Raw genomic sequence first — 57,671 nt, 5'->3', positions numbered from 1 at the left:
TCAATATTAAAATCTTGGGTACTTTCATTTCACTAGTGAGTAGCTGATATATCAGCCTACCAAAACATTCTGGGATGAGATCAGCACTTAGCAATAAGATTATCAGCGGCCAGCCATCGGTAATAGACTTTTTTGGCTGCCACGTGAAATTTACTGAGATCGACTTTGCCATTTCCCAAAACACTTAATTTAGCTAGTCTTGGTGTTCAATAGTTAGGTTGATTTAACTATTAAGTGACCGACCAGCTACAAAACCGTTGTTTTTTTTACCTCACCAAACTTTTTTTTGGGGATATAAAGCTGAGTCTGCTGGCACTACTGTATTATCGTTGACGATGGTGAGGGTATCCTACCGGGGAAATTATTAAAAATTGCTAATACTGCTTGATCTCACCATAGCTTTGTTGGTGAAACTAAAATTTAAACTGCTACTAGCAGTCTGTTATCGTTAGCGATCGCAAGGATGTCTTCATAGGTAGGAAAAATTTCAAATACTGAATCGAGTTGAGTGAGTTCCAAAACCAGTCTGACAGGGGCTTGCACGTTGCAAAGAACCAAGCGGCAACCACTCTGGCGCGCTGCTTTGAGTCCTTTTACCAGTGAAACCAACCCAGAACTATCCATAAAATCTACATCTGCCAAATCAATAACCCAAAGTTGATGCGGCTGAGGCACTACTTTAGCCATCTCATCACTTAAAGCTATGCCACCCTGCAAGTCGATACTTCCTTGGGGTTTGAACAAAACTTGTTGAACTTTTTGTTTCAGAGTCATGGATTTAACTGTATGAATTGAAACACTATAACAAAAAACAAAAAATTGACACCAATACTGGTGCGCTTTACAACAGCCAATTTCTGTTTTACTCCGACATTGGGAGTTTTACAGCTGTGAAGTTGAGGCAAGTTTTTTCAGTATTCATGCCGTATAATTTTTCTTAACTTCCCCTAATATAGGCATAAGCACCCAAGAATTTCAGTAGCTTATGTACTTTTTACAAGATTTTTATATTTTTGAGAACTTTGATAAATAGTTTATAAATAATCTATACTAAAGTTCAGTATACCTACTGTTGTGGTAATAACTGATAAATAAAAAATAGTCAATAATTAATATTTAATCGTTAGTATAGACTAAAAGCTATGGTCTCCGTTGAGTGGCTTGATTGACACCCCACCCATAAAGGAGCAAAAATTATAGTACAAGTAAAAATTTGTAAAGACGGCGGTGCGGGATGTCTTTTGAGTTCCTTTCACTAGAAAACATCCAGGAATTCGCCCACCATTATGGTTATTGGGCAATTTTTTTGGGAATTTTGCTAGAAAATTTGGGCATTCCTCTTCCAGGGGAAACTGTGACCTTAGTAGGTGGGTTTTTAGCCGGTAGTCATGAACTTAATTACTGGCTAGTACTCGCTGACGCCGTTGCAGGTGCAGTGCTTGGTGGCACTTGTGGTTATTGGATTGGTAAACTTGGAGGTTGGAGTTTTTTGCTGCAAATTGGCAAATTATTCCGAATTTCTGAAGAGCGACTGCTGAATATTAAAGAACAATTTAGTCAAAATGCTACTAAAGCTGTATTTTTTGGCCGCTTTTTCGCGTTGCTACGAATTTTTGCTGCGCCACTAGCTGGTATAGCCGAGATGCCATTCGGAAAGTTCTTTGTATATAACTTGGCAGGGGCAAGTGCTTGGGCTAGTGTAATGGTGACATTAGCTTTCTTCGCTGGAAGAGTTATCTCCCTAGAACAATTAGTTTCTTGGGTTAGCCATTTTGCGATCGCGGCCTTATTAATCTTGGTTGCCTTAATTGCTGTGCCTTTGTGGTTGGAGTCCCGCCAAGTGAAGCGTGCAACAGGAGAGTAAGGCAATTTAGATTTTTAGATTTTGGATTAATGTCCGATCCAAAATCTAAAAATCTGAAACTAACTATTTTCTAGTTTGCTGTGCCCAAATGCGAGTTGGTAGGCCCCAAACGTAGATAAAGCCTTCAGCCGCCTTGTGATCAAATTGGTCTTCCGCGCCGTAAGTTGCCAAGTCAGGGCTATAAAGAGAATTGTCACTCCAACGCCCAACTAAACTGGCATTACCTTTGAAAAGTTTCACCCGCACAACGCCAGACACTCGCTCTTGTGTATTTTGAATAAAGGCATCCAGTGCCGCTTTCAGTGGGCTGTACCAGAGACCGTTGTAGACTAATTGAGTGTAAGTCTCTTCAATGCCACGTTTGTAGTGGCTGACATCTGCTGTTAAAGTTAAGCTTTCTAAATCCCGGTGTGCCTGAATTAGCACTATCATTGCAGGTGATTCGTAGATTTCCCGCGATTTAATACCTACCAAGCGGTTTTCTATCATATCAATCCGCCCGATACCGTGATTTCCTGCGACCTGATTAAGTTGTTCAATCAGTTCAACTGGGTTTTTTGCTGTACCATTGAGGGTTGTAGGAATACCTTTGTGGAAACCAATTTCAATGTACTCTGGCTGATCAGGAGTATCTGCGATCGCCTTGGTCATCTCATAAATTTCTTCTAGTGGTTCCACTGCTGGATCTTCTAACACCCCAGCTTCGATGCTACGACCGAGTAAATTCTTATCAATGCTGTAAGGAGAAGATTTTTTCACTGGTGTTGGGATACCGAAGCGTTCACCGTAGGCGATGGTTTCCTCACGACTCATCCCCCATTCCCTTGCTGGTGCGAGTATCTTGAGTTTGGGATTTAGCGCTGCACAAGAAATATCAAAGCGGACTTGATCATTACCTTTGCCAGTACAACCATGAGCGATCGCATCAGCACCATATTTTTCGGCTGTTTCTACTAATATCTTGGCAATTAATGGCCGGGCAAGAGCAGTTCCTAAGGGATAACGATTTTCATATAAGGCGTTGGCTTGAATCGCCGCAAAAGCGTAATCTTTGACAAAGCTGTCTTTGACATCCGCTACAAGAGATTCGCTTGCACCCGATTTTAAAGCTTTTTCTCGAACTGGTTCTAATTCATCTCCTTGGCCTAAATCTGCTGCTAGCGTAATCACCTCTTCCACACCCCACTCATGCTTAAGATAGGGGATGCAAACTGAGGTATCCACTCCGCCAGAATATGCCAGGACAACCTTTTTGGCGCGACCCATTAGTTTCTCCAGATAGGAAAACAAACAATGAGTCATTATTATATCTAACTAATACACGTATATTTTATTTAGGATTAAAGTAGCATCGAACCCTTATATAACTAGCCATATAGAATATTTTTCTGATGATTATCATCAGCGTTTATTGAGTATTTGTTAAATTTTGCCAACACAGTGATCGTTTATAGATAAAACTGTTTAATTTAGCTTTTCAAATAACAATTTACAAGAAGATCCATTATCACCTTTGATTAATACTGAGTAGTTGATGCCACTTTTTTTGTAGTAGCTGCTAGAAGATTACCTTGTTTCAGCCTCTAAACAAATTTACCAAGAGAATTTTTGCGGCGAATGCCAATTACAGACGGACGAGGAACACCTGTAGGTTGACCTTGACCACCATCCGCCTGGGAAATATTGCTAGGCCAACTACTACCACGCGGTACAGTGCGAGTTTGATTGAATGTATTACCATTCAAATCCAAGATTTCTATACTGCGGCTTAGGATTGTACCATCGTTAATCGGACAATCTTCACCGGGATGCTGTACCGAAATAATCAGCGTATCACCCACAAAAGTCGGCCCAGTCATTTCACAGCGTACTGGCCCGTAGGCAAATGGTATTACCTGTCCGGCGTTAGCACCACTGGTAGGGATGAAAAACAGCCAATTATTACCAAAAACTCCTGTAAAATCGGAAACGTTACCGCTAGCTGTGTGATTGATAGTAGTTTGCTTGCCAGCAGCACCAGTCTTGAAACCGTTGTGAGTGCCAGTAGACATATCTGTCACACCCCAGACATTTGCCCTATCGTCGAACACTAAATTATCTACATTTGCAAAACCAGCACCAGCCACTGATCCTGCTTCCCCACCTTGAGCTAATCTTTGCCAACGGAAGGTTAAACCTGTACCATCAGCACTATCTTCAATAATTTTGTATAATCCCCCTGATTGCTGGGTAGCGTTAGCAGCTTTGCTTAACTTGGCAACTTGGAAAATTCGTGAATCAGGATAACCATCACTTCCTGGCGCACCATCGGTATAGGCAATAAAAACTTGTTTAGTGCGGGGATGCACTTCTATATCTTCTGGACGTGCTGTAGGAGTTCCCCCAACCAAATTTGCTGCTAAAAAGGCATCACAAAGAACAGCACCTTGGGTAGTGTAAAAGTCAGATAATTTTTTATTTTGATAAGCAGGTAGTACTGTTGCTTCGTTAGTGCGATCGCATTTTAATATCCCACCATCTTCAGTTTGTCCAGCAACGCCATTACGCTTTGGCAAAGGTAAAAGACCTTCTTTTTGAGCCTTTCCCAAAGCTGCAAATTCTACTGAAGAAAGCACGGTTGGCGCAATTGGATTAGTACTAGTAGTTAATAGTAAAGGTATCCATTTACCTGTGCCATCTGGGTTATAACGAGCTACATATAAAGTACCTTTTTCCCACAATCGACTATTACTTTTACTCGTTGGCGAGGAAACTTTACCTGCGCTGACAAATTTCCAAGTGTGTCCCCCACGTCTGTCATCACCCATATAAGCGACTAACTTTTTCCCTGCTTCAACTCGCATGGCAACATTTTCATGATGATAACGGCCCAGCCAAGTGTGTTTGCGAGGACGAAAATTCGGAACTGCGGGGTCAATTTCTACAATCCAGCCGTATTTTTCTCCAACTAAACCAAAAGTTTTGCCAGTGCTGTCATTTGTATAACCAACTTGAGTACCATCACTCTTAACTGCTTCTGTAACGCCAACCGAATTTTGAAAGTTTTCTTCAGCAGATAAAACAGTACCCCAAGGTGTTGTACCGCCAGAACAATTGTAGGCAGTACCAATGATTTTATTATCTAAACCATCACTGCTGAGGTTAAAAACCTGGGTTGCAGCTGGGCCTGTAGCGATTAAATAGTTTTGATCGCCTTTCTGGTAACTGAGATTTCCCCAAGAAGTAACACTTTGATAGCCATCAGTTCTTTGGCTATTTATTCCTAAACCTGAAAGACCATGAATGCGGCGATTTTTAGCATCTTTAACAACACCAAAACGCTTGTTGGTTTTATTGCGGGAAATACGAATGATTGATCCGCCGAGATTATATAAAAATTCACCTTCAGCTTGACGATCTCTAGTAGAGGGTAAAGCCCATCCAATTACTGGTTCAAAGGCAGTGGGTAGGCTTTGTAAATCAGCAGAATCTTCTGATACTAAAGAAGAAATAGGAAAACTTACATACTCGTGATTTACCCACAAATAGCCTTCATCTTTATTCTTATTCAAGGCAATAAAAGCAGTGTAATCGCAGTTGTAGCCGACATATTCATCCTGATTAGGAAACACGCGATCGCCCCAACTAACAATTACATAACGTTCGTATTCTGGCGGTACTACGACATCATCAATTACGTTGTAACTAGTTAAATTTACACCCGCAGATGCATTCAAAACTTGCCCTTGACCTGTTCTAGTTGGTAAATAATTTTTGTACTGTCGATAAATTTGCAGAGGATGAGGTAAACGCACTGGTGTAAAGTTGAGTGGTGCGATTTTTGCTGCTGCAATGCTAGAAACATTGCTAAATTTTTTAGTTCCTAATACAGCAGCGCTTGCAGCCGTCACACTACCAGCAAAAAACATTAAAATTTGTCTTCGGCTTAATTTTGACATCAAAGTTTCCTTGTAACAAAAAAATAATTGTTAGAAAATCTATATATAAAATTTTCTAGGTGTTTAAAACAAATAAGTTTAATTCATTTCGTTGGCATAGATGCATAATTTTTATTAAAAATAATAATCAAAAATTAACAAAAGATTATCTTTTGTTTAAATAAACTTAATTACGGCATTAAATATCGATCAAGGTTCAATAATAAACATTTACATAAACGAATAGAAATTGATTTTTTTTACACACATATAAAACGGCAGTATCTACCCTAGACTGCTCAATTTCAATATTTATTAGTTAAATAATGATTATTAAATAAAAATGCGACTAATTAATTCAGATATAAATTAATTAGAAATTATATTTATTTGATATACACTGCCTATTTTTCTAATAATTTATGGCATAGCTAAAAGGCTTTTTTGAATATAGAAAGGTTTGCCTTAAAAAGGTTTTTTTTATTTTGCCTAGCGGGACTAGCCAATTTGGTGTTATTTTTAGATTTGCGGTTTTCGTGGTCAAAGTTAAAGACAGGAACAGTGTCAGCGTCACATCTGTCCTATCCTGGAGATGTGTAATAGTGTTGTGGGTGAGACTGTGTTTTTCAGCGTTGTTATACCGACTTACAATCGCCAGCCAATTTTAGAGAAGTGCCTGCGAGCCTTAGAAGCACAGGAGTTGGCACATAAAACTCCTGTTACTGGTTACGAAATCGTTTTAGTCGATGATGGTTCTACCGATGGCACATTGGCATGGTTGAAGGAACGCAAAGACGAGTTTCCTCATGTGCGATGGTTTGAGCAAGATCACGCTGGGCCTGCTGCGGCCCGCAATTTAGGTGTAGAACAGGCACAGGGTGACACAATAATTTTTATTGATAGTGATTTAGTAGTGCTGTCAAATTTTCTGCAAGCTCATGCTGATGCACTAGTACAGGGACAAAAGAAATTAGGGAGCGATCGCTTTTTTACTTATGGCGCAGTTATTAATACTTGTAATTTCGATCATCCAACTGCTGAACCCTATAAAGTAACAGATTTTTCCGCAGCTTTTTTTGCTACAGGTAATGTAGCAATTCCTAAACATTGGCTAGACAAAGCTGGACTTTTTGACACCAGTTTTCAACTCTATGGCTGGGAAGATTTAGAACTAGGCGTGAGACTTAAAAAACTGGGTTTGCAACTTATTAAGTGTCCAGCAGCAGTTGGTTATCATTGGCATCCAGCATTTAAATTAGACCAAATTAGCAACTTAATTGACAAAGAAATTCAACGCGGACGCATGGGAGTTTTATTTTATCAAAAGCACCCTACTTGGGAAGTGCGAATGATGATTCAAATGACTTGGTTGCATCGTTTACTGTGGGGTATTCTTTCGTTCAATGGCGCACTTAATGAACGAACAATGGCACCATTTTTGCAATGGCTTATTAATGCAGGTAAGCCTCAGTTAGCTTTAGAAATTGCCCGAATTTTTCTAAATTGGTATAACGTACAAGGAGTTTATGCAGCTTACGGTGAACTTAAGCATCAACAAAATTAAGACTACTTGTAAAAATTATAAATGCGCCTTTAGAAGAGAAAGCTTACGCTCAAACTTTTTTTCTATCTGCTTATGCCTGTTGAACAGCGTATTTTTTATGATATGCTGGGAGGGTTGTCTAATCTCACACATCCGGGAATTCGGGTGTTTCCAATTTAGGAAATACGCCTGGATGGAGGTTTAACCCGAATCGGAGTTAAAAATATATGCCAGTCGTTTCATTGGCTCAGATGATGGAGTCAGGGGTTCACTTTGGGCATCAAACCCGGCGTTGGAACCCAAAGATGTCTCCTTACATTTATACTTCCCGCAATGGTGTACATATCATCGACTTGGTGCAAACTGCTCAGTTGATGGAAGATGCTTATAGCTATATGCGTACACAAGCCGAGCAGGGGAAAAAATTCCTGTTTGTGGGTACTAAACGGCAAGCAGCAGGAATCATTGCTCAAGAAGCCAGTCGTTGCGGTTCCCATTACATTAACCAACGTTGGTTGGGTGGAATGCTGACCAACTGGACAACTATCAAAACTAGGGTAGATCGCCTCAAAGATTTGGAACGCCGGGAAGAAAGCGGCGCGCTGGACTTGTTGCCGAAAAAAGAAGCCTCAATGTTACGCCGGGAAATGGCAAAGCTTCAGAAATATTTGGGCGGCATCAAAACCATGCGGAAAGTGCCCGATGTGGTAGTAATTGTCGATCAACGGCGGGAGTATAACGCAGTTCAAGAATGCCAAAAACTGGCAATTCCGATTGTATCGATGTTGGATACAAACTGTGACCCGGATGTAGTAGACATTCCCATCCCAGCAAATGACGACGCCATCAGGTCAATTAAGCTGATTGTCGGAAAATTGGCAGACGCTATTTATGAAGGTCGCCATGGTCAGCTGGATACGGAAGAAGATTATGAAGATTACGAGGGTGCTGAGGACGATTACGACTATGAAGAAACTGAGCTGACTGGCTCATATGCTTCTGACGACGAAGAAGAATAGGTTAAAGCATGAAGGGTAAAGGCTGAAATTTGATACTTTATCCTTTACTCTTCATCCTTTTCATCGTCCTGAGTAAGATAGAAATACTCAACACCCGTAAGCGATTACAACTCAAGGTCAAGTAGGAATTGAGGCAACATGGCGGAAATATCTGCAAAACTCGTCCAAGAGCTACGCCAAAAAACTGGTGCTGGCATGATGGACTGCAAAAAAGCGCTGAAAGAAACTGATGGCGACATCGAAAAAGCCATAGATTGGCTGCGACAAAAAGGCATCACTTCTGCGGGTAAAAAAAGCGATCGCATTGCAGCAGAAGGTTTAGTGGACACCTACATTCAACCCGGATCTAGGGTGGGTGTACTTATAGAAGTCAACTGCCAAACCGATTTTGTTGCCCGTAACGATGCTTTTAAAGCTCTAGTTAAGAAGTTGGCAAAGCAAGCAGCAACAGCTGATAGTGTTGAGTCTTTATTGGCTCAACCCTATATTGATAATGAAAGCCTCACTGTAGATGAATCCATCAAGCAACTGATTGCTCAACTTGGTGAAAATATCCAACTGCGTCGTTTCATCAATTTTGCACTGCCAGAAGGCACACAAGGTATAGTAGACAGCTACATACATACTGGTGGTCGCGTTGGTGTGTTGGTTGAGCTGAATTCCGAAACTGAATCAGCATCTGCTAATGAAGAATTCCAAGCCTTGGCACGGAACACCGCCATGCAAGTAGCAGCTTGCCCGAATGTCGAGTATGTAAGTGTAGACGAAATCCCCACCGAAGTTGCCGAAAGAGAAAAAGAAGTGGAAATGGGGCGGGATGATTTAGCGAACAAGCCACAGAACATCAAAGAAAAGATTGTTCAGGGACGGATTGAAAAACGCCTGAAAGAATTGACTTTGTTGGATCAGCCTTTCATTCGAGATCAGAGTATTTCAGTGGAAGACCTGGTGAAGCAAGTCAAAGCTAAAGTAGGCGAAGATATCAAAGTCAATCGCTTTGTCCGCTTTGTACTAGGCGAAGGCATTGAGAAGCAAGAAAGTAATTTTGCTGAGGAAGTTGCTGCACAAATGGGTGGCAAGTAATTCAGTTATTTAGTCATTAGTCATTGATCATTAGTTTTGAGTTCTAATGACTAATGGCTTTTTCTAAGACAGGTCAAGCAAACTACGCTGACCTGTATTTTATTAGTACAAAGCATACTAGACGTATAGCAAAGTGCTGAGTGCTGAGTATAAACCCAGTTACTACCCTGTGGGAAGCCGCTTTGCGTCTACATTTCTCCTTGCATCAAAACTGTCCTAGCTTATGTGACTACGGCTATAATAAATTGCCTTTAGTCAAGACTTACAGCTTAAAATTAATCGAAAATTTAAAATCCTTTGGATGTTTATTTTAAAATAAATACGTACATTTGTACCATAATTAGGTTTAGATGGGCAACAAAGAGAAAATATGGCTAGAGCAATTGAGCGAATTGAGCGGGATATTGCACTATTAAAAGAAGCAATCAGTGCGATCGCGGTAGAACTCCAGAGCGCTTATGCTACTTATTTAAGCACCTTAGGGCAAGCCATTCGCCAGCAATTAATTCTGGCAACTTACCACCTATGTACCCAAGGGTATGCCGAAAATTTCTTAAGTTTGTCATTAAATCAGCGGCAACAATTGCAACAAGCCATCCGCAACTTAGGTCAAGAAGCAGTTGAACAGTTGCTCACTTCTACCAGGAATGAAGGAGAAGAGGTAGATGAGGAAGATGAGGGAGATGAGGAAGATGAGGAAGATGAGGTAGCTGAGGTAGCTGAGGGAGATGAGGTAGCTCAAGAGGATGAACCCAATCCCCAATCCAAAAACCATCTTGAAGAGTTGAAGTTGATCACGGAGGAAAACCTACCGATGCTCAAAGAAGCGCTAGCACTTCGTTATGGAAATTTTGCGCCAACTATAAAATTAACCGATACTTCTAACCCGATAGAACTGGCAACATGGCAACAGAACTTGGAGAAGGTGATCCAACATACACTGAAAAAAGTTTCCCATGATGCCAATGGTGTGTTACAAAAAGCTGGTATTTTGCCGAAAAAATTACCAGAACCGATTTTAGAAGTGGCTGCGGCTGCATCAGAAGCATCAGCCGAAGTTATTCCTGGGCCACCAAACTTATTAAACTTGGTAATTGAAATTGAAAATGAGCGAGATGCACAGGAATCCAGCCTAACCAGAATCATGGCTATTAACCTACGGCTTGGGGAAATTGAATTTGCTGACGCTAAACTCTCGTCTGAACGCAAACATATTCGCAGTATCTTGCTTCAATTAAATAAACTAGGGCAGGAGTATCAAAAAAAGCAGCGCGAACGTTCAATTGCCGAAGCTGAAGCAGCATGGCGCGCTATTTGGGTTGATGATTAGCTATTAGTCCTTTGTTATTTGTCATTTGTCCTTTGTTCTTTGTGAATAATCAATGCCCAATGCCCCATGCCCCATAACGGCAGTTGCTACCCTGCGGGAAGCCGCTTTGCGTCTACAAGCCGGGGAACCCTTTCGGCAGTCGCTCATGGGGGAAACCCCCTGCGTACCCGTCGCTGCCTCACCAACGCACTGCCTCCCCAATGTCCAATGCCTAATGCCCAATGACCAATGACTAATGACAAACCAGATTGGATAAGATTGCAAAAAGCCTTGGCGGTAGAGGCAGAACACGGTTTTGCAGACTTGATGGGTAGACAATATCGCTTCAGTGAATTTCTCAGCCTGACTCTGGGTAAATTCCCAACAGCTTTGCCCTTCAATGAACGCCGTCGCTGGCAAGAACTAGCGGTGCAATTTGCTAAGTATCCTAATCTGGAACTAGAACATAGACAGCACTTAGTAGCAGAAACACGTAGATATCTGTATCAATTACAGCAAGAGCAAGAAGAGCAGGAGGAGCCGAGGAGCAAGGGAGTAGAGGAGCAAGTCAGAAATTATCAATCCAAAATTCAAAACCCTAAATCCCCAATTGTGGCAGAGGTAAGCCGAAGACTTGCCCCCAAAATTGACCAAAAACTGAGCGATTTACCAGAAATAGGTATCAGAAAAGCCGACAACTTGGCACGTCTTGGTTTGTACACTGTGCGCGACCTACTTTTTTACTATCCCCGCGATCACATTGACTATGCACGTCAGGTAAATATTCGTGAGCTGCAAGCGGGTGAGACAGTGACAATAGTGGCAACAGTGAAGCGTTGCAACTGTTTTAATAGCCCCAAAAATCAGAAATTATCAATTTTAGAATTGATACTGAAAGACAACACAGGTCAAATCAAAATTAGTCGCTTTTCTGCTGGTACGCGCTTTACCAGTCGTGCTTGGCAGGAAAGTTTAAAACGCCGCTACCCGGTAGGTAGTGTGATTGCGGCCTGTGGGTTGGTGAAAGAAAGTAAATACGGCTTGACGCTGGATAACCCCGAATTAGAAGTGTTAGCGCATCCAGGAGATGCGATTGATTCGTTGACGATTGGTCGTGTAGTGCCAATTTATGGACTAACCGAGGGTGTGGTGGCAAATACAGTGCGACAGGCGGTAATAGCGGCTTTGCCAGCTGCGGCGCACCTGAAAGATCCGTTACCTAATGGTTTGCGGGAAAAGTACGGTTTGATGACTTTGAAAGATGCGATCGCCAATATCCATTTTCCTTCTGATAGCGCCACCTTGCAAGTTGCCCGTCGTCGCCTAGTCTTTGACGAATTTTTCTACTTACAACTAAGTTTACTGCAACGACAGTACCAAGCAAGGCAAATCCAAACGAGCGCTATCTTGGCTCCCAAAGGTCAGCTAATAGAAAAATTCTATGAAATACTGCCGTTTCAACTCACTGGCGCACAGCAACGAGTGATCAACGATATCCTCAACGACTTGCAAAAACCATCACCAATGAATCGTTTAGTGCAAGGAGATGTGGGTTCTGGTAAAACTGTAGTTGCTGTGGTTGCTATCCTAGCCGCAATTCAATCTGGCTACCAAGCGGCGTTGATGGCTCCGACCGAAGTTTTGGCAGAACAGCATTATCGCAAATTAGTTAGTTGGTTTAACTTGCTGCATTTACCAGTGGAATTACTAACAGGTTCCACCAAAACTGTCAAACGGCGACAAATCCATTCTCACTTAGAAACAGGTGAATTACCGTTATTAGTCGGAACTCATGCCTTAATTCAAGACCCAGTAAATTTTCGCCAACTGGGGTTAGCAGTAATTGATGAACAGCACCGCTTTGGGGTGCAGCAACGGGCGCGTTTACAACAAAAAGGCGAACAACCTCATGTATTAACTATGACAGCTACTCCCATTCCCCGGACACTAGCATTGACGATACATGGGGATATGAATGTTAGCCAGATTGATGAGTTACCACCAGGACGGCAAAAAATTCAGACAACGATGCTAACTGGTCAACAACGCACCCATGCTTACGACTTGATACGTCGGGAAATTGCCCAAGGAAGGCAAGTTTACGTTGTTTTGCCTTTGGTAGAGGAATCAGAAAAGCTGGATTTGCGATCGGCTGTGGAAGAGCATCAAAAGCTACAGGAAAGCATTTTTCCAGAGTTTCAAGTCGGGTTGCTACATGGTCGCATGAATTCAGCCGAAAAGGATGAAGCGATTACAAAATTCCGCGATAACAAAACCCAAATTTTGGTTTCTACCACCGTTGTTGAGGTGGGCGTTGACGTACCTAATGCTACAGTTATGCTCATTGAAAATGCGGAACGGTTTGGTTTATCACAACTACACCAACTGCGGGGGCGTGTCGGTCGGGGCGCGGCTCAGTCTTACTGTTTGTTGATGAGTAGTTCTAGAAGCCCTGATGCTCAACAACGGCTGAAGGTATTAGAACAGTCCCAAGATGGGTTTTTTATTTCTGAAATGGATATGCGTTTTCGCGGCCCTGGGGAAGTGTTGGGAACTCGACAATCTGGTGTGCCAGATTTTACGCTTGCAAGTTTAGTCGAAGATGAAGAAGTTTTACTGTTAGCGCGACAAGCCGCAGAGAAAATAATAGAAATGGACGCAACCTTAGAGCGTTGGTATTTGATGAAAGAAGAGTTGAAGTATCGGTATGAGAAGTTAATGGGTGGGGCAATTTTGACTTGATTTTCGGCGTTGCTGAGTGAAAGTATGAATTATTATCACGCAGAGACGCAGAGAGAAGTTGCGGTGCGGTGAGTTCAGCACTGCGGGAGGGTTTCCCTCCGCAGGTGACTGGCGAACCCGAAGGGGGGTTCCCCCCGTTGAGCAAACTTCGGTGGGCGCAGAGAGTAAGAGTTTGAGAGATGAAACTTTTGACATTAATACCTCAATTCACTAACGCCTAATTTTTTATCCATTAACTCAATTGACGGCGAAATTGGTTGATGCTGATGGATAGCAGTAATATAGCAAAGAAAAGAAGTGCGATCGCATTAACCCAAAGTACCTCTAATCCTACTCCTTTAAGCAATATTCCCCGAACAATTTCTATGTAATGGCGTAGCGGATTCAGCAGCGTCAAATATTTAAACGCTAAGGGCATACTTTCAATAGGAGAAATAGCACCGGATAGTTGAATTAAGGGCAAATTGATAAAAAATGATGTCAGGACTACTTGTTGCTGAGTACGACAAAGTGTGGCCAGCATAATTCCAATGCCAATTCCTACAAATAAATAAAGTCCTGACAATCCTAAAAATAGAATTATATTTCCTCGAAAAGGTACGCTAAAAACTAATCTTGCCAAACTCAAAGCTAAGATCACATCGCCCATTAATAGAACAAACAAAGGCACAATTTTTGCTAGTAAAATTTCCCAAGCTTCTGCTGGAGTCATTAATAGTTGTTCCAAAGTTCCTGTGTCTTTTTCTCTCACAACTGTAACTGAAGAAACTAGGGAACTAATTAAAGTTAAAACTAAGCCTAAAACTCCTGGCACAAAAAACCAACTACTTGCCAACCCAGGATTATAAAGAAAAGTTGTTTGTGTGCTAATTAATGCTGGCGCTTGATTAGAAGAAAGCCGATAACTAAATTGACTTACCATTTGATTGAGATAACCTTGGGCAATACCAGCAGTATTAGCATCTACTGCATCAACTAAAACTTGAATCTCCGCCGATTTTCCTTCCGATAGTTTACGTTTAAAATCAGGTGGAATTACTAACCCTGCTGTAATTTTTCCCTGGCGTACTTGTTCACCTAAATCTTTGGTGTTGAACATATATTTCTCTGCAACAAAGGTTTTGTTTGCAGTTAAGGCTGAAACTAGCTCTCGGCTTTCGTAAGTATTGGCGTAATCGACAACTCCTAATTTGAGATAATGCACATCTGGGTTAAGGGCAAAACCATAGAGCAACATTTGAATTGTCGGAGGAATAATCAACAATACTATTGTTTCCTTACTCCTCAGTATTTGGCGGAATTCTTTAATAACTAAACTCCAAAATCGACTATTAAATAAATTTTTAATTAATTTCATATTTAGTATAGTCAATTACAAATGACTAATTTGACAATTGCATTCGTTTTAATACTCGGCGTGAAGCATTAAATAGTAATAATCCCAAGATAATTAGCATGAGCATTGATAACCAAATTCCTGCCCATCCTGTGCCACGTACATAGGCATCACGAGTGATTTCTATATAGTAACGTGCAGGAACAATATAAGAGAATAACGAAAGAGGGAAAGGAATATTACTAATAGGGTAAATAAAACCAGATAGCAACAAAGCTGTTAAAAAGCCTAGCAGTGCGACAGCCTGAACAGCAGAATTCTGATTAGCTGCACGAACTCCTATTAATAAACCAAACATAATACTATCTATCAAAAAAACTAGCGTGCCAAGCAACAATGGTGTTGGCTCGTTTACTAAAGTCAATTGCCAAATTAGCGAACTCATAATCATTATTAATATGGCTTCGATAATTCCAATTATCAAGTAAGCTAATCCTTTACCTAAAAGTAATTCTTCAGCACTCAAGCTAGAAGCATAGACTTGTAATATTGTGCCCTTTTCTTTTTCTCGTACCATAGCAACTGCTGTTAATAAAGATGGATAAATCCACAAAATAACAGCGTAAACTCCTGGCACTATATACAAAGATTCTTTTCTGCCTGGATTAAACCAAAGGCGGATATGGGCAATTACTTGCTCGGATGAAGATTGTAAACCTGAATCTTTCAAAAAAAATTTTGTTGTTGCCTGAATACTATTTTTGATAATCCGGGCATTATTGACATCAGTTCCATCTACTAAAACTTGTACGTTGCTAGTTAGCCCTGATTTAATTCGACTACTAAAATCTGGCGGAATGACCACAGCAGCTTTAGCAAATCCTTGATCAATAATCCCTTGAGGATTTTGGCTGGCAAATTTTGAATTTGGGATTGGATCAAATTGATTAGTAGCAAATAAACGCTCAGTGTAGGCACGACTGAGAGGGCTAATGTCAAAATCTTGCACAAATAAAGGAATATTTTTGGATTCTAGGCGAATCACAAAACCGAAGATAATTAAGGTCATGAATGGCAGGATAAATGCCAACGCTAAGGTTAGGCGATCGCGCTGGAATTGTGCTAACTCTTTTTGACATTGAGATAAAATTCTTTTCATTTCTTCGTGTCCCTTTGTCTCCCTACTCCCCGCCTTCCTCGGTGCGTTGCACAATGCCGATAAAGGCATCTTCGAGAGAAAAAGGGATTGGTCGGAGTGAATGAATATTTATATCCTTGGTTTGTAAAATTGAACTGATGCGAGGAATTTCTAAGTCGGGATGGTCGAGAACTAGGTGTAAGCGATCGCCAAAAATCGACACCCGCCAAGCTGCTAACTCAGTTTTAAGTAAATTAGAAGCATCTTGAGTGTTATCAGTAACTATTTCCAATAGTTGGCCGGGTTGCGAAGCTTTAATTTCGCTAGGCGACCCCTGAATTACTACTTCACCCGCCACCATAAATCCCATGCGGTTGCATTGTTCCGCTTCTTCTAAATAATGAGTTGTCACCAAGATTGCTGTTCCTGATCTAGCAAACTCATTAATTAACCGCCAGAACTGACGACGTGCTAATGGATCTACTCCTGATGTCGGTTCATCCAAAAATAAAATTTTTGGCTCATGCATGACTGAAGCGCCAAAAGCTACTCGTTGCTTCCATCCTCCAGGTAGTTGGCCAGTGAGCATATTTTCTCTGCCAACTAAGCCACAAGTTTCTAATACCCAGTCAATTTTGGTGCGGCGTAACCGAGTTGGCACACCATAAACCCCACAGTAAAATTCTAGATTCTGGACAATCGTTAAGTCGTCGTAGAGGGTGAATTTTTGGCTCATGTAACCAATGCGTTGTCGTAAGGCACTACTACGCAGATTTTGAGTTTGTCCAGCCAAGGAAATTTTCCCGGATGTTGGTTCTAGTAAACCGCAGAGAATTTTAATTGTAGTCGTCTTGCCTGCACCATTCGCTCCTAGTAAACCATAAATTTCACCGTAGCGAACTTCTAAATCTACATCTTTAACCGCCTGAAAATCGCCAAACACCTTTCTCAAGTTGTTAGCACCAATGGCTATAGAGGGTTTGGGTATTTCCCTATCTCTAGTCTCAAGTCCTAAGTCCCTAATGCCTCTTTTTGCACGAGGAAAAGGAATAAATTCTGGATCGTTGCCAGAAGCACGCAGACGGCTAACAAAAACATTTTCTAGAGTTATATCCGCAGTTTGAATGTTGTCTAATGGTAATTTCTGTTGAGCAAAAATTGTTTGAACTGCCGTTTTACCCGTTACCGCATCTTTCACCAACACATCTAACCTATCTCCAAAGGTTTGCACATCAACAATTGATGTTTCTTGATTGTCTATCGCCTTGTGCAAGAAGCGTTCGGCTGCTTCAATGTGATTAGTTCTAACTTCTAAACGTTGTAAACCCAGACTTTCGCGCAACTGAGAAAGAGTGCCAATTTGCTGAATCTGTCCCTCATACATTAAAGCAATGCGATCGCACCGTTCAGCTTCATCTAGGTAAGGCGTGGCTACAACTACTGTGACTCCCTCGGCTGCAATAGCAGCGAGGATATCCCAAAATTCGCGGCGGGATACAGGGTCAACACCTGTCGTTGGTTCATCCAACAACAGAATTTCGGGTTGGGAAATCAAAGCACAGCACAAAGCTAATTTCTGCTTCATGCCACCGGAGAGACGACCAGCCAAGCGATCGCCAAATTTATCCAAACTCATTAAGCGCAAGTATTTATGACGACGCTGGCGAAAAAGATGATCGGGAACTTCACGCAAGCCTGCACTGTAGCGCAGATTTTCATCAATACTCAAGTCGAGATAAAGTGAGAACTGCTGTGTCAGATAACCGATGACTAGACGAGCATCGCGGGGTGGTTTGCCTAAAATTTGGATATTGCCAGTTGATGCTTCCATCACCCCACTTAGAATGTGGAATGTCGTCGTTTTTCCTGCACCATCAGGGCCAATTAATCCAAAAATTTCACCTTGCTTAACGGCAAAATCTATACTTTTAACGGCGACTAATTTGCCGTAACGTTTGCATAAACCCTCTACCTGAATTACGACATTAGTCATAGGTCATTGGGGATTGATATTGCTCATTAGTCAAAATTCAATTGTTCTTCTGCTTGTTTGCTTACTTCCTCCTCTGTAATATTAATCTCTGCATCTGCTGGCATTCCTGGTTTAGCTAATCCAGCAGGGTTATCAATAGTGATTTTGACACCAAAAACTTGTTTAACTCTGTCTTGCTGAAAATAAATATTTTCAGGAGTAAAGGAAGCTTGGGTATCAATGGCGGCAACTTTGGCACTTAGAGGTTTTTTGGGTGCTGAATCTAAAAATATATTAGCTGCTTGACCGACGCGAACTTTACCAATATCGCCTTGAGGAATAAAAGCACGTAGATAAACGCTATTGGGATCAATTACTGTTAGTAGGGTTTTACCAGTAGTAACAACTGCTCCGGGTTCTACACTCCGGCTGACGACTACACCTGTAATCGGGCTAATAACATTGAGGTCGGCTATTTTGGCTTTTATTTCCTGTTGGGAGGCTTTGGCATTTGCCACATCAGCTTGAGCCGCAGCTAATTTCAAGCGTGTCTGTGCCAATTGTGTGCGTAAACCTGCTAGTTGTGTACTGCGGATCGAGGGATTTAGCCCTACGCTTTGGGCTTGTGTCAACTGACCTTGGGACGAATTGACTAATTTACGAAAAGAATCCACTGCGGCTTGACGCGATCGCAGATTGGCTAGTGCAGTTTCAAAGCTTGTTTGGGCTTGGTCAAATTGTTGCTTGGTTACAGCTCCTTGGGCTACTAATTTAGCGTAGCGATCGCGATTCATTTGTGCCAGTTTCAACTCAGATTTGGCTTGTTGCACTTGGGCAATAGCTTGATTTAGCTGGGCTTGGCTAGAAGCAACTGATGACTCAGCCTGGAAAATTCGACCTTTAGCATCTCCTTGAGCCTGTTGCAAAGTCAGATGATTCTCTAGAATTTGATTTTCTAAAAGATTAATTTGTAACCGTGCCTGTTCTTCTTGCTTTTGGGCAGCATCTACACGAGCAGATGCACCCTTAAGTTGAGCTTGAATTTCTGCGTCATCCAGTTTGACAATTACTTGGCCTTTGCCAACTTGATCTCCTTCCCGCACCGCTACAGACTCAATTCTGCCCGCAACTTTAGCTCCTATATCAGTTTCATAACCTTCAATGCGACCGCTCACCCGCAGCGTATTAGCGTCTGAGCGTGATGAAATAAAATACGAAGTTGAAATGCCAATTCCTGTTAGTAATAACCCTAAAGGTATCAACCAACGAGCGGAGAATTTACGTTTATCCTTATTTATTACAGCAGTCTCAAAAGGTTCTTGGGATGGCGAGAGTGGCTGAACCATATTTTTTTTGTTTTAGAAGTTACATCAACCCGGAAAGGAAAGTATTGTTTTATTTACTCAGCAGGTTATGGGAAAGCATCATCCGGTTATATATCGTATTCTCGTATATGTGCTTAAGTATCTTTACTATTTGCAACACAACCTGAAAAATGGGGATTGGGCATTAGGCTAGAGATACAGCGTTTTTCTAGGTGAATGAAGTACACAGGTAGGGGAGCCACTCCGTTGGGCGGCTTTGCCGACTTGAAGGATGTGGCGTTGCACGGCAGTGCCGTGCCCCTACGATCGGCGATAATCTGTACCTTACTAAGGTGCAATCTGCTGTATTTTTATTCGTAACGACACAAGTTGTTGTCATAACGACACAAGTTGCTGTCATAACGACACAAGTTGCTGTCCTAACGACACAAGTTGTTGTCCTAACGACACAAGTTATTGTCATAACGACAATACGATGTCTGACAACAAACCCCTACCCTTACGGGAAGCCGCTCCGCGTCTACGTATCTACGCATCTACCATCCAGAACTTACGCACTCAGATCCTTCAACCCCCTTGGAAAAGGGGCTATTAAAAAGTTTTTCCTCCTTCAAAAAGGGGTTAGAGAGGATCAGAGTTTTAAGTTTTAGTACGTAAGCCCTAACTTCATTACTCAGCACTTTACTGATAACTGTTGGTGCTTAAATTAAGTAAACTCTATGCTTTCCACAAATTCTAAAATCTTCTCTTTGATGCCTTCGGATTCTTCTTCCACAGAAGCAGGGCTTTCGCCTTCAAAGAAGCTACGCTGATTACTGACTATATATAGAAAGTCAGCATTGATAAAGGTTAGTAACCCTCGGTACGCATCTAATCTGATAGCATTGCCATTAGTTTCTTGCTTAGAAATGGTTGAACCCTTGGGCATATCGACTAATACATAGTAAGCTCCAGATAGGGTGTCTTCCAGATATTCAGCGTACTTTATCTGAGCATTTGGTACATTGGCTAAAATCGCCTGCGGTACATATTTTTCTACTAAAATCGATTGGAGATATGCTTCTTGCCCTGTAGCTTCTATTTCTTCAAATTGTTCTGGGGGGATCGGATAATAATCGATTCTGAGTAAAGTACCAAAGTCATCAGAAAAACCGACTACCCCTTCTTGGCTTTGAACCCTACCTCCTTGCTCAGGGTCTACGGGAATCGGAACTGTAAAATTTCCTAAAGGCGATTCATACTCTTGTTCGCCGAAGTCTTGGACTAATACTGTTTCATATTCTTCATCGTCGTCTGCGAACTCTCCATTTTCTGCTTCTTCAAAAGCAGCAATAACTTCCTGAACAATTTCTTCTGCTTCCTCATCCTGCAAATCTAAGGCTTGCTGTAGCTTTTTAAGGTAAGACTGTTTGTTTTTGGGGATAACCAGTTCTTCGTCTAAAAGTACGATCACCCCGGCAGCATAAGCATCCAGTAGTAAGTCATCTGAGAGGGCTTGACTGGCAGTATTAAACAGAGGGCCGAGTCCTGAGTCTTCAGCTATGCCTAGAAGTCTATCAACCATTTCTGCGATTTCGTCTTCTGAGTATTCCTCAAAGACCTCAAAATCCCAAAGCATGGTGCTTAAAATTTCTGCATCCACCTCTTCCAAAGAAGAATCAGCGATCGCGGTAATAACTGCGATCGCTGCTACTGCTTCTTCTGGACTCAGTGATTCTTCTGTTGTCTCCGTTGAGTTAAAAATTTTGTCATCCTTAGTCATTATTGCTACCTCCGAAAATAGCTTGATCGTTATAACTGTTTGAAAGTGACCATGGGTAGTTTAGCAATACATAAGAATATCCTTTTAGAAAAGCTTCGCTAAGGTGCGACTTACTCAATAATCCATCTAAGTGTATTTGGTATTAACTAACGCTTTATACCATGTCTTGATCATAATTATTAATTCGTATTTCGTAATTTCAGACAGGTTAGAGACCCCAACCTCTACAGGTTACTCAGTTTCAGGTGGACTGTTACTCGACTATTTAATTTAATTACGAATTTTTAATACAGTTCTAATTTACTTGCTGCTTATTTGAGCCATACAGGAAGCTATTGGCAATGTTTTCATAGAATTGGAGATTAGTCCAGTAACCCAGGTGTCCTTGGATTCCCCAAGATGCTTAATATTTCATTTCAACCTTATCTAAGTTTTCGTAGTAATCCAGGTTACTGCTAATCGGGACTTGCTGATAATAATTCATCCAGCGGATTTGAGCGAGTTGGTATACCACTAGGTTGCTACTAATTTTGGATTTTTTTACACCAATTCGGGGTTCACGCTAAAAGAATTGAGGCATTCTAAAATTCGCTGTCAAATATATAGCAGTCCTAAATGATTTAGAAAACTCTCTGTTTCTTTTCTTGGTGTACTTGGCGGTTCGTAAAAAAAGGAATTATCACGACTCACATAGGATTGCTATAGTACTTCTTTCGTGATGACTTCCGAAAGAAAAAGCCAACTTTATCTAAATATAATGGTGAATCTAAGGTAATTAATCCTTTTTTATAAAAAACATTTTACTTTTATTATTTATTATTCATGAATCGTAGTTAATTACTTCTTCTTGTACATCATTGGGTCGGAAAACACTATAGCTAATGCAATATATCTAGAGGCATAACCTCAAACTAGCTAGGGATAGATGCCCAAACAAAAAAAATAATTAGATAATACCGAAGTTTGAAGTTACGCAGGAATCTGAGTAGCTCATTACTTATATCGCTACTTATATCGCTGCAATCTTTTATTACTTACAAATTTGAATTCTTCTATGGTACAGACCCCTCCATCTCAATTCTCTCCAGAACAATACAAAGTAGATGCGACCAATGAAGTAGTAGAAAATATTATTGAATCCTCAACTACTGATACAGAAATTGATTTAGAATTCCTGTACACCAGGGATATTGAATTCCGGCAGGAAACTATTTATTTTCTTGTGGTTGATCGCTTTCATGATGGTGATTTAGAAAATAGCGAAGGTATTAACTCAGAACTGTACGATCCGACTGGACAAGATTGGGGAAAGTACTGGGGTGGCGATTTGCAAGGTGTCATCGACAAATTAGACTATTTGAAAAACATGGGAGTTACCGCTATTTGGCTAACTCCGCTGTTTGAGCAGGTTGAAGAGTTATTTGTCGGTAATGCTGCAATACATGGTTATTGGACAAAAGATTTTAAGCGGCTCAATCCTCGCTACATTGCTCAAGGAGAAAATCCTTCTTTAAACGAAACTCAAGAAACCAGAGATACAACTTTTGATCGCTTAATTGCAGAAATGCACAAGCGTAATATGAAACTGGTGCTGGATATTGTTTGCAACCATAGCACTCCTGATACCAGCGGTAGCAAAGGTGAATTGTATGATGATGGTGTTAAAATTGCTGACTTTAACAATGATGTGAATCATTGGTATCATCACTATGGCGAAGTGCAAGATTGGGAAGATGATTGGCAAGTACAGAATTGTGAATTAGCTGGTCTTGCAACCTTCAATGAAAATAATACTGAATATCGTGAATATATCAAATCAGCGATTAAACAATGGCTAGACAGAGGCGTGGATGCGCTGCGGGTGGATACTGTCAAGCATATGCCAATTTGGTTTTGGCAAGAATTCACTGGTGATATGTGCAATCATAAGCCAGATGTATTTATTTTTGGGGAATGGATTTATAGCAGCCCTAGTGACGATCGCTCGGTAGAATTTGCTAATAACTCTGGCATGACACTTCTAGACTTTGGGCTGTGTGTGGCGATTAGAGCAGCATTGGCACAAGGTTCAGAAAACGGATTCCATACAATTCAATATATCTTTGACCAAGACCATCGCTATAGTGGGGCAACAGAGTTAATTACCTTCATTGACAACCATGATATGTGTCGCTTCCAATCGCTGAATCCCGATCCAGCGATGTTGAAGGTGGCGATCGCTCTAATTATGACTTGTCGCGGTATCCCTTGCATTTATTACGGCACAGAACAATATCTGCACAATGATACCGATGGCGGTAACGATCCCTACAATCGCCCAATGATGGAAAAATGGGATACCGACACAGAGATTTACCGTTATGTTAGGCTGCTATCCGGCTTGCGGCGACTAAATCCAGCCGTATCTATGGGTAGCCACTGGCAAAAATACTTAACAGAAGATGTTTACTGCTATGTGCGCCGTTATCGTGATTCCCTATGTTTTGTAGCATTAAACCGGGGAGGAGAAGTTTCTTTGTCCGAAGTAGACACAGAACTACCCGACGGCGAGCATACCTGTGTGATTAGTCGCAACAAGTATGAAGTCAAAGACGGCAAGATTTATAACTTGGTACTAGAAGAACGGGGAGTGATTGTTTTCAGCCACGTTGGTGAGCGAATCAAAGGACAGACAATCGTTCGCGTGCAACTTAATGGCGTGAGTACCCAACCAGGTGAAACTATCGTCGTGACTGGAAACTGTCCAGAATTAGGTAACTGGGATATTAGCAAAGCCTATCCTCTAGAGTACATCAACACCAATACTTGGTTTGCTGAGATTCCTTTTGATGAAAGTACTGGCAAGCTAATCAGTTACAAATATGCCATGTGGCGCGAAGGGCGATCGCCCCTACGGGAGAATACCGTACCCCGTCGCTGGGTAATTGCCAAAGAAGGTACTGTCAAATGGCGTGATACCTGGGCATCCGGGCCGGAATCGTAGGTATAGACAAGCTTGGGGAAGCAGGAGGGACACGGAGACAGGGGGACACGGGGACGCGGGGACAAGGAGAAATTATTATCTATTACTCTTTGCCCAAGTCTCTAATTCGCCTTGTCCTCATGCAAAAACCCAGATAATACAAAAAAGAACCACAGATAAACACAGATGCACACCGATATTTATGTGTGTTTATTGGTGTGCATCTGTGGTTAAATATCATATTCTGTTTGTGCAAAGGAGAAATTATTATCTATTACTCTTTGCCCAAGTCTCTAATTCGCCTTGTCCTCATGCAAAAACCCAGATAATACAAAAAAGAACCACAGATAAACACAGATGCACACCGATATTTATGTGTGTTTATTGGTGTGCATCTGTGGTTAAATATCATATTCTGTTTGTGCAATCGCGTTCCGAGTTCCAAGCTCGACATTCAGAGTTCAAAGCTTGATATTTCGAGTTCTGAGCTAGTCGTTTCCAGTTCAAAGCTCGAAGTTCCGAGTTCAAAGCTAGTCGTTTCGAGTTTAAAGCTTGATGTTTCGAGTTCAAAGCTCGAAGTTCCGAGTTCAAAGCTCGAAGTTCCGAGTTTAAAGCTCGAAGTTCCGAGTTTAAAGCTTGATATTTCGAGTTCAAAGCTCAAAGTTCCGAGTTCCAAACTCGAAGTTCCGAGTTCCAAGCTCGAAGTTTCGAGTTCAAAGCTATCTGAGTGATGAGGGCCAAGTAATAATTTCTCTCCGTATCCCCGTGTCCCCTTGTCTCCCCATCTCCTTGTCCCTTCCCTTCTGCCCCCTGCCTCCTGCCTTCTGCCTTCTTCCTACACAGCAGCGATCGCACAAACTTGTAAGCCAATTGGCGTGTGAATAATTACAGATTCCACGCCAAATACTTGCGCGATGTTATCTGGAGTGAGAACTGTTTCAGGTGCGCCAACTTCCCATAAATGACCTTGTTTTAATAAGGCAATACGGGAACTATACCGGGCTGCTAAATTCAGTTCGTGTAAAACTGTGACAATAGTTAATTCTTGCTGTTGATTCAAATCTTTGAGTAATTCTAATAGTTGCAGCTGATAGTTAATGTCTAAATAAGTTGTTGGTTCATCTAACAATAGTACTTTTGGTTTTTGCGCCAGTGCTAAAGCCAGAAAAGCCCGTTGTCGTTCACCACCTGAGAGTTCTTCAACTAAGCGATCGCTCAATTTTTGCAGTTGCGTTTTTTTAATTGCCGCTTCTACTTGCTGCCTATCTTCAGCATTTAATTCCCATTGCCACCAAGGTTGATGGGGTGTACGTCCTAAACTAACTAATTGCCGTACTGTTAATCCCGCAGGTAGAGTTTGTTGTTGCGGTAACAAAGCTAGTTTTTGTGCAACTAAATTCGGCGGTTGCGTATGAATTGCTTTACCATCGAGTAGCACTGTTCCCTGCTGTGGAGAAAGAATCCGGCTGAGTAACTTGAGTATTGTAGATTTACCAGAACCATTAGCACCAACTAAACTCAACCATTCTCCTGTTTGCAGCGTCAGATTAATATCTTGGACAATTGGCACTGCGGTATAACCGCCAGTCAGGTTTTGCAATTCAAGTGGCATTGTCAGAATTTAGGGGATTGGGGATTGGGGATTGGGGATTAGGGATTAGGGACAAGGAGCAGGGGGCAGGGGGAATAGCAACTCAGCACTCTTCATGATTTACTCAAGCCAGCAGAACGGCGATAAAGTAACCAGATAAATAGCGGTGAACCCAGCAAGGCGGTAACAGAACCTACTGGTAATTCTATTGCTCCCAGCCTAGAGAGTAAATCGGCAAAGGTGAGTAACCAAGCACCTGCTAAGGCTGACAGTGGCAAAACAAAGCGGTGATCTGTACCAACGAGCAGACGTACACCGTGGGGAACAACAAGTCCCACAAATCCAATCAAGCCGCTGATGCTAACTGCGCCTGCGGCTAATAAAGTAGCAACACCACCAATTAATAAGCGCGATCGCGTTAACGATACACCTAAACCCAAAGCCAAATCATCACCTAAAGCTAGGACATTGAGCGATCGCGCTAGTAAACATCCTCCCAGCAATGCCACGATGATATAAGGGCCAACAGTTGTAATTTCTTTCCAACCCCGTCCGTTGAGGCTACCAACTAGCCAATTGAGTGCAATTTGAATTTGCCCGTCTTCCGCCAGCAAAAGTAATGTACTTTGTACTGCACCGAATAAAGAACTCACCGCCACCCCGCCCAAAATCAATCGTTCCACTGCAATTCCCGACCCCGCACGACCAAGGAAAATTACAATAGCTGATGTCAAAATTGCTCCTAACCACGCCGCTATAGGAATTGCCGCTGGGAAAATTTGCAACACCACCATAACGATGACAATTAGTCCTGCACCAGCGGAAATGCCCAGTATAAATGGATCGGCAAGACTATTGCGTAGCATTCCTTGCAGCAACACTCCCGACATTCCCAAAGCTGCACCCACAATCAGAGCTGCAATAATGCGCGGGAGACGTAAATCCCAAAGGATTGTCTGTTTAATAGGATCGCCTTGGTGGAGAAGCGCTTGCCACAATTCAGGCACACTTAAAGGTACAGCTCCCTGAGAAAGCGAAAGCGCTATAGTCACTATTAATGCTGTAGCTATGAGCAAAATCGCCCAGAGTAAGCGATGGGTAGTAAAGATTTTCTGCAATGAGCTATTCACCTTAAGTTTCAAGGGGGATTGGGGGCTGGGGACTGGGGGCTTGGGATTGGGGACTGGGGATAAGGAGACAAGGGGAGACTCTCTGACTCAGCACTCAGCACTTTCAAGCTCGGCGTTCCAAGTTCTGAGCTAGTCGTTCCGAGTTCTGAGCTAGTAGTTCCGAGTTCCAAACTCGAAGTTCCAAGTTCCAAGCTTGAAGTTCCAAGTTCCAAACTCGGCGTTCCGAGTTCCAAGCTCGGCGTTCCAAGTTCTGAGCTAGTAGTTCCGAGTTCCAAACTCGAAGTTCCAAGTTCCAAGCTCGGCGTTTCGAGTTCCAAGCTCGGCGTTCCGAGTTCCAAGCTCGGCGTTCCGAGTTTCAAGCTTGACATTCCGAGTTCTAAGTGCTGAGTGCTGAGTGCTGAGTTCTGAGTTCTGAGTAACAATTTCTCCCCTTGTCTCATCTGCTCCCCTGCCCAATCCCCAATCCCCAATCCCCAGTCCCCAATCCCCAATCCCCAATCCCCAATCCCCAATAATTAATTATGCCTGCTCTCGCCAACCTTGATAACCAGTCACAATGCGGCTACCATCCTTAAGCACATGAATCTCTATCTGATCGCTAGCCCAGGTAATTTGGTCTTGGAAAGCCGGATTGAGGACACGAACCCTTTGATTGCTAGAAGAAACTGGGGAGTTGGGGGAATGAATTGCTAAAGATTCTACAAAAGGCCCGTCAATGAGAATATCTAGCTGTTCTAACAAAGCTTGGGAACCTGGGGGAGCAGATTCAGACTGTAGTTGCTTGAGGGTGAACCCAGTAAATGACATCACATTTAACCCAGCAGCTTTGAGTTTGCGTGCTAGAGAAGCCAATGCGGGTGCTTGCCAAAAAGGTTCTCCGCCAGAGAATGTCACTCCTGTGTTGCGAGGATTTTTGAGAATATTCTCGGCGAGGGTATCGACAGAAATGAGTTGGTTAATCTCAAATGACCAAGATTCAGGATTAAAACAGCCAGGACACTCTCGCGGACAGCCTTGCACCCAAACAACAGCACGACAGCCAGGGCCATTAACCTCGGATTCATCAACGTAACCCATGATGTTTAGATGATCGGGGGGAATTTCTATTGGTGCTAGCGATGGGTTACTTGACTTTGTTTCCATCTATTCCTCCTTGGAAGCGTTACCTGTTAACCGCTAATATAGCGAAGCGATCGCAGCGTCATACACTAAGATTTTGATGACATCATGATTTTTGGTTTCTTCTCCCCCAACTTCAAAAATGATGGGATCTTTTTTTTACTTGCAAGTCCCTTAATATTCCTTTCGTTCCGCCAAATATTCATACATCCGCCAACGCGCATTTACTTCGGCTTGCGCTTGTTCTAGCAGTTGTTTAGCAACTTCCGGCTTACTCTTGGTAAGCATTTTAAAGCGATTTTCTTGATACATTGACTGATCTACTGGTTGCTTAGGCGCTTTCATATCCAGTTGCAATGGATTTTTGCCTTGTTTTTGCAACTCAGGATTATACCGATAAAGCAACCAACGACCGGATTCTACCAGCGCTTTCTGTTGATTCATCCCTGTGGTCATGTTGATGCCGTGAGCAATGCAATGGCTGTAAGCAATAATCAACGATGGGCCATTAAAAGCTTCTGCTTCCAAAAATACTTTCAGGGTATGTTCATCCCTCGCACCAAGGGCTACACTTGCTACGTAGACATTGCCGTAGGTCATGGCAATTAGTCCTAAGTCTTTCTTGGGTGCAGGCTTACCACTGGCGGCAAATTTCGCCACTGCTGCTTTTGGGGTAGCTTTTGAGGATTGACCGCCTGTATTAGAATACACTTCTGTATCCATCACCAAGATATTCACATTGCGGCCACTGACCAGCACATGATCGATACCGCCAAAGTCAATGTCATAAGCCCAGCCGTCACCACCAACAATCCAGACGCTTTTTTTGACAAGGTAATCAGCAATCGATTTTAGATTTGAGATTTTGGATTTTAGATTGGGGTCTGATGAGAAATTGATAATTTTATCTAGTCGTTTTTTCAACAACTCTACCCGTTCTCGCTGTTCCCAAATGTCAGCTTCGGAATTTTGTGTAGCGTTGAGGATGGATTGAATGAGGTTATCATCAATTTCACCACTCAATTTTTGCAGTAGTTCCGCAGCAAATTCCGCTTGCTTATCTAAGGAAAGGCGGAAGCCAAAACCGAATTCGGCATTATCTTCAAATAAGCTATTAGACCATGCCGGGCCTCTTCCTTCAGCGTTGGTTGTCCAGGGAGTTGTGGGTAAATTTCCGCCGTAGATTGAAGAACAACCTGTAGCGTTGGCAATTACGGCGCGATCGCCAAATAGTTGTGTCAATAATTTTAAATAAGGTGTCTCGCCACAACCTACACAAGCACCAGAAAATTCAAATAATGGTTCTTGCAGTTGTTGTTGGCGAATTTGGTTAAGTTTGAGTTGTCTGCGATCGGGATTGGGCAAATTCAGAAAGAAATCCCAGTTTTTTCGTTCTTGTTGTCGCAAAGGCAGTTGCTGCGCCATATTAATCGCTTTCCGCAATGGCTCAGACTTATTTTTAGCAGGGCAAATATTTACGCAGATAACGCACCCTGTACAATCTTCAGGGGCAACCTGAATCGTAAATTTTTGGATGGCAAAGTCCCTATCTTTGGCATCAACTGACTTAAAGGTTGCTGGTGCATTGGCTAACTCACTCGGTTGATACACCTTGGCACGGATGGCGCTGTGGGGACAAACCATCACACATTTACCGCACTGTACGCAGACATCCCCATCCCAAACAGGAATTTCTTCCGCTACATTGCGTTTTTCCCACTTGGTTGTACCTGTGGGGAATGTACCATCAGGCGGTAATGTACTTACAGGTAAGTCATCACCTTGCCATGTCATAATTTTACCGAGGACTTCCCGCACAAATTTGGGGGCTGTGATTGGCAGAGGATTTTGGATTTTAGATAAGAATATTTCCTCATCTATCCATTTTCCCTGTTCCTCATATTTGACTTTCACCTGATGTAAATTTTCTAGAGTTTGGTCTACGGCTTGCAAATTCATGCGGACAACTTCTGCCCCTTTCTTACCGTAGGTTTTTTCAATTGCTTGTTTAATTTTGGCGATCGCTTCTTGTTGTGGCAAAACATTTGCTAAGGCGAAGAAGCACACTTGCATAATTGTATTAATTCTGCCACCCATGCCACTTTGACGGGCAACTTGGCTTGCATTGATGACGTATAAATTTAGTTGCTTTTTGATAATTTGCTGCTGTACTTTTACTGGCAAACGTTCCCAAACAACATCGGCATCATAAGGACTGTTAACAAGAACAGTCGCCCCAGGAATAGCAGCTTTAAGAACATCAATTCGTTCCAAAAAACCCCAATGATGACAACTTATAAAGTTGGCTTTGTCAATCAAATAAGTTGAGCGAATTGGCTCTTTGCCAAAGCGCAGGTGAGAAACGGTCATCGAGCCAGATTTTTTTGAGTCGTAAACAAAGTAACCTTGGGCGTAGTTGTCTGTTTCTTCACCTATAATTTTGATTGAGTTTTTGTTAGCCCCGACCGTACCATCGGAACCTAAGCCATAAAACATTGCTCTAACTACGTTATCTGGTTCGGTAGAGAAATTCTGGTCAAAGCTTAGGGATGTATGGCTAACATCGTCATTAATACCGACAGTAAAATGGTTTTTCGGTGTAGCTGAAGCGAGGTTGTTGAAAATGCCCTTGATCATCGCTGGCGTAAATTCTTTAGAAGAAAGACCGTAACGACCACCGATGATTTTGGGGAGAGATGAGGAAGACCCGGAGATTAATTTTTCCCCGTCTCTATGTCCCCGTGTCCCTGTGTCATTTCCCCATCTTTCATGAATTGCAGCCACTACATCTAAATACAGTGGTTCCCCTGCGCTACCTGATTCTTTGGTGCGGTCGAGAACTGCGATCGCTTTTACACTGCTAGGTAATACATCAACAAACCTTTCTACATCAAAAGGGCGATATAGCCGCACCTTCACTACACCAACTTTTTCCCCAAGGTTGTTGAGGTAATCTACTGTTTCATGGACAGTTTCACAGCCGGAACCCATGATGACAATCACGCGATCGGCATCGGGTGCGCCGTGATATTCATAAATTTGATAATATCTGCCCGTGCGATCGCCAAATTTATCCATGAGGCGCTGGACAATTTCGGGCGTGGCGTTGTAATAAGGGTTAGCACCTTCGCGGGACTGGAAATAAATATCAGGGTTTTGGGCTGTACCCCGTAAAACTGGGCGGTCTGGAGTGAGAGCGCGATCGCGGTGTGCCAATATGAGATTGTCGTTGATGAGCGATCGCAAATCATCATCAGAGAGTAATTTCACTTTCTGCACTTCATGGGAGGTACGGAAGCCGTCAAAGAAGTGCATAAACGGTACTCGCGCTTCTAAGGTTGCAGCATAGGCGATAAGGGCAAAGTCTAGATTTTCCTGCACCGAAGCCGAACACAGCAACGCAAACCCTGTAGCACGAGCTGCCATGACATCGCTATGGTCACCGAAAATAGATAAAGCATGGGTAGCTAAAGAACGTGCAGCGACGTGAATTGTCGCACTTGTTAATTCCCCAGCGATTTTGTAGAGATTGGGTATCATCAACAATAATCCCTGAGATGCTGTGAAGGTAGTACTGAGGGAACCAGTTTGTAACGCCCCATGCACCGCACCTGCGGCTCCACCTTCGCTTTGCATCTGTACTACACTGGGAACTGTGCCCCAGAGGTTAGGACGGTCTTCGGCTGACCAAGCATCTGCCCATTCACCCATTGTTGAGGAGGGAGTGATGGGATAAATTGCAATTACCTCATTTAATTTGTAGGCAATACGGGCGACAGCTTCATTTCCGTCAATTGTTGCAAATATTTTGTTCATCATTTACTCCTGCTATATCACCCAAGCGCGAAGATATCTACATTACGAATTAGCTGGGCATAAATAAACGTCAAGAGTCCAAATATGGACTCTATAATTTGGGTTTGTAAATTATATATTTATTGATGTCCAGCCACTTAAATCTTTGTGTATTTCTGCCTATTTCTTAAATTTTTAAACTTCTACATTGCATTATGGTGAGGCATGGATACAATTTTAAATATTCAGTTTTAACGAATGAAATTTACCTAAAATTCAATAATATTGATGAATTTTGATTTAGATTAGCTACTAATCACCTTCACAGTATCGCACAGGCTCTTCCACAGGAAAATTTATATATTAATCCTGTACTCAAATATTTAAATAGCTATTTTGCAGGGACTTTAAATAATTCAATTTTTATTTGGGGGTATAGGTTCGAGAATTAAGATTAAGTTCCAAAAAAGCTTGGAAAAAAATGCGGAATGCTCCTGTTTCAGTTTGTAGTCGAACTACAAGTAATACCTAATTGGAGACTACTAATGCGTACTTTAACTTACCGCCATATAAGTTCTTTTATCTTGTTAGGACTGATACTAGGTCTTACGAGTTGCAGTGGTGATAATCCTACAGAGATAAAAGCTGAAGTTTCTCGCAACCAATCTTCTAGTATTCAATCAGTATCAACCAATGTAACTCCTAAAATTAAACTTGCTGAAAACTTACCTAAAAAAGCTTCTAGTGTTCAGCCACGAGTAATTGATTTAACGCCTAAGATTAAACTTGCTGAAGAACCACAGTGGTCACCAAATAGGAAGCAAATTGCTTTCATGAGTTTGAAAAATCCTGGCAACGAAGAAATTTATGTCATGAATGCTGATGGTTCAAACCTGAAGAATCTCACCAATAATTCAGTAAAGGATCGTTCTCCCGTGTGGTCACCGGATAGCAAAAAAATTGCCTTTCTTTCTGGGCGCAATCGCAACCCTGAAGTTTATGTGATGAATGCTGATGGTTCTGGACAAACTAATTTAACTAAAAATCCAGCAGGTGATTATCCTTATATCTGGTCACCAGATGGCAAAAAGATTGCTTTCGGATCTAGGCGTGATAATAATGATTATGAAATCTACATCATGAATGCCGATGGCTCTCAGCCAACCAGAATCACCAAAAATCCGGGGTATGATTCAGTTCTTTCTTGGTCGCCAGATGGCAAAAAAATTGCTTTCCTTTCTGGACGTGATGGCAACGAAGAACTCTATGTCATGAATACTGATGGTTCTAGCCAAACCAGATTAACTAATGACTCAAATAATAATGCAGGGGCAGTTTGGTCACCAGATAGCAAAAAGATTGCTTACCATTCAAGTCCTGAACCTTTCAAGAAAAATGGTTACATTTATGTAATTAATGCTGATGGTTCTGGTAACACTCAGCTTACGAATCCAGGAATATCTCAAAACCCTGCTTGGTCACCCAATGGTACACGAATTGCCTTTGAATCTTATCGTGATGGCAACTCAGATATCTATGTAATGAACACTAATGGTTCTGGTCAAATTAGATTAACTACCAATAAAGGCAGAGATTCACGTCCAGTTTGGTCGCCTGATGGCAAACAAATAGCTTATGAATGCTTTCAAAATGAAGAATCGCACATTTGCTTGCTCAAGGTCTAACTTCCTAATTCTCTAAAATCAAAGGAAAGATGCAAACCCTGAAACTAAGATAAAATCTGAAGTCTGTTAATTACTAATTCCTGATTTACGCTTCACCTGAGGGACGAAGTAACCTGTAATCCTTTGTAAGTTTTGTCAAGCGCTCAATCTTTCTATTGGCATCCCTTGATAGGGGAATATACAATCCAGTAGAAACTAGCCCTGTGATAGCTGTGACATCAGCCTGAGTCACATTGCCCGAAAGCATGAGGAAACCTGCTAACAAACTCATGGCAATGGAAGCGGCGATCGCCATACAAGATAAAATGTAACTCAAACGAGCTTGATAGCAATGTTCTTGATAGGTTTTCCATTCCATTTCGTCGTAATAACTAGGCTTTACAGTGCTTGACTGAAAGTTAGCTCTGCGAGAATCTGTTTTTGAGTTAATGTTTGTCATCGGCTTGAAGTAAGTGTAGTATCTGATTTGATTAAGCTGTTTATTGTGTATGTCCTAACTGTGTAGGCTACTGTCTGATAGAGGCGTGAGAAATTATACTTTCCTCCCTTTTTTAATGGCTTTTTAAGGAGGAAAGCATATGGTATTACTAACAAGAAACTGTACAATTTAGGCGTGCAGCAGCTTATTTTTTAACCACAGACTCGATAATCATTGCAGCTGCAAACAAACACAGTAGAATAATCGCTAATCTTCCAAACCATTCTCCGATCAGGGGTAGTAACATCATGGCTATCTTCGAGAGTCCTAAACTCATCGACATCACACAGGCGATCGCCAAGCCAGCCCCAAAGAGTAGAAGGTACTTCAAAAATCTTGAAGCAAACCGAAATAAAAAATTGTTTTGTTGTTCAGTTTTCATAGCTTTGTACTCCAAATAATAGTTGATATTTCCAAGCAATTAGCCCTTAAAAAATTAGGCAGGAGAAGTTAATTAACTTCTCCTGCCTTGTAAAAATCACAATTTATCAGGGCTAGGTTTTAAAAATTTGTGATTGGGTTGTCTGCAACTTTCCAATGGCTAGTTATCACAACTATGCCTACCATTCTCTGAGGAATGTATATAATTATTCAATTGTGTAATGATTATTTAGTTGTGTTGAAATTTCATATTCAATTTTACTGTGACTCGACTTTTGCTCCTCTATCCACCACTTTTGTAACTCCTCTTGACTGATGACATACCGATAATGAGTAGAACCCATTATCGTTACTGCAATTCGATCACGCTTAATTCGCTCACTTTTAATTTCTATGTGACCGAAACCAGTTTCATGCCAACATTTAAGGAGAATTTCTCGCAGTCGAGTCACAATTCTGTCAACTTCGTTTGCTTCGCTAGTTTCTCCAGGCATAATCATGGAACCTTAGGGTAAGCCGTGCTAGACTCTCAATCGAAAATTACAAATGTGTCAACCGTTCGATTAAAGACAGCTGCCACCTTTGTGAGAAGGAATCTGCCAGGGTATTTGCTTTACGTAATTAGGTGGAAAAATTTAATTATTTTTTCCAACGGCTAAGTGTCGTATTCTGTGACAATCATCTCATGGGATTTTAGCGCTGTCAAGTAGGATCATGACTAAAATTTTGCTTGTATTACCCCAATTAATCCTTGGATTATCTAAATTTGCGTATATGTGACAGGTGTCACAAAAGATTTTAAGTTGTAAGCTATTGTTAGTCACTAAAATCGTATGTTAGGTGGAAAGCCACCAAACAAGATGAATCAGCAACAGTTAAATGAAACCTTTGAGAAATTAACGCCACGTCGCCAAGAGGTATTGCGGCTAGTGTTGGCTGGGGAGTTAGACGAAGCGATCGCTCAAGTTTTAGACATTAAGTCAGCGACAGTCAGAAAATACCTAGAAAGGCTCTACCGAGCATTTGATGTCAGCAAAAAATCCGAATTAGTGACTTTGTTTGCTAAGTACAAGCCTGAACTCATCAGTGGTAACTCCAGCACGACAATACCAGCAGCAAAGAAAACCAACTCCGACAGTAAGCAAGATTTAGGAGAAGCACCCGATACTGCAACTTTTTACGGACGTACTCAGGAATTAGAAACTCTTAAGCAATGGATTATTAACGAGCATTGTCGTGTCGTTGCGTTGCTGGGAATGGGTGGACTGGGAAAAACTGCTTTATCTGTGAGATTGGCTGAGAATTTAAAGTCAGAGTTTGATTACATTATCTGGCGTAGTCTCCGAGAAGCACCCAAACTAGGCACAGTACTTGATGGGATAATTAGATTTTTATCAAACCAAGAAGATATTAATTCCACAGGTGATATTAGTGAGAAAATTACACGTCTTCTTGACCACTTTCGGCATTTCCGTTGTTTATTAATATTAGATAATTTTGAATCGATTTTAGCTGAAGGTTCGCATTCAGACCTGTACCGTGATGAATGCCAAGAATATAGTATTTTAGTTCAGCGTATTGGCGAATTACATCATCGGAGTTGTTTAGTAATAACAAGCCGTATAAAACCCAGAGAAATTGCTGTTCAAGAAGGGGAAAATTTGCCAATTCGTTACTTATTACTGCCAGGCTTGAAAAATTTAGAAGCTATGAAAGTTTTGGAAAGTAAAAGACTTTCTGGTACAGAAGAGGAGATGGAGAAATTAGTCGGTCTATACAGCGGTAATCCTTTAGCATTAAAAATAGTATCTACTTTTATTCAAGATTTATTTGGTGGTAATGTTTCCGAATTTTTAGGTCAAGAAATTAAGCTTACACCTTTTGTTGGCATAGAAAGCTTGTTAGAGCAGCAATTTCAACGTTTGGCAGAGTTAGAAAAGGAAATTATGTACTGGTTGGCAATTAATCGTGAACCAGTTTCTGCGCCGGAATTATTTGATGATATTGCAGAAAAACCCATATATTTTAATGTCATTAATAGCTTAAAAAATCTTGAACGGTGTTCGCTCATAGAAGCTAGTGATGGTAGATTCACTCTACAAAATGTCGTCATGGAGTATATAACTGGTATTCTCGTCCGACAGGTAAGCGAAGAAATAAACTCTGGAAACTTTGAAATATTTAATAAATATGCTTTAATCAAGGCTACTGCTAAAGATTATATTAGAAATTGCCAGGTCCAACTAATTCTTAAACCAATTGCTAAAAGTATTACTGATTTCAAAAGCAAATTAGTTAATTTATTTTCTAAACAAAATAGAAAAATTAGAGATTTATCTAAAGGATATACTGTTGGTAATATCTTAAACTTATTACGTTATTACAACTACAATTTATCTGGTCTTGATCTGTCACACTTAACTGTATGGCAAGCATATCTCCGAGGAGCAGATTTACGAGATGTGAAGTTGATTGGGGCAGATTTAAATAAATCTCGGTTTACAGAAGCTTTTGGTATTGTGCTAGCAGTAGCATATAACCCCAAACAATCATTGATTGCTCTGGGTGATACTAAAAGTAAAATTCGTCTAAGAGATGGAAATGGTCATCAACTTCTAACCTTGGAAGGGCATACAAATTGGATTAGGTCAGTGGCTTTTAGCCCTGATGGAGAAATTTTAGTTAGTGGTAGTGATGACAAAACCCTGATGTTATGGAACACCAAAACTGGTCAATGTTTGAAAACTTTAACAGGGCATAAAGAAAGAGTCTGGTCAGTAGCATTTAGCCCCGATGGAAAAACTGTAGCTAGTAGCAGCGAAGATAAAACAGTCAGACTATGGAACATCCACACTGGTGAATGCTGGAATGTTTTGGACAAACATACTCATTGGGTACGGGGAGTTGCATTCAGTCCTGATGGCAAGATTTTAGCCAGTGGTAGCAGTGACACAAAAGTAATTTTATGGGATGCCCATACTGGTAATTATCTAAAAACTTTAGAAGGTCAACATACAGCACGAGTACGTACAGTCGCCTTCAGTTCTGATGGCAAAATTTTAGCTAGTGGCAGTGATGACCATACCATTAGACTTTGGGATATTGAGAGTGGCAGATATCTCTACACTTTGCTGGGGCATACTGAAAGAGTGCGATCGCTAGCTTTTAGCCCCGAACTCAATTCTCGCATTTTGGCTAGCGCCAGTGAAGACCATAAGGTAATTTTGTGGGATACCGACACCGGTAAACGCCATCGAACTTTATCAGAACACACAGAAAAAGTTTGGTCTGTGACTTTTACCGATACTGAAGGTAAAACTTTAATCAGTAGCAGCGACGATAAAACTGTCAAACTCTGGGATGCTCATACAGGTGAATGTATCAAAACCTTCCAGGGTTACACAGACTGGGCTTGGTCTTTAGTTTTTAATTCTGATACTAATACCTTAGTTAGTGGCAATGACGACAAAACTATTAAACTTTGGAACTTAAACTCAGATAATAGTGAACCTAAATCTCTGGTAGGACATACTAATAGAATACGCGCAGTGGCCTTTAGTTCTAAGAGTAATCTGATTGCCAGTGGCAGTGATGACCAAACTATCAAACTATGGGATGCCCAAACTGGTCAACATTGCAAAACTTTAGTAGACCACTTTGACCGCATTCTGACTGTAGCTTTTAGTCCTAATGGGCGTCATTTAGCCAGTGGTGGCGATGACAAAATATTAAGAATATGGAATATCAATACAGGTGAGTACCGCCAAACTCAAGAGAATCATAAAAACTGGGTCTGGTCAGTAACTTTTAGTCCAAATAGCAAAATTTTAGCTAGTGGTAGCGAAGACTGCACAATCAAATTGTGGGATGTAGATACGGGTAAATGCTTGAATACTCTCAACGGTCATACTGGATGGGTGCGATCTGTGCGTTTTAGCCCCAATGGTAATATCCTTGTTAGCGGCAGCGAAGACCAGACTATCAAGCTTTGGAATATAAGTACAGGTGAGTGTATACAAACCTTGAAAGGAGAAACAGGTTGGGTGCGGACTGTAGCTTTCAGCCCTGATGGACGCTTTGTGGCGAGTGCGGGGGGAAACCCAATCATTGAAATTTGGGATATCAAGACCGCCCAGCTTTACCGAACTTTGACCGGACATCAAGAAAGAATCTGGTCTGTTACTTTTAGTGCTGATAGTCAAACTCTTGCTAGTAGTAGTGAAGATGGCACAATTAGGCTTTGGCATACAGAAACAGGAGAGTTTAAGAAATCACTTAGATCTCCCAGACTCTATGAAGGTATGGACATTACAGGTGTGGTTAATCTTACAGAAGCGCAAATCAAAACTTTAAAAACTTTAGGAGCAAGGAAAAATGATGAGTAGAAAATCACGAAACGCATTGATTGGCATTACAACCTATGGTCGGCAAGATGCATTGCCATTTTCGTTGCCCAGCGTGTACATAGATGCTGTTCGCGCAGCAGGTGGCACACCTATATTATTGCCACCAGGAGAAACTGACCCCGCTAGGCTATTGGAACCTCTAGACGGTTTGATATTGTCCGGTGGTGGAGATATTAATCCTAATTGGTACAACGGTTCAGACCACCCTAGCATTTATTCTGTAGATGGCGATCGCGATGCTTTTGAACTGCAACTAGCTAAGTTTGCCCTTGATCACCATTTACCTGTGTTAGGTATCTGCCGGGGTTTACAAATTCTCATCGTTACCTCAGGCGGTACTCTTATTCCCCATGTACCAGAGGTCTACGGTACGTCAGTATTACATCGTATAGATCCTGAACCGGGAAGGCGTTTACCCACAGAACACATGGTTAAGATCGATGTAGAAAGCCGTTTAGCTGAATGTGTACAAAATACTCACATATCTGTAGTTTCTTGGCATCACCAGGCAGTACACCAAGTACCATCAGGATGGCGTGTGGTTGCCCATGCACTAGAAGATGAGTTAATTGAAGCCGTGGAACATGAACATCATCCTTGGGCGATTGGTGTGCAATGGCATCCAGAACTTTCAGCTAATGATCCACATCATCAAAGAATTTTTCAGGCTTTTGTTCAGGCAACCTATACTAAACAAAGTTTACTAACAGCTTGAATTAGCATTAAAGGCTTTCTTTATTCATATCTTGTATTAGAATAACCGCCTGGGATTAAAATCCCAGGTTAAAAGCTTAATTAATAAAGCGAGTAATTTAGTTTTTAAAGAGTAATTTATTGATGTTCCTGTAATAAATTTTCTAAACCAGACCAAAATTTATCTAATTCAGTAGCCATCATTTTTGCACCTGCGATTGTTGGTGTTAACAATTTTGGGTAATTATGCAGAATCAGACTTGTCAACTCTTGAGCTTCTTGGGCGTGTCTTTCTTCAACGCCTTGCTCAAAACATTCAGCAAAATATGGTTCTTGTTTGATAACTGGAAAAGAATAAGCCAGAGCATTCATTAATGCTTGCATCCAATCATGAGCAAACATTTCAATCACACACCAAGGCCCTAGAGACTGAGGATAAATTTTCTGGACTAAAGAAACAAAATTCGCAGTGGTTGGGTCAAGCAATTTTTGTAGTTCATCTAGACTTCCGAATTCTTCATCTTGGATGCTAAATTTAGCGCCCATATTGGCAAAAGCCCGGCTTAATTGATAATGGTGAGTATCCCCACCTTGCAAGCTATCATCATCACTAATAATTCTCAGCTTCCGCACCCGTAACGCAGGACTATCTAAGTACGGTACAAAGTAAACCATGGCACGAGTTGCATGACAAGCTGCTTGGTATCTGAGATATATCTCGCCTAGTAAATCTGGAGAACGGAGTTTTTCTGGTGGAAATAGAGCTAAACGGGAGAAAAATGGATGCTTGGATGGAAGATATTTTTGGTAAAGCTCATCTAAAACATCTTGAAATAGCTGCTCAACATTTTGAGTTTGCATAATAAAAAAATAGTAGTATTTACTATTCACTAAATTTTACAAAATTCAATACTTTTTTGGAACATAGTTCATAAATTTTTATTAATTTCTTATTATTGCCTTTGATTTTTTAGAGATTTTTATAAACTTGAGCAAGTATTAATAAAAAAATGGTAATTCAAAAAAAAATAAATATATATTTTCAGAAATAGGTAAATAATTTAACCTAAAAAAACACAAGATAAGATGATTGCAGCAATCAAGGAATCAATAATGCTAGACTGTTACAAATAAAGCTGATGGGTCAGGAAATTTGTACTTCTATAAAACTAAGTTGTACTGATTAGATACCTTGTCGAACATCACAAAAAGTAGAAAACACTTCATATCGCCCCAACAAGAGAAGCGCAAAATAAGCTAAAATTCAAGCAGAGTAAGCATTTCCCGCTCATAATGCCCCATGCTTGAGACCCTGCAAATCCGGCTTTACGAACTAGAACAATTTGCCAACACCCTTGTCTCTAATCAATTGGCGCACCTCAGCGTGGTGAGTATTGGCATTATTTTTGCGGCTGGTCTACTTACCAGCCTCACGCCGTGTATGCTTTCTATGTTGCCAATTACCATTGGCTATATCGGCGGTTATGAAGCGAAAAGCCGTCTACAAGCAGCTGCTCAATCAACTTGGTTTGCGCTGGGATTAGCAACCACATTGGCAGGACTCGGAATTACAGCAGCTTTTGTGGGCAAAGTCTACGGTCAAGTGGGGATTGGTTTACCGATTATCGTCAGCATCATCGCCATTCTTATGGGGCTGAATCTACTAGAAGCATTACCCCTGCAATTCCCATCTATAGGCGAAACTAATTGGATTTCGCAAGATTTACCACCAGGAGTGCGTTCTTATGCTTTGGGGCTGACTTTCGGTTTAGTTGCATCTCCTTGCAGTACGCCAGTTTTGGCAAGCTTACTGGGTTGGGTTGCCAGTACGCAAGACTTAATTTTAGGCGCTGTTTTGCTAGTCTCCTACACAGCAGGTTATGTAGCACCCTTGATTTTGGCAGGTACTTTTACTGCTGCAATTAAGAAGTTGTTGGAATTGCGTCGCTGGTCTGGTTGGATTAATCCAGTCAGCGGTGTGCTGTTGGTAGGGTTTGGTGTGTTTTCCTTAATTTCTCGGATTCCGTTTGGAAATTTTTAAGCAATGACTGTAGAAAATTCAACGCCCACAGAATCAAATTGGTGGTCAGTACCTGGGCGATTTTTGCGGCGAGAGTTTTTGCCCGTACTGACAGATTTACGATTAGCGATCGCCTTATTATTATTAATCGCCCTTTTCAGCATCAGTGGTACTGTAATTGAGCAAGGTCAGTCACCTGCTTTTTATCAGGCTAACTACCCAGAACACCCAGCCTTATTTGGTTTCCTGACTTGGAAGGTAATTCAAGTAGTTGGATTAGATCATGTATATCGTACTTGGTGGTTTCTGAGTTTACTCGTTTGGTTTGGTACTAGCCTGACTGCTTGTACTTTTACCCGCCAACTGCCAGCTTTAAAAGCAGCCCAAAAATGGAAATATTACGACGAACCCCGACAATTTCAAAAATTAGCTTTGAGTGCGGAACTAGATAATGGTTCCTTGAATACCCTCACCCAAATACTAAAGAACCAGCGTTATAAAATTTTTCAAGAAAAAGACAATATTCTCTACGCCCGTAAGGGAATTATCGGACGCATCGGCCCGATTATCGTTCATATCGGCATCGTCACGATTCTGTTGGGAGGAATTTGGGGGGCGATGACTGGGTTTGTTGCCCAAGAAATGGTTGCCAGTGGCAATACATTTCAAGTGAAAAATATTATAGATGCTGGCCCTTTGGCATTAGCTCAAGTTCCTAAAGATTGGTCTGTGCGAGTTAATCGGTTTTGGATTGACTACACCCCTGCTGGTGGAATCGACCAGTTTTATTCGGATATGTCTGTCTTAAATAATCAAGGAATTGAGGTTGATCGCAAGAAGATTTTTGTCAACCAACCTCTGCGCTATCATGGCGTCACTTTTTACCAAACTGATTGGGGACTCTCAGCAGTTCGTGTTCAATTCAATAACAGCCCCATTTTCCAGTTGCCAATGGTGCAATTGAACACTAATGGTGCAGGGCGCATCTGGGGTACTTGGATTCCGACAAAACCAGATTTAAGTGAAGGTGTCTCCTTAATAGCCAAAGATTTGCAAGGTATGGTGTTAATTTACGACGCCACTGGAAAGTTAATTAATACTGTACGTAGCGGAATGTCTACCCAAGTTAATGGCGTGAGGCTGAAAATTGTGGAGGTCGTTGGCAGCACTGGTTTACAAATTAAAGCCGATCCTGGCATTCCCATTGTTTACACAGGCTTTGCTTTGTTGATGTTGGGTGTAGTAATGAGTTACTTCTCGCACTCACAAATTTGGGCATTGCAAACAGGCGATCGCTTGTATGTCGGTGGTAAAACTAATCGCGCCCAAGTTGCTTTTGAGCAGGAGGTTTTGGAAATTTTGGATCGATTGAGTTCACAGCCTGAAGGTGGTAAAGGAGTTAACACTACAGAATCTTTGGCATCCAATCTATAAGTTTAATAGGTAGGGTTAATGCTCAAAGATGGCTACAACTTCAAATAAATATATAGATGGGCTTTTCTTCGATATACAATAAATTACTCTACTTCCATAACTCAAAATACACATTGGGGAATTGCTAGGGCTATTCATTACAACGTTGAAACTAAATATTTGTATGTCTGCTCAACTTCAATCTCAGCGACGGGCTAGCCTTCTACCACTCATCGCTGTCTCGTTGAGTATCGCTTCTTGCACTGCTGATAGTAGAAGTATGAAGACTGTCTCTGTTGTTGGTGCTGGAGCAAGTTTTCCCGCACCGTTGTACCAGCGCTGGCTTACAGATTACAATCAGCAAAATCCTCATGTGGAAATTAACTACCAATCGCTAGGCAGTAGCGTTGGAGTGCAACAGCTTATCGATGGTACTGTGGACTTTGCAGCCAGTGATGTGGGAATTACAAGTGAACAAGCAGCTAAGGTAAAAAGGGGAGTAATTGCTTTACCTATGACTGCCGGTTCGGTAGTGCTAGCTTACAATCTCTCAAATATACCAACTGGTCTGAGGCTATCACGTCAAGTCTACGTAGATATCTTTTTAGGAAAAATCACAAATTGGAACGATCCGAGAATAGCTACAGCTAATCCTGGGGTAAATTTGCCGAACCTACCAATTAAAGTTGTACGCCGATCTGATGGTAGTGGTACTACCAGTGTCTTGACACAACATTTAAGTGCTATTAGCCCGGAATGGAAGAGCAAGGTCGGGGCTGGTAGATCTATAGAATGGAAAGTAGGAATTGGTGCTAGAGGAAATGAAGGTGTTAGCGCCCAGATTCAACAGATTCCAGGAGCTATTGGCTATGTAGAGTACGCCTACGCCATCAACAATAAGCTGCCTATGGCTGCTTTAGAGAATAAGTCTGGTAATTACATCATGCCAACACCAGAATCGGTAGCTAAAACCTTAGAAGCAGTGAAGTTACCTGCCAATAGCTTGATTGCTTTTATCGCCGATCCTACAGGTGACCAGTCTTATCCGATAGTCACTTACAGCTGGTTTTTAACTTATGGCAAATATCAAGACCCAGCTAAAGCCCAAGCACTGAAAAACTTTATTAACTGGGCTGTAACTGAGGGGCAAAAATCCAGTTTAGAACTCGGATATATTCCTTTGTCTAAACAAGTTGTAGTCCAAGTGCAGTCTGCCACTAAGAAGATTACACAATAAAAAGTATTATTAGTTAAATCATCTCAAACGCAGACTCTGGTACAGACAGTTTCCGTCTGTACTATTTACTGATGAGATTGCTTCTGATGCCGTACCTCGACAACTGTATGCACATTGCCACGAGGAGTGAAATCTGCTTTCACCGTGACTTCTAAAGGATCACAAGCTGCTATAAAATCATCCAAAATTTGATTGGCAGACTCTTCGTGAGAAATGTAGCGATCGCGGTAACTGTTAATGTAAAGCTTTAATGCCTTTAATTCTACTACGCGCTCATCTGGTACGTAGCTAATATAAATCGTGGCAAAATCAGGATACCCAGAAAACGGGCATTTACAAGTAAATTCCGGCAAAGTAATGTTAATGTCATATCGCCTTCCGACACGGGGATTGGGAAATGTAATGAGTTGTCCTTCCGCAATCTCGCGTTCGCCATACTTCATTTCTTGGATTGGCGAGGATATAGTTTCGGGTAATTTGTCAGTTGTCATTTGTCAGTTGTGAATATTTTCTTTACTCAACACTCAACACTCAGCACTCATAACTACTCTTTCTCCCAGTCTGGACAATTATTATCATCCCAGCCGTGAGGATGCATGGCACAGACTAATAAGTTACCGCCATAAACTTGACCGTGGTAGTTACTGCAACCAATGCAAGCAGGATTTTTTTCTTGTGTGGGTTCAACTGGATATGGAAAAGCTGGATCTACATCTGCCACTACATCTTCTAGTTCCCAGTAAACTTCCAAAATTGGTTCAGTTAAGTCATGTAAATACTGGTCAACTTCAGTGGCAATTGTATTTTGTACTTGTTCAGTAAATTCTTCTGTCAGCTCAAAAAAGGCGTCTACCATTTCGCCCATTTCTACGAAGAAGTGCTCTACTTCATCAGCCACTGTCTCTATGATGTCCATCAAATCCTTTTGCCACTTTTCCATAAACTTGATGCCTCTACTGGCGATAAATAGAGCGCTCAGTGCTTCTTAAATTCAAGCACTAGAGTATACCCTAGGCAAAGTATATTCAACAATTTGCTGTGTCTTGTACTATGAAGAAACTTTTACTAGGTACTGCTTAATATGATGGTTTATTTTTACCCATCACGTTGTAGTCTTTTTAACTCTTCTTGCAGTTCTAGCACCTGTGCCCGCAATCCATCTACATCTTCATCTTCGGTTAACTCTTCTTTGTAAGTCAACTCTTCATCTTCCTCTAAGATTTCGATGCGGCGAGGTTCAGCAGGTGGTGTTTTGTCTGTGGCTGCACCAGATGTTGGTGGCTGTTGAGCTTGCTTCATCATATCTTCAACGAAGCGACGGGCTTCATCTGCGGTCATTTCGCCCTTTGCCACCATTTCATCTGCCAGTTTTTGGACTTGCGATCGCAGTTCGGCTAATTTTCCCCCTGCTTTCTCACCCGCGTAAGAAGCCAACCCAACACCGAGGTAAAAAGCTTTTTGAACAATATCTCCAAAACCAGCCATTGCTGCTGAACGCTCCTAACAAATAGGGCGACCCGGAGACTACGCCTACCACAAGCATCCCGTATTGCTGCTACCTTCCGGTCCTGACAAGATTTGGGCGTTGAAGTCGCATAGATCCAGGTCTATAAACAGCATAACATTAAAAATCAGTAATTGAATGTTATTCAATTACAATTCGCCATTCGTGCAGTTGATATTTAACACAACCGTTTTGCACTAATGGGTCACGTGCCACGATCGCTTGTGCTTCGTCCATTGATACCGCCTCAAACAGCATCATGCCGCCGCCCCGTTCCGCCCAATACCCTGTTCTGGCTTTGTGTCCTTTAACAATCAACTCCTGAACGTAAGCTTTATGGGCAGGTACGTATTGGTCAAATGTAGGTTTATCGACTTTGCCTTCTTCAATCTTCACAAACCAAGGCATTTGCTTGCGACCTCTCAAATTCTTATGCTCTAATATTTTCAAGGATCACAGTGCTGAAAACAGTTTAAAAAGTTGAATTCCTCAAAAAGCCGCTTTTTTATTGCCCTGTTACCACCGCAAGACATTCAAGATTACGCTAACCAAATCAAGCAGTACTTTGCGGAGAATTACGCCAGTCAGCACGCGCAAAAGTCTCCACCACACATTACCCTGCAACCGCCTTTTGAATGGGCAGATAGCGATGTGTCAAAATTAGAAGCATCCATAAGGGAGTTTGCTAGCCAAAAACAGCCATTACCTATTACACTCAGCGGATTTGCTGCCTTTGCGCCCCGTGTCATATATATAGATGTAGTGAGAAGTCAAGAACTGTTGAGCTTGCAAGGAGATTTAATGGTGTATGTAGAAGCAAGTTTGGGGATTGTGGACAAAGTTGGCAAAACCCGCCCTTTTGCTCCCCACATGACGGTTGCATTTCGAGACTTAACACGCCAAAACTTTAAAGCTGCTTGGCCGGAATTTGAGCAACGTCAGTTGCATTTTGAGTTCACGGCTGACAAACTAACGCTGTTAATTCACGACGGTAGGCGTTGGAATATCAAATCAGAGTTTGCTTTTTTGGCTGGTGTCGGCTGAGTATATCTTTAATAGGTTCTGTATTACAAAAATTTCACCACTTTACAAACTCAAACCGAGCTTAAATTTGATCAGCCAGCTTTAGCGATAGTCAAGTTTTCCCGATCCCATGTATACCCAACGATATCAATAGTTAGCAGCGATCGCTTATTATCCATCTGCAAAATTTTGTCCAGAAATATACTTTTATCTAGACTTTGTTGGCGTAAATACCACTGCTCATCTTGAAACAATAAATAGTCAGTTCACTCAGTCTATTATGGGGACACGTAGGGATGAGGTGGCTGACGCTTTTAAAACAGATGAGGTAAACAAATGGGACGTATATTTCTTTCAGCGGGACATAACCTTGGTAAAGGTGGAGTTCAATCCGATCCTGGAGCACCGACAGTTTTGGGAACTACAGAAACTAATGAAATGATCAAAACCCGTGATTTATTAGTGCGTGAACTGGAATTTCGGGGGGTGAAGAAAGACCAAGATTTGTTCTCTGTCCCTGACACCATTGACCTCAAATCAACGCTGAACTGGATTAATGATCGCGCCCGTTCTGGTGATGTGGCTTTAGAACTTCACGGTAATGCTGGCCCTGCTTCTGCGCGGGGAGCAGAAATTTTCTATATTGATGGTAACCCTCAGAGAAAAAGAGATGCAGAGTTGATTTTAAATACCCTTATTGAGGCAGTTCCTGGGCTACGCAGTCGAGGAGCCAAGCCGGATACAATAAGTCAGCACGAAAGAGGATTAGCCTTTTGCCGACAACTAAGGATATCCTCTCTCCTCATAGAGTTGTGTTTTCTATCTAATGATGAGGACATGAAGCTTTTGAACGAGCATCGTGACAAATTTGCCAAAGGGCTTGCAGATGGTTTGATGAAGTGGAGCAACCAGACAGGCGATATCCCAGATTCTTTCCCAAGCATCGATATTGAAATTAAGGGTCAGATCCATCAAAATAAAGGTATTCTGGTTAATAATAATTCCTTTATTCCGGTTGATTTAGTTGCACCCTTAAGTATTGACTTGACTAAGCTGCCAGATGCTCGCCGCCTTAAGCATGGCAATATTGATTATGTCAGAGCCATCGATCTTCAACAATTGAACGTGTCAGTCGCCTGGGATAATCAGATAAAAAGATTGATTCTTAATTAGGGCTTGCTCTTGGAAGTTTCCAAAAAAATACTTTCACAAGAAAGCACCCTAATATCGTAAAGGGAAGATGGGCTTTATCCATCTTCCCTTGTTTTCTTGAAAAATAATTAGTCGCCTTTCCTATTTACCGTTTGGACGTTGAATTATAGTTTCTATTACCCGCCGTTTTGCTTTCGGATCAATACCCACCAAACGCAGGTACTCGCCGCTATATTCAACTAGGCATGATTCTAAAGCTGAGATTGCATCTGAGTGTGCATCAATATGGGTATTAAGACAACTTTGCCAAGCACCAGTGCGGAAGCGGCGTTCATCCACGTGTTCAATACTAACTTTGTAACCCTGAGACAAAATTTGTCTGATCTGTTCTTGCGTTTCTAAAGTCAAATGCGGACTTGATACTTCGTGTTTTTGGGAACCATTAGTGGTTGCGCCTTGATTTGCACCATTGGTTGGAGGCTGAGTTGTTGGTGTCACCGCAGTAGGTGGCGCAGCTTGATAATTTTTGCCGCGATTTAGGCGATTGTACTCATCAACCAACTGAGAATTTTCCACTCGTTTTTGTTCACCAACGAGGAAGTTACCAGACTCGATTAAATGAGACAGGCTGAAATCTGGCTTTTTAAATTCTGGTGGCCCTTCAGTGCTGTTAACCACATTCAAGGATACCCGCTCAAAACCTACTTTATGGATGTAGTTGCGGATTTGTTCGTCATAAATGCGCGATCGCAAAGCGCTAAAAAAGTCAATTGACTGGTTGACAAATTTATCAACTAGTTGTTCAACTTCCTTCTGTGACAGTCCATCCGGTTCAAAAATCCCTTTGACAATTCCCACCTTATCGTCTCGGTTTGGTTCCCAGTAAAATTTCTCCATCCGTCCATCCCGAATTAACGGTGCATAGAGAGTGGAAAAATCATTACCTGTGACAATAATTGGCACACGATGTAAAGGCGTGGAATCATAGCTTCCAGGCAACTGTACATCTGTGGGATTATCAGCAATATTCATTAGTGTGGCATTCACCAACTGCGTATTTACAGTATATTGAGTGCCTTCATCAAAGCGTCCAGCCCCCGCATCTAAATCGTTAATCATCAGTACACACATTTTGCCGCGTACTTTGATCAGTTCTGCTGTTTCCCGGTAGCGCAGCCGAATCAACCGCGCTGGATCTCCTGCATCTGGACTTTCCAATTCACCGCCAGATATGTGAGTCACTTCGATACCCATTTTCTCGAAGACTAATTGACATTGAAATGTTTTGCCTTCTCCTTTGCGTCCGTGAATACCCAAAATCACGGGAACTCTCACGCCGGGAAGTTTCAAGAAATTTTTGGTAATGTGGACAGCCAGTTTGTCCAGAAACCGGGGAGCAATATAGTAACTCATGAAATTATTTTTGCCTGGGACTTATTAAAATAATGCTAAGTTTTTTTGTGTCTATTTTACATTTATCTTTTGGTAGAAAGGGATGGCTAACTACCACAAACGCTGCATTGGATATGCACCAAAAATTTTATCATCACTGAGTATAAGTATGTTTTCCGCTATTGACTGTCAATTGCAGTTACTTAAGAATGTTTTGATAGACGGTGCAAAAATTCTTGATGTTCTTGAGAGTTCAACCCTTGTTGTAGCGCTGTTAAAACCTGTGCCATTTCCCCTCTTAACAATGCAGCTACATCCAACCACAAACCAGGAAAAATATGACTTTTGATAATATTATTAGGATCAGCATCTAATGCTATATATTCACCGTTTTCTAAAGTAAACCAATCAATTTTATTCTCAAAAACCTGCCAAACAATATATTCTTGAACACCATTACGGCGATATACCCGTTTTTTATCATACAAATCATTAGCAGCACTACTAGCTGCAACTTCTGCGATTAATTCTGGTGCGCCTTCTACGTAATCATCATCACTAATATGTGTTTGTCCACCAAATTGTTCGTCAATTAACAGCAGGACATCCGGTTGGAATTCGTTATCTAAATCTAAGCGGACTGTAGCATTGTCACCTAACTCTACGCCAGGAGTGGCAACTTTATAATTTCCTAACCAAATAATCAAGTCTCCATGAGGTTTTCCATGACTTTTAAACCGTAAGGGTGATGCCATGTATACAACTCCTTCGATAAGTTCTGCTTTTTTAGTATTTGGCATGGCATGATAGCGGCGTTCAAATTCACGGCGAGTGAGGCGATCGCCACTTTCCAAGGGTGGAATTCGTGCATTTTTGTTAAAGCTTGGTTCTACCGATGTTGTCATTGACAAATTCCTCAAAGGAGTATTGCTACATCTAGTATAGGAAATTCTTATCTAAACCAATTTAACCAAGCATCCCAGTTTTCTACAATTTGAGCAAATTCTGCATAACCTCCAGCTTTGGGATGCACACCGTCATTGGCTTTTGCCTCATCAATCCAAATATTTGATTTTTCTAATATCGGAAACACATCCAAATAAGGGATATTTAATTCCTTACAAACGAAAGCAAACTGTTTAGATAAATCGCTAGTTCTCTTTTTTCTCTGAGGGTCTTCTTGTTCTGTATATGGTGCTGGGCCAATCATCAAAACAGGATATAACTGTTGAGCTTCACTTAAAATTTTTCGGGCATTTCTAATCGAATCTATAAGATCCACACGAGTTTTACCATTTTCTACTGTTGTGTCATTTAGACCGAAAGAAAATACAACTCTGCCATAATGCTCTTTGGGTAGACGAGCTGAGACTTCCTGTAACCAACGCTTTTCTATATCAGTACTCGTATCCCGTCTAATTCCTAAATTATAGTAGGTAATATCATAACCTTTTTTATTAGCATTAACGCATAGCCTCCCTGTCCAACCAAGATACTCAGGGTCACCAGTACCGTTAACAAAAGAGTCACCAACAAAACAAATTCTAACTTCTGGTAGAGCTATTGAATTCATTTTAGAAATCTAGTTATGTATTGTGAGAATCAAGCATAATATTATGTTCATTTAAATAGCCATAACTAAAACATTTGTAGTTAGAGCTTCAGCCCTTAATTTGAAGTCTAATACTAAATTTCATTAAAGAAGAGAGGTAGTTAATTCTACCTCTCCTATGTAAAGTAAATTTAAAAGGTATCAGACAAAAGAAATTTTCTTTTTACTTTTACCTTCTCTGTTTTTTAGTATCTGTTGGGTTTGTGAACGATAAAGCTGAGAACTTGGCACTGCTTGATGTTATCAAAACCCACAACGCGGATATAGCAGTTGCTATATTGAGAACGGCAAGATTGAACTTCGTTCAGTACTTCTTGAGTAGATTTAGCGCCGAACAAAGGCAACTTCCACATTGTCCAGAATAATTCAGTTGGTTCAGAAGTTTCGTTAAACTCAACTGCTGGAATGTAACCTTGGTTTAGGATGTACTGGATCTGCTTGGCAATTTGAGCGTCAGACAGGGGGGGAAGGTAGGAAAGGGTTTCGTAACGACGCTCTTTTGGTAGAGTTTGCATAGCTGTTGGTAATGGGTTGCGATTTTTTATGACTACGTTGAACGACTAGCTCGATAGGTTATCCAAATTCGGATCTGAGCTTGTTTGCTGTTCTGGTTGCAGACTGGGGTTTGATGTATCTATTTGTGTGATGCGTTCTAAATGCTGGCGACGCTGTTCCATATTGGCTTGCTTAATGCCAGCATGAACCATTTCCGGTAAAAATTCTATGATTTCCTCCGCAATGTGTTCTCTGACAGTCATAATCCGCAATGCCAAATCTGGCTTTTCCCGGAACAGTTGCTCAATGTATGCTTCTCCATCTTGTATTTTGTTGGCGGAAAAGTTTTGCAACCAAATTGCCAATGGAGGATTAGTTTCGCCTAGCTGTGCCAGTACTGTCCTTAGTGCCTGATAAGTCAGGTAACTTTGGAGAGTCTTAGCTGTGTCTTTCGCAATTTGCTTGAGATTCATGCTTGACCCCAGCCTTTAAAGTATGAAGTACGAAGGATAAAGGATGAAATAATTGAAGTAATTTGAACTTCAGCCTTTATCCTTACCACCTTCAGCCTTTATCAGACGGTATCCATGGCCTCGAATTCAAACTTGATTTCTTTCCACAGTTCGCAAGCTACGGCCAGTTCAGGAGACCACTTAGCAGCTTCACGGATAACATCGTTACCTTCACGAGCCAAGTTACGGCCTTCGTTACGAGCTTGGATACAAGCTTCCAAAGCTACACGGTTAGCGGTTGCACCAGGTGCGTTACCCCAGGGGTGACCGAGGGTACCACCACCGAATTGTAGAACGGAGTCATCACCGAAGATTTCTACTAGTGCGGGCATGTGCCATACGTGGATACCACCGGAAGCAACTGCCATTACACCAGGCATAGAAGCCCAGTCTTGGGTGAAGTAGATACCGCGAGACTTGTCTTGTTCTACATAGTTTTCGCGCAACAGGTCAACGAAGCCCATTGTGATTCCACGCTCACCTTCGAGCTTACCAACCACTGTACCAGTGTGGATGTGGTCACCACCAGACATCCGCAGGGTCTTAGCCAAAACACGGAAGTGGATACCGTGGTTCTTTTGACGGTCAATAACAGCGTGCATTGCACGGTGAATGTGTAGCAGAATACCATTATCACGACACCAACGAGCCAAGGTGGTGTTAGCGGTGAAACCTGCGGTGAGGTAGTCGTGCATGATGATGGGCATTTTGAGTTCTTTAGCGAACTCAGCCCGCTTCAGCATTTCTTCGCAGGTGGGGGCAGTAACGTTCAGGTAGTGACCTTTGATTTCGCCGGTTTCTGCTTGAGCTTTGTGGATAGCTTCAGCAACGAACAAGAAGCGATCGCGCCATCTTTGGAATGGTGCGGAGTTGATATTTTCGTCGTCTTTGGTGAAGTCCAAACCACCGCGCAAACACTCGTACACAGCGCGTCCGTAGTTCTTAGCGGACAGACCCAATTTGGGTTTAATGGTACAACCCAGCAAGGGACGACCATATTTGTTTAATTTGTCACGCTCAACTTGGATACCGTGAGGAGGCCCTTGGAAGGTCTTCAGGTAAGCAACAGGAATCCGCAAGTCTTCCAGACGTAGCGCCCGCAAAGCTTTAAAACCAAACACGTTACCTACAATAGAGGTCAACATGTTGGTTACGGAGCCTTCCTCAAACAAGTCTAGAGGATAAGCAACGTAGGCAATGTACTGATTGTCTTCACCAGCAACAGGTTCGATGTCGTAGCAACGACCTTTGTAGCGATCTAGGTCGGTGAGCAAGTCTGTCCATACGGTAGTCCAAGTACCAGTGGAAGACTCAGCAGCTACAGCAGCACCTGCTTCTTCGGGTGGAACTCCAGGTTGGGGAGTCATCCGGAATGCGGCAAGAATATCTGTATCTTTAGGTGTGTAATCGGGTGTGTAATAAGTCAGTCTGTAATCTTTTACCCCTGCCTGATACCCTGATTTGCTCTGGGTCTTCGTTTGAGCGTAAGACATAAATTCCCTTCCAAGAAGTCACACTTTATTACTTAACAAATCACGTCGTATGCAATTTCCCCTCACCCCGCTCTTTCCCCCTGTAAGCGGGGGTAAGATCAGGAAAATTTTTTGTTAAGGGTTGCTGATGGCAGAGGGTAGCAGTTTGTTTTCAAGAATATTTGCTGAAGTATCAAAGACATCCTCATTAGTTTTCTTGTTTTTTTAGAGGCACACGACTGTGTACTTCTATTTCTCCCTCATCCCAGGACTCAAAATTCTTTCTTATCTATTCCTCTTACCCCTCTCAACCTTCTTGGCCCTACCTAACCTCACCGCTTGGCGAGGATGGGCCTTGATCATTGCCCCTAAGGAACATCTAGGTGTATGGGCTGGCTAGCTGGCATATTTCCTTAATTTCCTTGATTTTCGGGGAATCACAAAGAGAAACTTTTACTGAGGTTTTTTTAGAGGAGTCGTGAGCGAAAGACAAAAATTGCACACCACGTAATTTGTAACTTGTCTCACAATATATCAAGAAATCAATAAGTTATACTTTGAAACTTTTTAACTTATGTATTTAAATTTGTTATTACATAAAGTTTTAAACATTTTGTTAAGAGTTATTTACAAAAACCAACCTCTAACTGTATAGACTTGGGAGGATATGGAGTTCTCTGCGGGGCGGGGTACTATGGAAACGCTTATCTGGCTTTGATTTGAGAAAAATTGCCGCTGACGTTTAAAAAATCCAACTACAGGGAACACTGAAACTACACCCAGCCATTTTGGGTAATGAACTTCTTTTAGGAGTTGGGAAAGCGAGAAAGGTTAAGGGAGAAGGGGAAACGCAATAGAATAATTCTTCCCTTTCGCCTTTACTCATTAACCCTTTCCCTACCTCTAGTAAAAGTACCTATGGCTGTGGGAATTGTTTTGAAAGGGAATGTCACCGTGATTTTGTTTCGTAAGCGTACCAGTATATTGATTACTTCTATCCTGGCCGGGTTGATAGTTCTGCCGAGTATTGGAATGGTCGTAGTGACTAATCCAGCTAAGGCGCAGAAAACTGATAGTCCTGCTCCAGCACAAAAAAAACCTGCTCTCAATTCTCCATCTCAGTCAACTCCTTCTTATCCAGCTGCTGCACCACCGCCGCGAGTAGACCCCTTGCCCGATCAGCGGGAAGCGCAAGAGCATTCGATAGAAACCGATTATCGAATTAGCAATTTGTTAGGGGATGTTACAGGCAATCTCTGGGTTGCTTCGTGGCGGGGATTGTCGCGGATTGACCCCAATACTGGCAAGATTTTAGCTCGCGTTAGTTTACCCAATGTCGCCATTAGCGCTTTAGCTCAAGATAAAGTAGGGCGCTTGTGGGTCGGAAATTATGAAGGACTGATACGAGTAGAACCTCGTACTAATGAAATCACAGCGCAAAATTTATTTTTGCCTTCTAAACGGGTTTTATCGCTGTTGGTTGACAAGCGGGGCTATTTGTGGACAGGAACTGATAACGGTTTAGCCCTTGTTAGCCCTGACCAAGGCTTAATTATGACAACGTTAAAAAATTTGCCTGGTGTCAGTGCGAATGCCTTGACTTTAGATGCTGATGGTCATCTTTGGGTCGGTACTCTTGATGGATTGGTGCGAGTAAATACCGCCAAGGCTGCGATTATGAAGCGGATCGCTGATTTACCAGGGGCGACCGTACAAGCCCTAGCGATTAGCCCTGAAGGATTCATTTGGGCGGGGATGCCGAATAATTTACTAGTTATTAACCCCAAAACTGGTGCAGTGCTGCGATCAGTAACTCGCTTACGTGGACGTAATGTTACAGCAGTGCGCTTTGCCAAAGATGGTAGTGTTTGGATCGGTACTAACAATGGTTTGTTACGATTAAATCCAAGTACAGGCGCTGTATTAGACGAAGTTACTGCACTTCCTTCAAGCCGAGTGCTTTCCCTTGCCCCTGACATTGGCAATAAATTATGGATTGGCACTAGTGAAGGTCTGGCTTGGTTAATGCCCGAAGTGGGCAGTGCAAAAACCCATCTTGCTTTTAGCCGCGCTGTGAAGTAGGGGCTGGGGATTGGGGACTGGGGACTAGGGACGAAAAAAGTTTTCCCAATACCTGATACCCGATACCCAATACCTAATCCCCAATCTAAAATTCAAAATCTAAAATCTAAAATTGGCAATGGCAGTTACCACCCAGCAATTAATTCAATGGAAACAACAGGGACGCTCAATTGTAGCGTTGACCGCTTGGGATTATACGATCGCCCAACTTCTTGACTCTGCTGGGGTGGATTTAATCCTGGTGGGTGACTCTATGGCTGTAGTTCTTGGCTATGAGACAACCTTACCAATTACCTTAGAAGAGATGCTATATCATGCTAAAGCGGTGCGCCGTGGTGTGAAACGCGCTTTAGTAGTAGTAGATTTGCCTTTTTTGACTTATCAAGAAAGTATCCAACAAGCGATGCACTCAGCTGGGTTGGTACTCAAGGAAACTGGCGCTCAAGCTGTCAAGTTGGAAGGTGGCTATCCCGCAATGGTAGAAACTGTTGCTCGTTTGGTACAAGCAGGTATCCCTGTGATGGGTCACGTGGGTTTGACGCCCCAATCAGTACATCAACTGGGGTTACGACAACAGGGGAAAACTCAAGAAGCAGGAGAGAGAATTTTAAATGAAGCGATCGCTCTAGAACAAGCAGGTGTTTTTTCGATAGTTTTAGAGCATATACCCACAGATTTAGCAATGCAGATTACGCAAAAACTAAGTGTTCCCACAATTGGGATTGGTGCGGGGCCTCACTGTAATGGGCAAGTTTTAGTAACCTCTGATGTACTTGGTCTTTCAGAAAAGCAACCACCATTTGCCAAGGTTTATACAAATCTGCGAGAGACAATTACTAAAGCTGTGCAGGATTATGCTGTAGAAGTGCGAGAGCGGAAGTTTCCACAATAGGTTTTTTCTATGTGCAAGCAAAACTGCGAATTCTATTGCTAAATCTAAATCTCCAGTTCGGGACTTTATCCGCACTCTTATACCAATTCAAAATTCGCCCATTAAAAATTCAAAATTCAGGAAGGCAGATTTGTATCTGTCACATTCTTTTTTCAATTGGTATTACAGATATTCTTACTCAGTTTTGTCTGTCGCTTTTAGCCCACATTGGCATAAGCAATTAAAATTCAAAACCTAAAGTTAATAAGTATCCTGGCTGCTGACTGTATGTAAATTAAATGTGGAACAGCTTATTAATCCAATATCATTGGCTGAGACATTTCTTGCTTAGTCTCAACTACAGTAGAAGCAGCAAGTTTTTTTAACTCTAGTTTCCAAAATCTACGTCTGTAGTTCCAAGGTTCAAATCAGACGAAGAGTGTAACAACAGCCAATGCTTACGCTTAGTCTTATTTTTGAGAACATTCACATAATTGTCAGCGTAGCGGAAAGCAGATGCACGATCATAAGCAGCGATCGCTAAAGCTTGTGAGAAAACTTTTGTCGGGATTTCAAAACCGGAAAATTTTTCCATTAAAATCATCAAATCCGCATCTGTTACAGGCAGAGTGGGTTCTTGTACCTGTTCCGGTTCATTAAAAAATATATCTTCATTTAGCGCTTTGGACATTTAACACCTCCCCAAAAGCATAAGATGCAAAGCCTGTGATGAAATTTAACTGTTGCTCACGAGTTTGTAAGTTCATTGGAAGTTCACTGCTAGAACATCCTATCTCTGCCAAAATCTGCAAACAGTAAGCACTGAGTTCAGAATAGGAAGCTCGCTCCCACTCAACAGCTACCTCTTTCGCCCTTTCCAGATTGACTCGGATCACCGTCATTACAGGGTTCGTCATAAATTTACCCTCATCAACTCGATACTTGCAGTTTTGCTTAGAACCCCATATCAGCGTAACTGTGTTATTGCTGAACTTATTTTGAGGGGATAGTAGAGCATCAGCGTAATTACGGACTATAGTTAGTAGTGATCCCTGAGATTGTCTTCTTAATTGCTACACAAAAATCATCCTGAAATATATTTCAGGTATTCTTTAGTAGTAAAAGATTTTCTCCATTAATAGTTTAATAATTAATCAATATATTTCGTATTTTTACTTACATTGATTATAGTGCTATTACTGAGCAAAATAAGCTGTAACTTCAAAACTATTGAGATACGGAATCAGCAGTTTACCAGGGTTAAGCAGAACGGAAAAGGGTTCTTAAGCTTCATTTTTGTTTACAAAACCATGTTTAGTTTTTTCCGGTTTTTATGAAAATCGGCAGAAAGCAGAAAATAGAAGGGAAGAAAGTCTTTTAGCTACTTTTTGTGTTTTACGTTTAATTGTTTCCAGCTACTGATAAGCATTTCCAGGCTCTTCATCCAAATGCAATGGCTGGATGTTCTACAGCAAATGAATAACAACTGATTGGCGAGGTTGTGATACTCACAAACGAGTATCTGAGGTGGATGAACGGAGTTCCAAGACTCGTTAATCAGTAGTTGAGGGAGATGAACGCAGTTCCAAGACTCGTTAATCAGTAGTTGAGGGAGATGAACGCAGTTCCAAGACTC

Annotated in this window: 49 protein-coding genes and 1 other RNA gene; 18 read left to right on the top strand and 32 right to left on the bottom strand. The window is 41.7% G+C overall.

Translation table 11 applies throughout. The features are described 5' to 3' along the window. Positions 1–420: 420 nt before the first annotated feature. Complete coding sequence (locus AC5JL8_RS03560) at positions 421–774, bottom strand: STAS domain-containing protein (RefSeq protein WP_495878394.1); 354 nt, start codon at positions 772–774, stop codon at positions 421–423. A gap of 460 nt (positions 775–1,234) precedes the next feature. On the opposite strand from AC5JL8_RS03560, the gene AC5JL8_RS03555 reads away from it, so the two are divergent. Continuing rightward, the gene (locus tag AC5JL8_RS03555) at positions 1,235–1,864 is read left to right on the top strand and encodes a DedA family protein (protein WP_495878393.1); all 630 of its coding nucleotides are present in this window, start codon (positions 1,235–1,237) and stop codon (positions 1,862–1,864) included. Positions 1,865–1,927: 63 nt separating this feature from the next. On the opposite strand, the gene AC5JL8_RS03550 is transcribed toward AC5JL8_RS03555, so the two are convergent. Continuing rightward, on the bottom strand, positions 1,928–3,130 hold the full coding sequence (locus AC5JL8_RS03550) for an argininosuccinate synthase (protein WP_495878392.1): 1,203 nt from the start codon (positions 3,128–3,130) through the stop codon (positions 1,928–1,930). A gap of 317 nt (positions 3,131–3,447) precedes the next feature. Continuing rightward, positions 3,448–5,802 carry a PhoX family protein gene (locus tag AC5JL8_RS03545; RefSeq protein ID WP_495878391.1) on the bottom strand — a complete coding sequence of 785 codons (2,355 nt, stop codon included), beginning with the start codon at positions 5,800–5,802 and terminating at the stop codon, positions 3,448–3,450. Between the two features lie 571 nt (positions 5,803–6,373). On the opposite strand from AC5JL8_RS03545, the gene AC5JL8_RS03540 reads away from it, so the two are divergent. The 6 genes from AC5JL8_RS03540 to recG all read left to right on the top strand — a co-directional run bounded on the left by AC5JL8_RS03540 (position 6,374) and on the right by recG (position 13,477). After that, entirely contained in the window at positions 6,374–7,345 is a 972-nt protein-coding gene (locus tag AC5JL8_RS03540) for a glycosyltransferase family 2 protein (protein ID WP_495878390.1), read from the top strand. Positions 7,346–7,551: 206 nt separating this feature from the next. After that, complete coding sequence (rpsB, locus tag AC5JL8_RS03535) at positions 7,552–8,343, top strand: 30S ribosomal protein S2 (RefSeq protein ID WP_495878389.1); 792 nt, start codon at positions 7,552–7,554, stop codon at positions 8,341–8,343. A 138-nt stretch (positions 8,344–8,481) separates the two neighbouring features. Then, positions 8,482–9,426 (top strand): translation elongation factor Ts, encoded by a 945-nt coding sequence (tsf, locus tag AC5JL8_RS03530; RefSeq protein ID WP_495878388.1) that lies wholly within the window; start codon positions 8,482–8,484, stop codon positions 9,424–9,426. Between the two features lie 370 nt (positions 9,427–9,796). Beyond that, the gene (locus AC5JL8_RS03525; protein WP_495878387.1) at positions 9,797–10,756 is read left to right on the top strand and encodes a hypothetical protein; all 960 of its coding nucleotides are present in this window, start codon (positions 9,797–9,799) and stop codon (positions 10,754–10,756) included. A 52-nt stretch (positions 10,757–10,808) separates the two neighbouring features. Further along, on the top strand, positions 10,809–10,988 hold the full coding sequence (locus tag AC5JL8_RS03520; RefSeq protein ID WP_495878386.1) for a hypothetical protein: 180 nt from the start codon (positions 10,809–10,811) through the stop codon (positions 10,986–10,988). Further along, positions 10,985–13,477, top strand: a complete 2,493-nt coding sequence (gene recG / locus AC5JL8_RS03515) for an ATP-dependent DNA helicase RecG (protein WP_495878385.1) — start codon at positions 10,985–10,987, stop codon at positions 13,475–13,477. Before AC5JL8_RS03520 ends, recG begins: the two co-directional genes overlap by 4 nt. 232 nt (positions 13,478–13,709) lie before the next feature. Here recG and AC5JL8_RS03510 read toward each other — a convergent pair whose 3' ends face one another. From AC5JL8_RS03510 to AC5JL8_RS03490, 5 genes are all read right to left on the bottom strand, one after another. Further along, entirely contained in the window at positions 13,710–14,834 is a 1,125-nt protein-coding gene (locus AC5JL8_RS03510; protein WP_495878384.1) for an ABC transporter permease, read from the bottom strand. Between the two features lie 25 nt (positions 14,835–14,859). Next, positions 14,860–15,972 (bottom strand): ABC transporter permease, encoded by a 1,113-nt coding sequence (locus AC5JL8_RS03505; protein WP_495878383.1) that lies wholly within the window; start codon positions 15,970–15,972, stop codon positions 14,860–14,862. A 22-nt stretch (positions 15,973–15,994) separates the two neighbouring features. Next, positions 15,995–17,944, bottom strand: a complete 1,950-nt coding sequence (locus AC5JL8_RS03500; RefSeq protein ID WP_495878382.1) for an ATP-binding cassette domain-containing protein — start codon at positions 17,942–17,944, stop codon at positions 15,995–15,997. A 26-nt stretch (positions 17,945–17,970) separates the two neighbouring features. After that, entirely contained in the window at positions 17,971–19,269 is a 1,299-nt protein-coding gene (locus AC5JL8_RS03495; protein ID WP_495878381.1) for an HlyD family secretion protein, read from the bottom strand. A gap of 685 nt (positions 19,270–19,954) precedes the next feature. Beyond that, positions 19,955–21,010, bottom strand: a complete 1,056-nt coding sequence (locus AC5JL8_RS03490; RefSeq protein WP_495878380.1) for a tellurite resistance TerB family protein — start codon at positions 21,008–21,010, stop codon at positions 19,955–19,957. 1,054 nt (positions 21,011–22,064) lie between these two features. Here AC5JL8_RS03490 and AC5JL8_RS03485 point away from each other — a divergent pair. Further along, complete coding sequence (locus AC5JL8_RS03485) at positions 22,065–23,993, top strand: alpha-amylase family glycosyl hydrolase (protein WP_495878379.1); 1,929 nt, start codon at positions 22,065–22,067, stop codon at positions 23,991–23,993. 814 nt (positions 23,994–24,807) lie between these two features. Here AC5JL8_RS03485 and AC5JL8_RS03480 read toward each other — a convergent pair. From AC5JL8_RS03480 to nifJ, 5 genes are all read right to left on the bottom strand, one after another. Continuing rightward, positions 24,808–25,584 carry an ABC transporter ATP-binding protein gene (locus tag AC5JL8_RS03480; protein WP_495878378.1) on the bottom strand — a complete coding sequence of 259 codons (777 nt, stop codon included), beginning with the start codon at positions 25,582–25,584 and terminating at the stop codon, positions 24,808–24,810. Between the two features lie 92 nt (positions 25,585–25,676). After that, positions 25,677–26,681: a FecCD family ABC transporter permease gene (locus AC5JL8_RS03475; RefSeq protein WP_495878377.1), complete on the bottom strand. Its 1,005-nt coding sequence runs from the start codon at positions 26,679–26,681 to the stop codon at positions 25,677–25,679. 115 nt (positions 26,682–26,796) lie between these two features. Beyond that, on the bottom strand, positions 26,797–26,982 hold the full coding sequence (locus AC5JL8_RS03470) for a hypothetical protein (RefSeq protein ID WP_495878376.1): 186 nt from the start codon (positions 26,980–26,982) through the stop codon (positions 26,797–26,799). Between the two features lie 230 nt (positions 26,983–27,212). Then, positions 27,213–27,836, bottom strand: a complete 624-nt coding sequence (locus AC5JL8_RS03465; protein ID WP_495878375.1) for a 4Fe-4S single cluster domain-containing protein — start codon at positions 27,834–27,836, stop codon at positions 27,213–27,215. Between the two features lie 150 nt (positions 27,837–27,986). Then, positions 27,987–31,628 (bottom strand): pyruvate:ferredoxin (flavodoxin) oxidoreductase, encoded by a 3,642-nt coding sequence (gene nifJ, locus AC5JL8_RS03460; RefSeq protein ID WP_495878413.1) that lies wholly within the window; start codon positions 31,626–31,628, stop codon positions 27,987–27,989. 524 nt (positions 31,629–32,152) lie between these two features. Here nifJ and AC5JL8_RS03455 point away from each other — a divergent pair. Then, entirely contained in the window at positions 32,153–33,292 is a 1,140-nt protein-coding gene (locus AC5JL8_RS03455) for a TolB family protein (protein ID WP_495878374.1), read from the top strand. An 85-nt stretch (positions 33,293–33,377) separates the two neighbouring features. Here AC5JL8_RS03455 and AC5JL8_RS03450 read toward each other — a convergent pair whose 3' ends face one another. The 3 genes from AC5JL8_RS03450 to AC5JL8_RS03440 all read right to left on the bottom strand — a co-directional run bounded on the left by AC5JL8_RS03450 (position 33,378) and on the right by AC5JL8_RS03440 (position 34,645). Then, positions 33,378–33,731: a TRADD-N-associated membrane domain-containing protein gene (locus tag AC5JL8_RS03450; protein ID WP_495878373.1), complete on the bottom strand. Its 354-nt coding sequence runs from the start codon at positions 33,729–33,731 to the stop codon at positions 33,378–33,380. Between the two features lie 184 nt (positions 33,732–33,915). Next, entirely contained in the window at positions 33,916–34,152 is a 237-nt protein-coding gene (locus tag AC5JL8_RS03445) for a hypothetical protein (RefSeq protein ID WP_495878372.1), read from the bottom strand. 205 nt (positions 34,153–34,357) lie between these two features. Further along, complete coding sequence (locus AC5JL8_RS03440; RefSeq protein WP_495878371.1) at positions 34,358–34,645, bottom strand: hypothetical protein; 288 nt, start codon at positions 34,643–34,645, stop codon at positions 34,358–34,360. 339 nt (positions 34,646–34,984) lie between these two features. On the opposite strand from AC5JL8_RS03440, the gene AC5JL8_RS03435 reads away from it, so the two are divergent. Next, positions 34,985–38,536, top strand: coding sequence for a WD40 domain-containing protein (locus AC5JL8_RS03435; protein WP_495878370.1), 3,552 nt, complete (start codon positions 34,985–34,987; stop codon positions 38,534–38,536). Further along, positions 38,529–39,272, top strand: a complete 744-nt coding sequence (locus AC5JL8_RS03430) for a gamma-glutamyl-gamma-aminobutyrate hydrolase family protein (RefSeq protein WP_495878412.1) — start codon at positions 38,529–38,531, stop codon at positions 39,270–39,272. The genes AC5JL8_RS03435 and AC5JL8_RS03430 overlap by 8 nt, the downstream gene beginning before the upstream one ends. Positions 39,273–39,388: 116 nt before the next feature. Here the strand turns inward: AC5JL8_RS03430 and AC5JL8_RS03425 are convergent, their stop codons facing one another. Next, complete coding sequence (locus AC5JL8_RS03425) at positions 39,389–40,111, bottom strand: hypothetical protein (RefSeq protein ID WP_495878369.1); 723 nt, start codon at positions 40,109–40,111, stop codon at positions 39,389–39,391. A 439-nt stretch (positions 40,112–40,550) separates the two neighbouring features. On the opposite strand from AC5JL8_RS03425, the gene AC5JL8_RS03420 reads away from it, so the two are divergent. The 3 genes from AC5JL8_RS03420 (at position 40,551) to pstS (ending at position 43,920) form a co-directional block, all read left to right on the top strand. After that, positions 40,551–41,291 carry a cytochrome c biogenesis protein CcdA gene (locus AC5JL8_RS03420; RefSeq protein ID WP_495878368.1) on the top strand — a complete coding sequence of 247 codons (741 nt, stop codon included), beginning with the start codon at positions 40,551–40,553 and terminating at the stop codon, positions 41,289–41,291. Positions 41,292–41,294: 3 nt separating this feature from the next. Continuing rightward, positions 41,295–42,704 (top strand): cytochrome c biogenesis protein, encoded by a 1,410-nt coding sequence (locus tag AC5JL8_RS03415; RefSeq protein ID WP_495878367.1) that lies wholly within the window; start codon positions 41,295–41,297, stop codon positions 42,702–42,704. A gap of 163 nt (positions 42,705–42,867) precedes the next feature. Further along, entirely contained in the window at positions 42,868–43,920 is a 1,053-nt protein-coding gene (pstS, locus tag AC5JL8_RS03410) for a phosphate ABC transporter substrate-binding protein PstS (protein WP_495878366.1), read from the top strand. Between the two features lie 65 nt (positions 43,921–43,985). On the opposite strand, the gene queF is transcribed toward pstS, so the two are convergent. From queF to AC5JL8_RS03385, 5 genes are all read right to left on the bottom strand, one after another. Continuing rightward, positions 43,986–44,411, bottom strand: a complete 426-nt coding sequence (gene queF / locus AC5JL8_RS03405) for a preQ(1) synthase (protein WP_495878365.1) — start codon at positions 44,409–44,411, stop codon at positions 43,986–43,988. A 53-nt stretch (positions 44,412–44,464) separates the two neighbouring features. Further along, the gene (locus tag AC5JL8_RS03400; RefSeq protein WP_495878364.1) at positions 44,465–44,860 is read right to left on the bottom strand and encodes a hypothetical protein; all 396 of its coding nucleotides are present in this window, start codon (positions 44,858–44,860) and stop codon (positions 44,465–44,467) included. A 155-nt stretch (positions 44,861–45,015) separates the two neighbouring features. After that, positions 45,016–45,405 (bottom strand): phasin family protein, encoded by a 390-nt coding sequence (locus AC5JL8_RS03395; RefSeq protein WP_495878363.1) that lies wholly within the window; start codon positions 45,403–45,405, stop codon positions 45,016–45,018. Between the two features lie 26 nt (positions 45,406–45,431). Beyond that, positions 45,432–45,528: signal recognition particle sRNA small type (gene ffs, locus AC5JL8_RS03390), an RNA gene on the bottom strand. Positions 45,529–45,565: 37 nt separating this feature from the next. Beyond that, positions 45,566–45,832, bottom strand: coding sequence for a YciI family protein (locus AC5JL8_RS03385; RefSeq protein ID WP_495878411.1), 267 nt, complete (start codon positions 45,830–45,832; stop codon positions 45,566–45,568). Positions 45,833–45,904: 72 nt separating this feature from the next. Between AC5JL8_RS03385 and AC5JL8_RS03380 the strand changes: the two genes are divergently transcribed. Beyond that, complete coding sequence (locus AC5JL8_RS03380) at positions 45,905–46,468, top strand: 2'-5' RNA ligase family protein (protein WP_495878362.1); 564 nt, start codon at positions 45,905–45,907, stop codon at positions 46,466–46,468. A gap of 71 nt (positions 46,469–46,539) precedes the next feature. Here AC5JL8_RS03380 and AC5JL8_RS03375 read toward each other — a convergent pair whose 3' ends face one another. Next, on the bottom strand, positions 46,540–46,701 hold the full coding sequence (locus tag AC5JL8_RS03375) for a hypothetical protein (RefSeq protein WP_495878361.1): 162 nt from the start codon (positions 46,699–46,701) through the stop codon (positions 46,540–46,542). 82 nt (positions 46,702–46,783) lie between these two features. On the opposite strand from AC5JL8_RS03375, the gene AC5JL8_RS03370 reads away from it, so the two are divergent. Next, positions 46,784–47,620, top strand: a complete 837-nt coding sequence (locus AC5JL8_RS03370; protein ID WP_495878360.1) for an N-acetylmuramoyl-L-alanine amidase family protein — start codon at positions 46,784–46,786, stop codon at positions 47,618–47,620. A 120-nt stretch (positions 47,621–47,740) separates the two neighbouring features. On the opposite strand, the gene AC5JL8_RS03365 is transcribed toward AC5JL8_RS03370, so the two are convergent. The 6 genes from AC5JL8_RS03365 to AC5JL8_RS03340 form a co-directional block, all read right to left on the bottom strand. Then, positions 47,741–49,012 (bottom strand): RuBisCO small subunit-like domain-containing protein, encoded by a 1,272-nt coding sequence (locus tag AC5JL8_RS03365; RefSeq protein WP_495878359.1) that lies wholly within the window; start codon positions 49,010–49,012, stop codon positions 47,741–47,743. A 182-nt stretch (positions 49,013–49,194) separates the two neighbouring features. Continuing rightward, the gene (locus AC5JL8_RS03360; protein WP_495878358.1) at positions 49,195–49,896 is read right to left on the bottom strand and encodes a Uma2 family endonuclease; all 702 of its coding nucleotides are present in this window, start codon (positions 49,894–49,896) and stop codon (positions 49,195–49,197) included. Positions 49,897–49,943: 47 nt separating this feature from the next. Further along, positions 49,944–50,564, bottom strand: a complete 621-nt coding sequence (locus AC5JL8_RS03355; RefSeq protein ID WP_495878357.1) for a GDSL-type esterase/lipase family protein — start codon at positions 50,562–50,564, stop codon at positions 49,944–49,946. A gap of 224 nt (positions 50,565–50,788) precedes the next feature. Then, the gene (locus AC5JL8_RS03350) at positions 50,789–51,118 is read right to left on the bottom strand and encodes a ribulose bisphosphate carboxylase small subunit (RefSeq protein WP_495878356.1); all 330 of its coding nucleotides are present in this window, start codon (positions 51,116–51,118) and stop codon (positions 50,789–50,791) included. A 45-nt stretch (positions 51,119–51,163) separates the two neighbouring features. Further along, positions 51,164–51,571 carry a RuBisCO chaperone RbcX gene (gene rcbX, locus AC5JL8_RS03345; protein WP_495878355.1) on the bottom strand — a complete coding sequence of 136 codons (408 nt, stop codon included), beginning with the start codon at positions 51,569–51,571 and terminating at the stop codon, positions 51,164–51,166. Between the two features lie 101 nt (positions 51,572–51,672). Beyond that, the gene (locus AC5JL8_RS03340; RefSeq protein ID WP_495878354.1) at positions 51,673–53,103 is read right to left on the bottom strand and encodes a form I ribulose bisphosphate carboxylase large subunit; all 1,431 of its coding nucleotides are present in this window, start codon (positions 53,101–53,103) and stop codon (positions 51,673–51,675) included. Between the two features lie 897 nt (positions 53,104–54,000). On the opposite strand from AC5JL8_RS03340, the gene AC5JL8_RS03335 reads away from it, so the two are divergent. Beyond that, positions 54,001–55,164, top strand: coding sequence for a ligand-binding sensor domain-containing protein (locus tag AC5JL8_RS03335; RefSeq protein ID WP_495878353.1), 1,164 nt, complete (start codon positions 54,001–54,003; stop codon positions 55,162–55,164). A 118-nt stretch (positions 55,165–55,282) separates the two neighbouring features. Further along, a complete protein-coding gene (panB, locus tag AC5JL8_RS03330) occupies positions 55,283–56,056 on the top strand; it encodes a 3-methyl-2-oxobutanoate hydroxymethyltransferase (protein WP_495878352.1) in 774 nt (257 codons plus the stop codon). A 367-nt stretch (positions 56,057–56,423) separates the two neighbouring features. Here the strand turns inward: panB and AC5JL8_RS03325 are convergent, their stop codons facing one another. The 3 genes from AC5JL8_RS03325 to AC5JL8_RS03315 form a co-directional block, all read right to left on the bottom strand. Beyond that, positions 56,424–56,726: a hypothetical protein gene (locus AC5JL8_RS03325; RefSeq protein WP_495878351.1), complete on the bottom strand. Its 303-nt coding sequence runs from the start codon at positions 56,724–56,726 to the stop codon at positions 56,424–56,426. After that, on the bottom strand, positions 56,707–56,952 hold the full coding sequence (locus tag AC5JL8_RS03320) for a hypothetical protein (RefSeq protein ID WP_495878350.1): 246 nt from the start codon (positions 56,950–56,952) through the stop codon (positions 56,707–56,709). The genes AC5JL8_RS03325 and AC5JL8_RS03320 overlap by 20 nt, the downstream gene beginning before the upstream one ends. Positions 56,953–57,416: 464 nt before the next feature. Further along, positions 57,417–57,671 (bottom strand): hypothetical protein (locus AC5JL8_RS03315; RefSeq protein WP_495878349.1); only part of this gene is annotated, 255 nt, incomplete at its 5' end.

This window comes from Mojavia sp., from assembly GCF_059505145.1.
This window is presented reverse-complemented; position numbering and strand designations above follow the sequence as displayed.

Coding starts and splice junctions, on each gene's coding strand:
- AC5JL8_RS03560 (WP_495878394.1), bottom strand. CDS start 774: ATGACTCTGAAACAAAAAGTTCAACAAGTTTTGTTCAAACCCCAAGGA.
- AC5JL8_RS03555 (WP_495878393.1), top strand. CDS start 1,235: ATGTCTTTTGAGTTCCTTTCACTAGAAAACATCCAGGAATTCGCCCAC.
- AC5JL8_RS03550 (WP_495878392.1), bottom strand. CDS start 3,130: ATGGGTCGCGCCAAAAAGGTTGTCCTGGCATATTCTGGCGGAGTGGAT.
- AC5JL8_RS03545 (WP_495878391.1), bottom strand. CDS start 5,802: ATGTCAAAATTAAGCCGAAGACAAATTTTAATGTTTTTTGCTGGTAGT.
- AC5JL8_RS03540 (WP_495878390.1), top strand. CDS start 6,374: ATGTGTAATAGTGTTGTGGGTGAGACTGTGTTTTTCAGCGTTGTTATA.
- rpsB (WP_495878389.1), top strand. CDS start 7,552: ATGCCAGTCGTTTCATTGGCTCAGATGATGGAGTCAGGGGTTCACTTT.
- tsf (WP_495878388.1), top strand. CDS start 8,482: ATGGCGGAAATATCTGCAAAACTCGTCCAAGAGCTACGCCAAAAAACT.
- AC5JL8_RS03525 (WP_495878387.1), top strand. CDS start 9,797: ATGGCTAGAGCAATTGAGCGAATTGAGCGGGATATTGCACTATTAAAA.
- AC5JL8_RS03520 (WP_495878386.1), top strand. CDS start 10,809: ATGCCCAATGCCCCATGCCCCATAACGGCAGTTGCTACCCTGCGGGAA.
- recG (WP_495878385.1), top strand. CDS start 10,985: ATGACTAATGACAAACCAGATTGGATAAGATTGCAAAAAGCCTTGGCG.
- AC5JL8_RS03510 (WP_495878384.1), bottom strand. CDS start 14,834: ATGAAATTAATTAAAAATTTATTTAATAGTCGATTTTGGAGTTTAGTT.
- AC5JL8_RS03505 (WP_495878383.1), bottom strand. CDS start 15,972: ATGAAAAGAATTTTATCTCAATGTCAAAAAGAGTTAGCACAATTCCAG.
- AC5JL8_RS03500 (WP_495878382.1), bottom strand. CDS start 17,944: ATGACTAATGTCGTAATTCAGGTAGAGGGTTTATGCAAACGTTACGGC.
- AC5JL8_RS03495 (WP_495878381.1), bottom strand. CDS start 19,269: ATGGTTCAGCCACTCTCGCCATCCCAAGAACCTTTTGAGACTGCTGTA.
- AC5JL8_RS03490 (WP_495878380.1), bottom strand. CDS start 21,010: ATGACTAAGGATGACAAAATTTTTAACTCAACGGAGACAACAGAAGAA.
- AC5JL8_RS03485 (WP_495878379.1), top strand. CDS start 22,065: ATGGTACAGACCCCTCCATCTCAATTCTCTCCAGAACAATACAAAGTA.
- AC5JL8_RS03480 (WP_495878378.1), bottom strand. CDS start 25,584: ATGCCACTTGAATTGCAAAACCTGACTGGCGGTTATACCGCAGTGCCA.
- AC5JL8_RS03465 (WP_495878375.1), bottom strand. CDS start 27,836: ATGGAAACAAAGTCAAGTAACCCATCGCTAGCACCAATAGAAATTCCC.
- nifJ (WP_495878413.1), bottom strand. CDS start 31,628: ATGAACAAAATATTTGCAACAATTGACGGAAATGAAGCTGTCGCCCGT.
- AC5JL8_RS03455 (WP_495878374.1), top strand. CDS start 32,153: ATGCGTACTTTAACTTACCGCCATATAAGTTCTTTTATCTTGTTAGGA.
- AC5JL8_RS03450 (WP_495878373.1), bottom strand. CDS start 33,731: ATGACAAACATTAACTCAAAAACAGATTCTCGCAGAGCTAACTTTCAG.
- AC5JL8_RS03445 (WP_495878372.1), bottom strand. CDS start 34,152: ATGAAAACTGAACAACAAAACAATTTTTTATTTCGGTTTGCTTCAAGA.
- AC5JL8_RS03440 (WP_495878371.1), bottom strand. CDS start 34,645: ATGCCTGGAGAAACTAGCGAAGCAAACGAAGTTGACAGAATTGTGACT.
- AC5JL8_RS03435 (WP_495878370.1), top strand. CDS start 34,985: ATGTTAGGTGGAAAGCCACCAAACAAGATGAATCAGCAACAGTTAAAT.
- AC5JL8_RS03430 (WP_495878412.1), top strand. CDS start 38,529: ATGAGTAGAAAATCACGAAACGCATTGATTGGCATTACAACCTATGGT.
- AC5JL8_RS03425 (WP_495878369.1), bottom strand. CDS start 40,111: ATGCAAACTCAAAATGTTGAGCAGCTATTTCAAGATGTTTTAGATGAG.
- AC5JL8_RS03420 (WP_495878368.1), top strand. CDS start 40,551: ATGCTTGAGACCCTGCAAATCCGGCTTTACGAACTAGAACAATTTGCC.
- AC5JL8_RS03415 (WP_495878367.1), top strand. CDS start 41,295: ATGACTGTAGAAAATTCAACGCCCACAGAATCAAATTGGTGGTCAGTA.
- pstS (WP_495878366.1), top strand. CDS start 42,868: ATGTCTGCTCAACTTCAATCTCAGCGACGGGCTAGCCTTCTACCACTC.
- queF (WP_495878365.1), bottom strand. CDS start 44,411: ATGACAACTGACAAATTACCCGAAACTATATCCTCGCCAATCCAAGAA.
- AC5JL8_RS03400 (WP_495878364.1), bottom strand. CDS start 44,860: ATGGAAAAGTGGCAAAAGGATTTGATGGACATCATAGAGACAGTGGCT.
- AC5JL8_RS03395 (WP_495878363.1), bottom strand. CDS start 45,405: ATGGCTGGTTTTGGAGATATTGTTCAAAAAGCTTTTTACCTCGGTGTT.
- AC5JL8_RS03385 (WP_495878411.1), bottom strand. CDS start 45,832: ATGCCTTGGTTTGTGAAGATTGAAGAAGGCAAAGTCGATAAACCTACA.
- AC5JL8_RS03370 (WP_495878360.1), top strand. CDS start 46,784: ATGGGACGTATATTTCTTTCAGCGGGACATAACCTTGGTAAAGGTGGA.
- AC5JL8_RS03365 (WP_495878359.1), bottom strand. CDS start 49,012: ATGAGTTACTATATTGCTCCCCGGTTTCTGGACAAACTGGCTGTCCAC.
- AC5JL8_RS03360 (WP_495878358.1), bottom strand. CDS start 49,896: ATGACAACATCGGTAGAACCAAGCTTTAACAAAAATGCACGAATTCCA.
- AC5JL8_RS03355 (WP_495878357.1), bottom strand. CDS start 50,564: ATGAATTCAATAGCTCTACCAGAAGTTAGAATTTGTTTTGTTGGTGAC.
- AC5JL8_RS03350 (WP_495878356.1), bottom strand. CDS start 51,118: ATGCAAACTCTACCAAAAGAGCGTCGTTACGAAACCCTTTCCTACCTT.
- rcbX (WP_495878355.1), bottom strand. CDS start 51,571: ATGAATCTCAAGCAAATTGCGAAAGACACAGCTAAGACTCTCCAAAGT.
- AC5JL8_RS03340 (WP_495878354.1), bottom strand. CDS start 53,103: ATGTCTTACGCTCAAACGAAGACCCAGAGCAAATCAGGGTATCAGGCA.
- AC5JL8_RS03335 (WP_495878353.1), top strand. CDS start 54,001: ATGGCTGTGGGAATTGTTTTGAAAGGGAATGTCACCGTGATTTTGTTT.
- panB (WP_495878352.1), top strand. CDS start 55,283: ATGGCAGTTACCACCCAGCAATTAATTCAATGGAAACAACAGGGACGC.
- AC5JL8_RS03325 (WP_495878351.1), bottom strand. CDS start 56,726: ATGTCCAAAGCGCTAAATGAAGATATATTTTTTAATGAACCGGAACAG.
- AC5JL8_RS03320 (WP_495878350.1), bottom strand. CDS start 56,952: ATGACGAACCCTGTAATGACGGTGATCCGAGTCAATCTGGAAAGGGCG.